Raw genomic sequence first — 50,488 nt, forward strand, 5'->3', positions numbered from 1 at the left:
CGACAAGGGCTACCACGGCTACGACGACACTGGCAACCACGTGATCACACCCTACAAAGGCCGCAACAAGCCCGAATCGCAGAAGGACGCCAACCGGAACCACGCCCGTCTGCGCGGCCCCGGCGAACGCGCCCACGCCCACCTCAAAACCTGGCGCATCCTGCGCAAACTCCGCTGCTGCCCACGCCGCGCCGGCCGACTCGCCAAGGCCATCCACGTCCTACAGAACTACGAACTCGCCGGATGAAAAGGGCTCAGTAAATACAGTTGGCCGTGAGCTAGTATCTCTACTGTTAAGCAACGTACGGGCGCCTCTCTAGCAGGTCCGAAGTGATCATGTCGGCGCAGATGATGCCAGCCAGCGACGTCCACATGAGACGGACGACGACGACGACATCGCTTTTCACTCGACTGGGTCAGACGTCGCCGTAGACGGAGATACGCGGCTGCTGGTCGGCTGGGCTTCCGGACCGCCGCGAGGGCGATCACCTTCGCAACGGCGGCGGGCGAACCATCTGTTCGGCGAGATCAATCAACTCGCAACGTCGGCACCCAACGCGTCAGGCGGCTGGGACCTCACTGGTCACACCCACCAGTCCCCCGCTGGCCAAGCGTTCGGTGGGGCACCGGACAACTCAGAGCGTGTTTGAGATATTGGTCGGGCGTAGCTTTGTTGATCTTGATGGTGGATTCAACCAGGGTCTGGTGGGTGGCGACGGTTGTTTGATCAGGCAGTAACACGAACCGGGGACCCATCTACCGTAATGTCGCCGCGTGGCTGCGGCGTCGGCCTAGGGTGAACCAGGTGATTGACCAGATGACCGTGGATGCGGCGGTCGCCGATGCTTGCCTCGCCGCGATGGAGTTCGACGGCGCCCGGGCGTGGCTAGCCGCTCGCCCGACGCTGAGGGAGCCGCTCGCGGCTGAGGTGTGGGTCACTGATCCGGCTTGTAGCTACATCCTGCTTGTTCGGCACCGCGTGCGCGGTTGGGTGCCGCCTGGCGGCAAGGTCGAGCCTGGGGAGACGCCGCGGATCGCTGCGGCCCGTGAATTGGTGGAGGAGACCGGTGTGGATGGTGAACTGCTGCCGGTGCCGGCTGCGGTCGCAGTTCGGTCCTTCCGGGCCGACTGGACGCCGACGCTGAGCCTGTCCTACGGCGCTGTTGTCGGCCGTGACGTTCCGCTCGGTGGGGAAGGCGGCCAGCCGTCGCGATGGGTCGATTTGGGCGAGACGTGGGAGAGCGTTTTTCCCGAGGACCGCAACCGTATCCGCGCGTATGTGCGTCGATTGGCGGTGGAGCGTGGAGTCGGGCTGTGAGTCCGTCGCCAGTGCGCGGCTAGTGGATCGAGTCGATCAGCGTGTCGCCGGGCAGCGCCACCAGTTCGAGTTCGTGAAGGAACCGGGCCCACACTGGCTCCAGGCGAGCTGCGCTGTCGACGGCGGGTGAAGTGGGCGCCGCAACCCCCGCAGGTCCGCGCAACCCGTGTGCCGGGGCAGCGCTGTGGACGGCTTGGCGGACGGAATTTGGTCCGCCGATGAACGAGACCAACGGCGGGGTATTTGATCTTGCTGGCGCCCTACTTTCCGCCCAGGAGCACCCATCGGGCCACAATGGACGGACGCGGCCTTCAATGCAAGATCGCCAGAAACGGCAAAACCGCAGGTCAACATGGTGTTGACCTGCGGTTTGCGGGTGCGCCGCCAGGGACTCGAACCCCGAACCCGCTGGTTAAGAGCCGGCCCGGCGCTGTGTCGACCACTATCGCCGCGTGTCGCCCCGTGCCATTTCCGCAGGTCGGCGACAAAGCTCGTGTCACCATATGCCGCACCATGTCGCCCAGCAACGCCGCCGCCGAGCACCCACGGAGCACCCATCCTGTCGTGTTCGGTGGCCTTGGAGTCCGTACGCGGGAGGCAGGGTCGTGCGGACATGGTTCGCCATTCGCCAAGTATTGCGCGGCAGGATGCGACGAAGTTTGCCTGCTGTCTCGGTTGGACGTATGTGGTCCGCGAGAGCAGGTCCGCTGCCTCTCACGCCCCTTGAACCGCTCGATGACGGTGAGTGGTCAGCGAGCCGCGCCGAACCGGAGCGGGAGCGTGGCTGGGCCGTGGACGCCGAGCGGTGGCAGCCAGTTGATCGGGCCGGCCAGGGTCGGTGGACCCAGCTGGCGGGTGAGTACCGGGAGTGCCTCGCCGATCTCGGTGCGGGCGAGTGCGGCGCCCAGGCAGTGGTGTGGGCCGGCTCCGAACTGCAGCAGCGGCGCGGTCCGGCTCGCGGTGATGTCGAAGGTGTCGCCGCTGGGGAAGGCGCGGGGGTCACGCTGCGCGATGCCTGCGCATATGGCGACGACCGTGCCTCGGTTGATCGGCAGTCCGTGGTATTCGAAGTCTTCGGCGGCTATGCGGTTGAGCATGATGACCGATGGGGACCAGCGCATGGCCTCGTTGACGGCCCGGTCGGCGAGTTCCGGGTGCTGGCCGAGCAGTCGCCATTGTTCGGGGTACTCGGTGAAGGTGACCATCGCGTTGCCGAGTTGGTGACGAGTCGTGTCGTGCGCGGCGAAGACGAGCATGACGACGAGGTTGACGAGTTCCTCGGCGCTGACCCGACTGCCGGTCTGCCGGGCGGCCAGCAGGGCGGAGATCAGATCACTGTCTTCGGTGGGCTTCTTGGTGTTGAGTAGGTTCTCGACGTATCCGGTTAGTCCGGTGATGGCGGCGGTCACGCGTTCCCGGGTGTCGCCGCCGTAGCCGAGGGCGAACAGCAGAGCAAGATCGGCGGTCCAGGCGCCGAATATGGCGTGGTCCTCGGGCGGCACACCGAGCAAGGTGCCCATGACCGCCAGCGACAGCGGGTTGGCGAGGTCCCCGGCGAACTCGAAGGGCTCGTTCGGCGCGATCCGCCCGGTCAGATCCTCGGCCCGTGACCGGATGAACGGCCGCAGTCGATCGATCATTCTCGGCGTGAACGCCTTGCTCACCAGGCCGCGCAGCCGGCGGTGTTCTTCCCCGTGGCGGTTCGAGATCACCGGGACGAACCAGTCGTAGATCGGGCCGTCGACGATATCGAATTTTCGCAGGTACTCGATGCCGTCACCGTTGAGGTGCCGGCCTCGCAGCAGGTCGTTCGCTTCGGCATGGCGGAGTACGAGCAGGCCGATCGGTGTGTGGGCGTACCAACTCCGTGCCTGCGCCGCAACCACTTCGCGCGAGGTGTAGTCGAATGTCGGATCCGTGATGTCGATAACGGGCACCTGCGCGGTATCGGTTGTCTCAGCCATGGACTGTCGTCTCATCGAAGATGCGGTGGCGGTCAACTGAGAAATTTCCCAGTTGTCCATGCGGATCGGAGGTGATGCCGGCTCCCCGGACGTTGCGGGCCCTGCGGGAAGATCTCATCGGCCACCGTGCCATCGCGGGGTTGGCGGAGGACAACCTAGCATCGCGTCGCCGAAGGGCATTGTCAACGTCGCCATTTGACGGGCGAACATCCATGTATAGCGGAGAATTTTCCTCTTCGAGTGAACTTCGGCGACGCAAGGGACCCCAGGGACATGCCTGGCAGCGGTCGTGAACTGGCCGCCGGGGCGGCGTACTGGACGGCGTCATGTCACGAAGCAATCGGCCCGGCGCCATTACCAACGAAGATCACATGACCGGGGTCTGGACGGTTCACTCGGCGTGGGAACCGGTTGGTGCCCGCGGCAAAGGGACTCTCTCAGGGCTCTCCGGAAACCGGATCTCGACGTGGTCGGCGAAGTCGAGCCAGGCCTGGGCACAGTGCCGCGCCGCGGCGGCCGCCGTTCCCGCGCAGTGCGCCGGAATCCCGTCGATCAAGTGCTCCCATTGCCGCGGCAGCAACATCGATGATTCCAGCAGGCGCAGCAGCAGCCGGCCGGACTCGCCGCACCGCAGCGATGGATCCCCGCGCAGCGCGCGCATCAGAGCAGCACGGCTCGCGCCGCTGACGTCGTCGGTCGCGGCCGCACCGGGTGGCTCCCGGCGCGGTGGCACCGAAGCAAGCGGGTGCTGCGCCGGCGGGCTCGGATCCTCGCCCCGGCGAAGCCGCTCGCGAACATCACGCGCGGTCCCCAGTGAGATCCCCACCGCGTTCGCGATCTCCCGCAGCGGCACGGTCGGCCGGGCCGAGATCAGCTCGCCAGCCCGCTGACGGCGTTGCCCGATGTCGACCGGACGGATCCGCCCATCCCGACCGATCCGCGCACCCAACTGGGCAATTTCCCCACTTGACCGGCGTCGGATCGCGCCCACCGTCTTATGCGACAACCCGGTAACCGACGCAATCGCCCGGTCCGACCACTGCCGATGCGAACCCAGAATGCGGCCCGCGGCCGCGGTCCGATCAGCCAGTGATAGCGGCAGCCCCTGCCGCTCCACATTCAACGTGACGGCCAGCACGAAAGCATCCTCGGCCGAACCGTCGAAGAACTGAACCTCGATCTCCCGCTCACCACGAAGCATCGCCGCCCGCAACCGGTGCATACCATCGATCACACGCATCGTGGCACGATCCACGACAATTGGTGGAAACACCGTTGCGGACGCCGCGAGCGCGTCGGCGTGCGCGGTGCTCTCGCCCTCCAACCGCGGCGAATCCGAAGGCAACAGGTCACAAACAGAAACGCGGACCGGGTGGCATTGTCCGGGAACGTCCACACATCGCCCTGAGATGGGGACGACAACCCGATCACCACCAATAGTCCTGGCCACTGGACCGCTCGGGTTCGGAGTCCGGTAACCCTCGCTCGCCATTTTGATCACCGATCACTCCATAGTCACCCTAGCTGATGGCAGCTTAGGACTTTCGCGAGACGCGTCAAAGCCCGACGTCAAGAATTCGATTAAAACAACGTATTGGATGCTGTCCGCACGGAAGCGCTCTAGGTGCCGTGTACGCGGGTGGGCAAATCCTTCCAGATAGGTCAACGCCGTCTCACTTGGTGAAAGATAGCTCCGGATCCCTGCTTCAGTTTGCCAGCCAGGCAAGGATGCATAACCAAGCGACCACAGCATGATCTTCCGCTCCACTGCACCGCGCCCGGCCGGGCATGCTTCGCGCACCGGGGCGAGGATCTCCTGGTAGGCAAGACATCGGCACAGGCGACCGATCAGTTCGGCTGCCGTCTGCTCCTCGCGGGAGCCGCGGTACCGTGCGCTGCGCGCCACCTGTCGTGAGAGCCGCCGCCTCGGCCACGAACCCCTGGCGTGCAGAAACCGCACTGCAGCGGGGGCGCGTGGCGAACGCCCGCAACACCGGATGTCCTTGCCTGCCCAGCCCTTGAACCATTCGACATGGATCAGCCTTACTCGGGATCGGACCGGCGCGAATACTACGACGTCCACGTCAGATTCAGCGAATTGTTCAGGCGCCATCAAGTGGCGAATTGACTCCGTGTGTACCAGACGACGATGCTGACTTTCGCCCGTCAACTTGGCATGCACAATCGCGGCGCGGGAAGGTGCGGTGGCCGATGACGTTGGTACCTGACGCCGGGGTCAGTCGCGGTTCGGCCGATCGTGTGACCGGCCGGGCGGTGGCGATCGTCGCCGGTGCTGCGGAGTTGGTTGATGTCCCGGTCCGCCGGCCTGGCCCCGGTGAAGTGCTCGTCCGGGTGACCGCGTGCGCGCTGTGCACCTGGGAGGTCCGGGCCTTCAGCGGAATCAGGCCGGCCAGCCGGCCGTTGCTGGGCGGGCACGAACTGGCCGGTGAGGTGGTCGAAGTCGGTGACGGGCCGGTGCCGGTTCGGGCAGGAGACCAGGCCGCGGTCCGGCGCATCGGCCAGTGCCAGGTGTGCCGGTCCTGTCGCGAGGGATTGCAGTGTGTGCACCTTGATCTGGCATCTGTGGACACCGATGGCGGCTTCGGTCCGCAGGGGTTGGGCGAATACCTCACGGTGCCGGCGAGCCAGGTCTACCCGGTCTCCGAGGAGGTGCCCGGCACCGAGGCCGCGCTGGTCGAACCGGTGGCCTGTGTGCTGCGTGGAGTGCTGCGGGCCCGGCTGTCGTTCGGCGACGATGTGGTGGTCTTCGGTGCCGGGTTCATGGGCATGGTCCACGCGCGCCTGGCCCGGCTGCGCGGAGCCCGGGTGATCCTGGCCGAGCCCGACGAACACCGGCGGCGGCTCGCGGCCGACCTCGGGGAGTCGGTCCTCGATCCGCTAGCTGCCGGGTTTGCCGAGCGGCTGCGGGAGATCACCGACGGCGGTCCGGCCGCGGCGTTCGTCACCGGAGGCGGCCGGGATGCGCTGGTCGCGGCCACTGAGCTGGTCGCCGATGGCGGCCGGGTGGTGGCCTTCGCGGCCACGTACCCGCCCGAGGTTGCCGGTACCGGGGTGAACCGGCTTCATCACCATCAGGTGGAGCTGGTCGGCACGGTCAGCCAGAGCGCTGAGGAGTTTCACCGGGCCGCGCGGCTGATCTCGCACCGCTCGATCGACCTGGCGCCGCTGATCAGCGCGACGTTCCCGCTCGACCGCGTCGAGGACGGGCTACGCGCGGCGTTGCGGCCGGTGCCCTACCGGGTCGTGATCACCATGGCCGGCACCTGATGGGCGGGCCGGGCTGGACCGTGCGAATGACCCGGGTGTTCGGCCCCGGGCAGCGCAGTGTGCTGGTCGCGATCGACCATCTGGCCGTACTGGCCGAACCGGAACCCGCGCTGCGCGACCCCGCCGCGCTGGTGTCCACGGTGCGCGCGGCCGGTGCCGACGGCGTGATGCTCACCCGGGGCGCGCTGGCCCAGGCGAGTGCGGAACTGGCCGGTCTCGCGGTGGTCCTGTCGGTCCCGCTCGATCCCGCCAGTCCGGCGCACGTGCCCGACCTGGCGTTGCGGCTCGGCGCCCACATGGTGAAGGTCATCTTCACGCCGTTCACCGACGGCGCCGACGACCAGGCCGCAACCCTCGGGGCGCTCACCACCGCCTGCCACCGCTGGGATCTTCCGGTCATGATCGAGACCGTCCCCGGCGGCTTCGCCGCCGGCGGAAAGTACCGGCAGACCGCCACCCTCGCCGCAGCCGCCCGGATAGCCACCGAACTCGGCGCCGCCGCCATCAAGACCTTCATGCCCCGCATGGCGACCACTGTGGACGGTACCGGTCCGGCCGACCCGGACGGCCTGCGAGATCTCTGCCAGTATGCGGGCGTCCCGGTGCTGATCCTGGGCGGTCAGCGCATCGAACTGGCTGAACTCATCGACCTGACCACTGCCGCGATCGACGCCGGCGCGGCGGGCGTTGCCGTCGGCCGCAACATCTGGGGGGCCGACTCACCCGGCGCGGTGGTGGATGCGCTCGTCCGGGCGGTGCACTCCACGGTGACCCGGACGGGCGCGTGATGATGGAAGATCCTGAGGGTCAACTGGGCAGTTTCCCCAATTGACCGTTATGAGGGGACTGGGAGTTCAACACCGCAGGGCGGCGTTGGTTCGTGGTCGGCATTGATGGTAGGGGAGTCGAGGGGTTCGGTGGCGGTGATCGCTGTTCCGAAATCCTGGAGACGCTCGAACGTGGTGGTGCCGATGTTGAGGAGCCTGATGGAGCGGATGTTGAGGTCGTTCAGGATGTGCTGTATGCAGCTATAGATGCGGGCGGGTGTGTCGTCCCGCCGGTCGGCGCAGGCCGGGCTGGGGTGGTAAACGGTTCGCGGTGGGCGCGGGCGTTCTGGTGGCCGGCGCAGGTACAGCACCACCCCGCGGCCGGAGCGGGCAATCCGGGACAGTGCGGCGTCGAGGAACTCGCGGCAGGTACACGACGTGGCGGCGAGCAGGTCGCCGGTCACGCATTCCTGGTGTGGGTAGACCAGGATCTCCTCGCCGCCCGCGACATCCCCTATCACCAAGGCCAGTACTTCCGTGCGATCACTATCTATTGTGGACCAATAGGCGATCGCGCCGAAGGTGCCGTGACGAGTGGGCAGGCGGACGTTGCCGGTGTGCGCCAGGTGCGACTCGTGCCGTAGCCGGTGCTTGATCAGGTCGGCGATGGAGACGATGACGAGATTGCGGCGTCGGGCGAGCCGGATCAGCCCGGGAAGTCGCATCATGGAGCCGTCGTCGTGGGCCAGTTCGCAGATCGCACCGACCGGGGGAAGACCGGCCAGCCGCGCGAAGTCCACGGCTGCCTCGGTGTGGCCGGGACGGCTGAGCACACCCCCCGGTACCGCGCGGAGCGGGAAGACGTGGCCCGGGCGGTGCAGGTCGAATCGGGTACTGGTGGGGTCGGCCAGGACGCGCAGGGTGCGGGCGCGGTCCGCGGCCGAGATGCCTGTGGTGCAACCGTCGTGGGCGTCGACCGACACGGTGTAGGCGGTCGCCTTGGGGTCTTCGTTGGTGATGGTCATCGGCGGGATGCGGAGCCGGTCCAGGTCAGCGGCCACCATGGGGGCGCAGATCACGCCGCTGCCGTAGCGGATCATGAGCCCGACCACCGCGGGGGTGGCGTGGCAGGCGGCGATGACGAGGTCACCCTCGTTTTCCCGGTCCTCGTCGTCGACAACGATGATCGGTCGACCGGCGGCGAACTCGGTCACAGCCGCGTCGATCGAATCCAGCGTTCGTTCGTGGCCGGGGCGCCGTGGTGCAGCGTTCACCATCAGCGGGCCGGTGCTCTCACCGCGCACCTCCGGTTGCCGCGGCGAGTTCCGGGACGGGCCAGTGCTGCTCGGCCGCCGCGCGCAGGACCGGCACGGCGCCGGCCGCCGCGCCCGGCCCGGTGAGGTCAACAGGGGAGTCGGGCCAGGGCGGGGCCAGGCCGAGATGCTGGAACGGGTCGGGGACACCGGGCGGGAACGGTGTGACGGGGAAGCAGGAGGCTGTGGCGTCCGGTGCCAGCAGGCTGGCGGTCAGGGCCGCGGCGGCCGCGCCGGATCCGGCCAGCAGGACCGGCGCTCGCACGGCGCGGGCACCGAGGATGAAACCGGCCAGGGCCGCGACCGCGAGTCCGGCGTGTTCGGCGAGGATGTCCAGCGGGTCAGCCCCGGCCGGTCCGGCGTGGTCCTGCCGGGCCGCCGCCGAGCGCGCATCCTCGGTGCTCATCGTGGCGAACTCGGCGGGGGAGCGGTTCATCAGCCGCGCGATGATCGCGATCGCCGAACTGTCGTCGGCGGTCAGCACATCGCCCACGAGCCAGCCGTGGCCGGTGGCGTGGTAGTCGCGGGCGAGTTCGATGCCGGTCTCCACCGCCCGCACGACATCTTCCCGAAGCGGGCGTGCGGACCGGTTGGTGCCCCTTCTTGGCAGCAGGCCGGGAATCCGGGGAAGCTCCGCGTGCAGTCCTACGTCTACCACGCATGCCTCGATACCCGTCGCCGCCATCAGCCGATCCATGCCGCCACTGTCGAGGACCTCCCGGACAGCCTGTTCGGCTCTGCCGTCGGACCTGTCCGTGTCCGCGGCGAACAGCGCCAGGACGCCGTGCGGCGCAGGAGGGTGTGCTTGCGTCAGGGCCACCAGCCGCGACACCGTCCGCCCCAGCGGTGTCGACAAGGTCGCCGGCTCGGCCTCGCGTGCGGGTTCGCCGCCGGCCAGCGCCGGGAATCCGGCGACGGTCTCATCGAGCAACCGGGCCGCGGGCTGCCCGGGCAGACCGCGGTGACCGAACTCTTCGTGGTGGATCACCCATTCCAGCGGCCGGCCCCGAACCCACCCATCCCGTACCAGCCCGGGAGCGGCCGGAAAACGATCCACGTATCCCAGCGACAGACACGCGATGATCTCCAACTGCGAGGGCAGCCCGAGTACCCGACTCAGGGCCGCGACATCGAAGGCGGCGACAAGGCAGACTCCGACACCTTCCGCCCGCGCAGCCAGCCACAGGTTCTCGATCGCGTAGCCCACTGAACGAACCAGCGCCTCGGACCCGTCCGGTGTGCCCAGGGTGTACCAGCCCCCACGGGTCGGATCACAGGTCACCACCACACAAACCGGAGCCCGCACGATGGCATCGAGCACAATCCGGTTAAACGCTGCCGCGCGACTGGCCGGCAGCGTCTCCGCATAGGCCGCGCGGCATCGACGCACCTCCTCATGTATCCGACGCCGCCGGGCCGCCGACCGGATCACCAGAAAGTCCCACGGCTGGGCCATACCGACACTCGGCGCCCGATGAGCGGCCGCGAGCACCCGGGTCAACACCGCATCAGGAACCGCATCAGGCAGAAACCCCGTCCGAATATCCCGCCGCTCCGCGATCACCCGGTACACCGCATCACGATCCGAATCAGAATACGACCAGCTCATACCACACCAACTCGATCATTGACCCCTCAGGAGGCGCCTCACCTTGCGCCGGGCCGCACTAGAATGTCAACTCACCATTTGATCCACGCCATTCCTACCTATATTCCGGAGTTGATGAACCAATGTTGGTCCGGACGGCCGTGGGTCGCCTCCGTAGGGATCCGAGCGCACCCACCAGCCACTTAGCTCACCTGCGTCCTCGGTGCAGCACAGGGCCGAAGGTCGACCAGGCCGAGGTGCCCCGTTGCAGGTTGTCGGTTTCGCTGGCCCGGCTGGGTCGGCCGATCTCGTGCCCCGCCCTGGTGGGTCAGCTTGCGGATGACGTCATGCTCGGCGAACGTCACCTCACTCGGCCACCGCGTCTCCGCCCTCCAGCCCGTCGCCAAAGCAGGACTGGCCCAGCAGACGGCCGATGCCAACAAGCCGAAGCTCGAGGACGCCGGGACCGCATACGGGGCCGGTAAAGGACATCGTTCCCGAGCGCGCCTGCCCGCTGGTGATCGCCGGGCTGGATCTGATCGCCGGACCCGCTACGCACCGGCCAACCCATCGGCTAGTCACGCCGCGGGCCGCGGTGATCCACTCGGCCAGGTGCAGCCTGGGGTCGGGTTGTGGCCGGGACCGGCCACGCGGTGTACAGCCAAATAGTGTCCATAGCGGACCGAGTCTTCGGCACCGCCGGGGTTTGCCGTTGGTGTCGCGCAGGTGCGCGGGTAGAGCAGAACCACCGCGGCTGGTGGCGATGGGAAAGCGCGGTGTGGAGCTGTTCGAGGCAGGGCAGGTCGAGGTGGCGGGGCCCGGTGTCCAGTTCCCACTACTCGCTCGTGACCCGGGCCGTCGCCGCCCGGTCGCCGTCAACTTGGTCAGGTGGCCGGTCGGAGCGGTTTGCGGGTGTAGAGGAACTGATGCTCCTCAGCGCTCATGCCGGGGAAGTCAGGTTCGAACACACTGCGCCGCTCGTGAAGGATCTCCAACCCCGCCTCGCGTAGCAGCTGGGGGTAGACCTCGGCCGGATAGCTGCTGTACCGCCCGAGTTGCCCCATCCACGGGAACTCGGTGTCCTCCGCATCGAAGGGTGCGGTGGCGAACATGAGCAGGCCGCCCGGGGCCAGCCAGTCCGTCATCCGGGTGAGGGTGTCGGCGATGTCCTTGCGGGACATCATCAGCAGCGGGAAGAACGCGGTGATCGCATCCCAGGCTTGCGGTGTTTCGGACAAGGTGCGAACGTCGGCCACCTCGAAGCGCGCGGCGGGAACCTGACGGCGAGCCAGGTCCACCATGGTGGTCGACACGTCGTATCCGGTCACTTGATGCCCGACCGCGGCGAGCAGTTCCGCGGTCGGCCGTCCCGTGCCCGAGCCGATATCCATGACTTTCGCTTCTGCGGGAAGGCGGGCGAGCAGCCAGTCGATGGCGGCGAGGTGTTCAGGATTGCGGCTATAGGTCTGCTCGTAGGTCGAACCCAGGGCGTCGAACACTGTGGCGGCGCGGCGCGCCCATTCTGGGTCGGGCATGACCGGCGATTCTACGTCGTCCACGGAGGGATTGTGGGCGAATTACATATGGGTCAAGTGGTCAAGTGGTGATTTGACGTTTGGGTTCCGGCGGCGCCACGCTGAAGCGGTTCCTGGCCGTTGCGTGCTGTCAGGAAGACTGTGTGATGTTGCGGAGGTCTGGTACTGATGGACGCAGGCCTTGGGGCAGGGGCTGGATAGGGGGCGGGACGGCGTTTCTTGCGCAAGACTATGCATTTGCCAGGCCGCCGGACGACACCGCCGGAAACCGCTGCGTCCTGGTGGCGACAAGGGCTTCGGGAGAGACATAAATATGGAATGCCAGGCCCGGTGATCGTGTTCTTGTCCGTTGCTGAAGGTATGGGTGATCAAGGTGCTGGCGCTTGGCCTGACCGGAAATTTCTCGACCGGAATTTCCGATCTTGTGCCGCAGATGTCCGAATACCTCTTCCATGACGCATCCGCGTCTCTTGTTCGGGACGGTGTGCTGCTCGCGGCGGTCGAGGAGGAACGGTTCAACCGCATCAAGAAGACGACCAAGTTCCCGGTCAACGCGATCCGTGCGTGCTTCGACTCGGCGGGTGTCGCACCCGAGGAGATCGACGCGATCGGCTACCACTTCGGCGAGGAGCACGTGGACAATGTGCTCAACTATCTCTATGCCCAACACCAGCGGGTGCCGGTCCGCTACTCCAGGGAGCTCATCAAGCAGCGGCTGCAGGAGGAGTTCGACTGGGACGTCCCCGACGAGAAGCTGATCTACGCCCTGCACCACGATGCGCACGCGATGTCGACCTACCTGCACTCTGGGATGCGGGAGGCATTGGTGGTCGTTCTGGATGGACGCGGCGAGGACAACTCCGGCACGATCTACCGCGGGGTGGACGGCAGGCTGGAGAAACTGGCCGACTATCCGGTGATGAAGTCCCTCGGCCTTCTGTATCTGGGCGCCACCCAGTTGCTGGGGTACGGCTTCGGTGATGAGTACAAGGTGATGGGGCTCGCGCCGTACGGCGACCCCGCAATCTGCCGCGACCTCTTCGCGAAGCTGTACACCTTGCGGGACAAGGGTGAATACGATCTGCACCCGATCATGACGCCCAACCTGGTCAACCCGCTGTTCCTCGAGCACGGGTTCCTGCCCCGGCGCAAGGGTGAGCCGTTTACCCAGCAGCACAAGGACTTCGCCGCAGGACTGCAGGACGCGGTGGAAACGATCGCGCTGCACGTGTTCGGCTACTGGGCGGAATTCACCGGCCTGCCGGCGCTCTGCTTTGGCGGCGGGGTGGCGCACAACTCGAGCCTGAACGGCGTGATCCTCGGCTCCGGCCTGTTCCGGGAGGTCTTCGTGCACCCGGCGTCCCACGACGCCGGCGCGGGCGAGGGCGCCGCGTTCGTGGCCATGTCCGAACTCGGCCACCTCATCTCGCCCGGCGAACGGTTGCGCAGCGCCAGCCTGGGGCCTGCTCTGGGCACCGAGGCGCAGGTCGCCGACCGGCTCTCTGCCTGGAGCTCGGTGATCGATTTCGAGCGGCACGAGGACATCGTGGGCAGCGCGGCGCGGTTGTTGGCCGACGGAGCGGTTCTGGGCTGGGCGCACGGCCGGTCGGAGTTCGGTCCGCGCGCCCTCGGCAACCGCAGCATCCTCGCGGACGCGCGGCCCAGCGAGAACCAGACCAGGATCAATGCCATGGTCAAGAAACGGGAGAGCTTCCGGCCGTTCGCACCGGTGGTCACCGAGGAGGCCGCCAATGCCTATTTCGACCTCCCCGACACTGCGGCGGACTATGAGTTCATGTCGTTCGTCGTGCCGGTGCTGACCGAGCGCAGGCAGGAGCTTGGTGCGGTCACGCACGTCGACGGCACCGCTCGGGTGCAGCTGGTCGATTCGCTGTCCAGTACCCGGTTCCACCAGCTGGTCGCCAGGTTCGGTGAACTCACCGGAACGCCGGTTCTGCTCAACACCTCGTTCAACAACAATGCCGAGCCGATCGTGCAGAGCGTGGACGATGTGGTGGCCTGTTTCCTGACCACCGATCTCGACTTCTTGGTCGTGGAGGACTTTCTCGTCCGGCGCAAGGGCGGATCGGGTCTCGATCTCGACCAACTGGTGCCGCGCTTTCGGCCGGTGACCAGACTTGCCGAGCGGGTCGGCGACGGCTCGGCTGCGGCCGCGGCCATTTCGCGCGAGATCTACCTGGACTACTTCGGCGGTCCGGTCGCGACGGTGTCCGAGCCGATGTACGAACTGCTCCGGAAGGTGGACGGCAGCACAACGGTGGGTGCGCTCGTGGCGACTACGGGCGTGCCGGACAGCGTGCGCGACGAACTGTACGGCCTATGGCAGCAACGCCTTCTAACCCTGACGCCTGCCTGACCGGCTACCAGGCAAACATCCGTCGTAGCTGCCAGTGGAGGCAACCTGCACCAGGCACTCGAGAAGTCGCGGTGGACAGCCATCGCGACGCCGCGCTCGTGGCGGCGATGGACGGGCTGCACGCCGACACCACCAGGCTGCTGACCACGCTCGCCGAGTACCGCGCGAAGTCCAACGCACTGGTCGAGGCGTGCATGGCCTGCCTGGAAGCGGCGCAGTGCATCGCCGGCTTGTGGCTGACGGCTCGCCGATTGCGGACACCACTGCCGACCGAAAGGCCAGGAAGCGGTCTACGCCATGCGGGCAGCAACGCTGGTGGAGGAGGGCGACGGGCGTTGGAGGAAGCAGGCGGACTGACGCCGGAGCGAGGCAGCTCCGGTAGCCAGCGCCCGGCGCGATAGCGGGACAGCCGGTAGTAGTCGGCGGTGAAGTTGAACTCATCGGGCGAGGCGAACCCAATGGGCGGATCTCGACCTTCGGCCGCGGTGGCGAGCATCTGGTTCCAGCTCGGTGATGACCTCCTTGTCGGAGTCCCGGCGGAAGTAGTCAAATAGATACGCAGGATCCTGCGAGTCACAAAATATCGACGAGTCGGTTCCTTATCCGCTCATCGCAGATCCACGTCCAAGGATGCTGCTGGAGATCCACGCACCGTAATCCGGATGGCGTACCAGCATGCCGGCGTCCCCTCGGTGGCTACGCGGGTTATCGCCATCCGATGCGCGGCACCGTGCGAGCCCTGGGAAGGTCATCACATTGTGCTTGTCCGACTAAAGAGGAATCTCCGATGAGTGATGTGTGCGTGTACAAGCGGTGCGGGTGTTTGGATCCGGTGGATCGGCGGCGGCTGGGTACGCGTTGCCCGTGGTTGCAGCGTCGTGGGCATGGGAGTTGGTATTTCGCGGTGGAGTTGCCGTGGGTGGTGATGGGAAGCGGCACCGGTTGCGGCGTGGTGGGTTCGTGTCGCGGGCGGCGGCTGAGCAGGCGGGTGGGTATTGGCTGGGTCACGATGTCGAGGCGGACGGCAGCTTGATTACGGTGGGGCAGTGGTTGGACATCTGGCTGGCGACCCGACACCAGCTACGCCCGGCGACGCGCCGTCTCTACACCCAGCATGTGCGGGACTATCTCAAGCCGGCCTTGGGCAGCATCGTGTTGCGGGAGTTGACGATCGGCATGGAGCAGGCCATGTTCACCGCCCTGGTGCGGGTGAGCTCGGCGCGGGGCCGGCCGTTGGCGCCGACGACGCTGCACCGGATCCGCGGTGCGTTGACGGCGGCGTTGAACGCGGCGATCCGCCGGGGATTGTTGACGCAGAATCCGGCGCATTGGGTGGAATTGCCGAACGGGCGGCGGCCGCGGGCGGTGGTGTGGACCGAGGCGCGGGTGGCGTTGTGGCGGGCGACGGGGGAGCGGCCACAACTGGCAGTGTGGACCGCGGAACACACCGCGCAGTTCCTGCACAGCATTCGCGATCACCGCCTCTATCCGTTGTTTCACTTGGTGGCGCTGTTGGGATTGCGGCGGGGTGAGGTGCTGGGGCTGCGTTGGTCGGACATCGACCTCAAGGCGCGCACGCTGGTCGTGTCGCATCAGGTGCAGGAGCACAATGGGCGGCGGGTGATCTGCCCACCGAAGAGCCTGACCAGCTTGCGCACCCTCGCTCTGGACCACGGCACCGTCGCCGTGCTGCGCCGCCTGAGCGCCGAATCCGGGCCCGCGTCGGGCGGCGGGGACTTCTTGTTCGCCAAGCCCTCCGGCGAGCCATTGAGCCCAGGATACGTGACGCACATGTTCCGCCGGCTTGTCACCGAGTGTGACCTCCCGCCGGTCCGGTTTCACGACCTACGACACGGCGCGGCAAGCCTGTCACTGGCGGCCGGCAATGACCTCAAAACCGTGCAGGCGCTGCTCGGTCACGACAGCATCGTGCTGACCGCCGACACCTACACCAGCGTGCTGCCCTGCCTGGCACACCAGGCCGCGGAGGCCTCCGCCGCGCTGGTCCTGAAGGCCGTCCGGAAGGTGTCCCGGCCGCGACGCGGAAGATCGAAAACTAGTGCGCGGAATCAGGCGGCGACACGGCCTCGTCCACGGACCTCGGTTGCGTCGCGTGATCGGATCTTGGAGCCCACATCGGACTCACACGGGACTCACACAAGATCGACGCCAACCGGCAAGATCCCTACGATCAAGGAAACCTGCTGGTCGGCGTCGATCCAGTGGGTGTGCGCCGCCAGGGACTCGAACCCCGAACCCGCTGGTTAAGAGCCAGCTGCTCTGCCAGTTGAGCTAGCGGCGCCGGGCAGGGGGTGGTGAGGTCCCCTGCTGGACGGGCGAAACCGTAGCACAGCGGAGTGCCGGGCTTGAAATCGGATAGTCGGGACCACACTGTCGGGAACATCGGGCACACTGTTGGGCGAGTCGGACTACACCTTGAGAGCGGATCGGACGAAGACGATGACTGTGGGGACGGACGCCGTCACTCGGGGATGGGGGTTGTCGCGGACGGTGTTGGGTGGGTTGCTGGCGGTTGTCGTCGCGGTGGGGGTTGCGAGTGCGCCGGCGGAGACCGGGGCGGCGGTGGCCTCGGCGGGGCCTGGTGCGGGGGCGGCTGAGCGGGTCGAGGTGGCCGCGGCGCCGGCGCGGCCGGTGGGGTTGACGTTGACCCCGGTGGATCAGGTCGGGGATTTCGCGCCGGGGGAGCCGGTGACGGTGACGGCGGCGGACGGGCATCTGACCCAGGTGGCGCTGACCGGGCAGGACGGCACGCCGGTGCCGGGGGAGCTCGCGGCGGACGGGCGGTCGTGGCGGTCCACCGAGGTACTGGGGTATGGGAAGACGTACACGACCACGGCGACGGCGGCGGGGTCGGACGGGAAGCCGGTGACGGCCACCTCGACGTTCAGCACGGTCCGGCCGGGGCGGCAGGTCAGCCTGTCGATGAACCCGCTGGACGGCCAGACGGTGGGTGTGGGCCAGCCGCTGGCGTTCTACTTCAACGCGGCGGTGGGCGACCGCAAGGCGGCGGAGCGGGCGATCCAGATCTCCACGGCGCCGCCGACGTCGGGTGGCTTCTACTGGTTCGACAACAAGACGGTGTTCTGGCGGCCGCGCACCTACTGGCAGGCCGGCACGTCGGTCACGGTCAACGCGGCCATCTACGGCAAGAACCTCGGCAACGGGGTGTTCGGGCGGGAGGACCGCCGGGCCGGGATCACGATCGGTGACGCGGTGATCGCCACGGCCGACGGCGGCACCCATCAGATGACCGTGACGGTCAACGGCCAGGTGGCCAGGACGATTCCGATCGCGATGGGCAAACGCGGCTACGAGACGCCGGCCGGCACCTACGTGGCGATGAGCGAGCACACCAACTACACGATGGATTCCAGCACCTACGGCGTGCCCATCGACGCCCCGCAGGGCTACCGCACCACCGTCGCCGTGGCCACCCGGCTGAGCAACAGCGGCATCTTCTACCACTCCGCACCCTGGTCGGTTCGCCAGCAGGGCAACAGCAACGTCAGCCACGGCTGCATCAACATGTCCACCGAGAACGCCCGCTGGCTCCAAAGCATCTCCAGCAAGGGCGATGTGTTCATCGTCACCAACAGCGGCGGCCAACCCCTCGCCCCCACCGACGGCCTAGGCGTCTGGCAAATCCCCTGGGAAACCTGGGCCACCGGCGGCAAAGCCTAACGACCGGGCCCAACAAAGGGAACTTGGCTGGCCCCGTTGGGTTCCCGACTGGCGGACTCCCTGGGTGTGGTCGGGGATCACAGGTCTGGCGCCCGACACCAGAAAGGTGACCGGCCAGCGGGATCCGGCGGGATGGGGGTCCGGGGGCTTGCCCCCGGGCGGGGTCTGGGGGCCGCGCCCCCAGAGCGATGACGAAACCGCCTGTCGGGAAGGTGTCGCAGACACCGAACAGGCTGAGGCTGCGGGTGAGTGACGGGACTCGAACCCGCGACATCCTGGACCACAACCAGGTGCTCTACCAGCTGAGCTACACCCACCATGCGCGTGTGCGCGCTGCGACATCGTAGCGTGCGGTGATCGGAGGGACTAAGCGGGTTCCCCGGGGCGCAGTACGGCGTCGGCGACGGCCTTGGCCTCTTCGGAGGAGGGACCGGGGAGGGGGACGAACGCGGTGCGGCGGTAGTAGATCAGCTCGCGGATCGACTCTCTGATGTCGGCGAGTGCGCGGTGGGCCAGGCCCTTGTCGGGCTGGGCGTAGTAGATCCGGGGATACCAGCGCCGGCACAGCTCCTTGATCGACGATACGTCGACCATGCGGTAGTGCAGGTGGTTGTCCAGGGTCGGCATGTCCCTGGCGATGAAGCCGCGGTCGGTGGCGATGGAGTTGCCGCACAGCGGGGCGGTGCGCGGTTCGGGGACGTGGGACCGGACGTAGTCGAGGACCTGTTGCTCCGCCTCGGCGAGGGTCACGGTGGACCGGCGCACCTCGTCGGTCAGACCGGACCGGGCGTGCATCTCACGCACGACGTCCGGCATCGCATCCAGCGGCGCGTCGTCGGCGTGGATGACCAGGTCGATCCCGGAGCCGAGGACGTTCAGGTCCGAGTCGGTGACCAGGGCGGCGATCTCGATCAGCGCGTCCTTGCCGAGGTCGAGACCGGTCATCTCGCAGTCGATCCACACCAGATTGTCGGGCACCTGACGAGCTTAGCTGGGCATATCCGGCCGGGCTGACCCGCGGAAAGTACGGTCCTCGATCACCCACTAGCGTGAATGCCGGAGAGCGTTCAGGCTATTGCCCATGGGTAAGGACGTCGAACAGGTCGAGTTCAGCCGGGCGGACCGGCAGCGGTTCCGGCAGAAGGTCCGTCTCTGCCTCGACGTGTTCGCGCAGATGTTGTCCGAGTCGCGGTTCGAGACCGGCGCGACGGCGGGTCTCGAGATCGAGCTGAACCTGGTGGACGACGCCGGCGACCCGACCATGCGCAACGCGGCGGTGCTCGCGGCGATCGCCGACCCGGCGTTTCAGACCGAGCTCGGCCAGTTCAACATCGAGATCAATTTACCGCCGCGAAAGCTGAACACCGGCGGGCTGGCCACCTTCGAGGAGGAGGTGCGGGCCAGCCTGAACGCGGCCGAGGAGCACGCGAACACGGTGGACGCGCACATCCTCATGATCGGCATCCTGCCCACGTTGCGGCACAAGCACATGAGCTGGGCGACGCTGTCCGCCAACCCGCGCTACAAGGTGCTCAACGAACAGATCTTCGCGGCAAGGGGCGAGGACCTGGAGATCAACATATCCGGCGTGGAGCGGCTGGTCACCACGGCCGACACGATCGCTCCGGAGAGCGCGTGCACCAGCGTGCAGTACCACCTGCAGGTGGCGCCGGAGATGTTCGACCGGTACTGGAACGCGAGCCAGGCGATCGCGTCGATCCAGGTGGCGCTCGGCGCGAACTCCCCGTACCTGTTCGGCAAGCAGCTCTGGGCGGAGACCCGGATCGCGCTGTTCGAGCAGGCCACCGACACCCGGCCGGACGAGCTGAAGGCGCAGGGCGTGCGGCCGCGGGTGTGGTTCGGCGACCGGTGGATCACCTCGATCTTCGACCTGTTCGAGGAGAACGTGCGCTACTACTCGGCGCTGCTGCCGCTGTGCGACGAGGAGGACCCGGCCGAGATGCTGGCCCGCGGCGACACCCCGGAGCTGGGGGAGCTGCGCCTGCACAACGGCACGATCTACCGGTGGAACCGGCCGATCTACGACATCGCCCGCGGCCGCCCGCATCTGCGGGTGGAGAACCGGGTGCTGCCGGCCGGTCCGACGGTGATCGACACGCTGGCCAACGGGGCGCTGTACTACGGGTTGGTGCGCGCGCTGGCCGACCAGGACCGTCCGGTGTGGACACAGATGAGCTTCTCCGCGGCGAAGGACAACTTCCACGCCGCCTCCCGGGACGGGATCGACGCGAAGGTGTACTGGCCCGGTATCGGTGAGGTCCCGGTGACCGAGTTGGTGCTGCGCAAGCTGTTGCCCCTGGCGCACGAGGGCCTGGCCGGTTGGGCGGTCGCGCCGGACGAGCGGGACCGGCTGCTCGCGGTGATCGAGCAGCGGTGCATCAGCGGGCGCAACGGCGCGAGCTGGCAGGTGGACACCGTGCGGCGGCTCGAGGAGACCACGGGGGTCAACCGGGAGCAGGCGCTGCGCGAGATGACCCGGCGCTACGCCACCCACATGCATTCCAACGAGCCGGTGCATTCCTGGCCGGCCGTGTGAACCCGTTTCTCAGTCGGACGGCTTGAGCGCGGCGTCCATCACGGCGTCCCGTAACGCGGCCCGGAGGCGGCCGACGTCCAGCGGCGAAAGGATCGCGGTCTCGCCGGGGGGAGCGACCAGCACGATCTGCCCGGTTCTGGCGATGACCTGCAGGTCGCGTCTTCGGCCGGCGATATCGCGGCACGTCACTCGCCACTCCCTGTGGCTGCTCACTGCGACCTACCCTTCCTGTCCGAGCTTCGTGGGTCCGCCCCGTACGTCTCCCGAAGATGGAACGAGTTCCGATGGTGACCGTAACGGGGAACTGGCCACTTTTCATATTCATGCCGGCGCGGTGCCGCCCGGGCGACTAGCGTGGTGATCCACTCACACACCCGAAACGAGAGGCTGACCGATGGCCGAACCGCAGCGCATCGTCATCGTGGGATCGGGGTTGGCCGGTGCGACGGCCGCGGGGGAGTTGCGGGCCAAGGGATTCGTCGGCGAGATCGTGCTGATCGGCGATGAGCCGCACCGGCCCTACGAGCTGCCGGCGCTGTCCAAGGGCATCCTCCTGGGTGACGCCGAGGAGCCGGACTGGGTGCACGAGGAGGACTTCTACGCCACGAACACGATCGAGCGGCGGAGCTCCACCGAGATCACCGAGGTGCGGCTGGGCGAGCGGGTGGTGGTCGACGCCACCGGGGAGCGGCTGCCCTTCGACCGGCTGCTGCTGGCCACCGGATCCCGGCCGCGCACGCTGCCGGTGCCCGGCGCCGACCTGGCCGGCCTGCACACGCTGCGCACCCTGGACGACTCGCGGGCGCTGCTGGCCGCGGTGCGGGACGGCGGTCGGGTCGTGGTGGTGGGCGGCGGCTGGATCGGCTGCGAGGCGGCTGCGGCGGCGCGCAAGCACGGGGCGGAGGTGACCGTGGTGGAGCGGCTCCCGTTGCCGCTGCACCCGGTGCTCGGCGACACGATCGGCGCGGTGTTCCGCGACCTGCACGAGCAGAACGGGGTGCGCTGGAAGCTCGGCGTCGGGGTGGCCGAGTTCGGCGGCGAGCAGGGCCGGGTCACCGGGGTCCGGCTGGACGACGGCGAGTTGCTCCCGGCCGACCGGGTGGTGGTGGCGATCGGCGCGGTGCCCCGGGTGGAGCTGGCTCACGCGGCCGGGCTGGAGCTGTCCGACTCGGCGCCGGGCGGCGGCGTGGACACCGACGCCGGCCTGCGTACCTCGGCGCCGGACGTGTACGCGGCCGGCGACATCGCCGCGCACTTCCACCCGAGGTACGGCCGGCGGCTGCGGGTCGAGCACTGGGCGAACGCGAAGGACCAGGGCGCGCACGTGGCCGGCAACCTGGCCGGCGGCGCGGAGCCGTACACGGCCAGCCCGTACTTCTTCTCCGACCAGTACGACCTGGGCATGGAGGTGCGCGGGCTGGCCAACCCGTTCCGCGACCAGCTGGTGGTGCGCGGCGACCTGGCCGCGCGCGAGTTCATCGCGTTCTGGCTGCGCGACGGCGCCGTGCACGCGGCGATGAACGTGAACATGTGGGATGACGGCGACGCGTTGCAGGCCCTGGTCGACAACCAGGCCGTCGTGGAGCCGGGCCGACTTGAGCGGGATGATCTGGCCGGTATGGTGGGGTAGTCGCACCGCCCGCCCTGGCAGACTGGGCCGTCCGGGCGCGGTGGGAGGGTGCATGGGCGAGCCAATTGACACAGTCCTCGCGCGCGCCGCGCGGATCACCGCGGACGGGCGGCCGCGGGTGGCGATCGAGCTGCTCCGGCCGGTGGTGGACACCAATCCGGACCATGCGGGCGCCTGGTGCCGTCTCTCGGTCGCCTACCTGGACGCCGGTGACCTGACCGAGTCGCTGGACGCGGCGAAGCGGGCGATCACCCTGGGCGAGCGGTCCTGGGCGCACCGGCTGGCCAGCCTCGCGTTGGGCGAGCTCGGCCGGTTCGAGGAGTCCGTGAGTTGCGCCCGGGAGGCGGTGCGCCGGGATCCGGCCGACTGGCGCTGCCATGTGGCGCTGGCCGAGGCGCTGGCCCCGACCGAACCGGACGAGGCGCTGGCGGTGGCCAAGGTGGCGATCGACCTGGCGCCGCGCGAGGCCCGGCCGCACGAGGTGCTCGGCGACATCGCCGCTGCCGCGGACGACGCCCCGCTTGCCCGGCGCTCCTACCGGGACGCGCTGGCGCTGGACCCGGGCAACGTGCACATCACCGCGAGCCTGAACGCGCTCAACTCCCGGCCGGCGCCCGAGGAGCCGCCGCCACCTCCGCAGCGGCCGGTGTTCCCGCCCGCGCGGTTCGGCCGGGCCCAGCGCATCGCGCTGTGGTTGGTGGTGCGCCGGGTATCGGTGTGGCTCGCGGTCGGTTCGCTGCTGCTGATCGTCGCCGGGCTGTCCGACCCGGGCCCGATGCTGGCCTGGTTCGGGTTCGGCCTGCTGGTGTTCGCGGTCGGCATGGTGGTGCGCGGTTGGCTGCGGCTGCCGCCGGGCGGCCGGGTCGGGCCGGCGGGGCTCAAACAGGCCGAGCCGCTGCTGCTGGCGGCGGCGCTGCCGCTCGGGCTGGCGCTGCTGTTCCTGCTGATCTGGACGCTGTCCGCGACCATGGGAGCCAGCGGACTGCAGTTGCTGGCCGTGGTGTTGGTGTGCTCCGCGCTGTCGGCCGGGCTGAGCTGGTTGAATCTCTGGCGGCTGAGGCTGCGCAGTCGCTAGGGTGCTGCGTCCGGAATGGCCACAGTGGACAGGAACAGATGACGCACTTCAACAGCTACCAGAACGAGATCTACCTGCAGGGTCTCGCCGACGCGGTGCCGGCGTTCACCACCGACGCCACGCTGCTCGAGGACGCGGCGCGGGTGGCGATGGAGCCGGGCCCGTTCGGCTATGTGGCCGGCGGCGCCGGGTCGGGCGCGACCGTGCGGGCCAACCGGGAGGCGTTCGACCGGTGGCGGATCGTGCCGCGGATGCTCACCGACGCCACCACCCGGGACCTGTCGTGCACCGTGCTCGGCACCCCGATGCCAGCCCCGGTGCTGCTCGCTCCCGTTGGCGTGCAGTCGATCCTGCATGCCGACGGCGAGCTCGCCACCGCCCGGGCGGCCGCGGCGCTCGATCTGACCATGGTGCTGTCCACCGCCTCGTCGAACACGATCGAGGACGTCGCCGCGGCCAACGGGTCCGGCTCGCGGTGGTACCAGCTGTACTGGCCCAACGACAACGACGTCACGATCAGCCTGCTGAACCGGGCCAAGGCCGCCGGGTTCACGGTGCTGGTGGTCACGCTGGACACCTGGACCCTGGCCTGGCGCCCGCGTGATCTGGACCAGTCGTACCTGCCGTTCATCCGCGGCATCGGCACCGCGATCCCGTTCTCCGACCCGGCTTTCCTTGCTGGGCTCGAGAAGACGCCGGAGCAGGACCCGCAGTCGGCGATCCTGCGCTGGATCCCGATGTTCACCGGCACGGACAAGCGCTGGGACCAGCTGCCGTTCCTGCGTGAGCACTGGGACGGCCCGATCGTGCTGAAGGGCATCCAGTCCGTCGCCGACGCGGCCCGGGCGGTGGCCGCGGGCATGGACGGGATCGTGGTGTCCAACCACGGGGGCCGCCAGGTGGACGGCGCGGTCGGCGCGCTGGACGTGCTGCCGGAGATCGTGGCCGTGGTCGGCGAGCAGTTGACCGTGCTGTTCGACTCGGGCGTGCGCACCGGCGCCGACGTCGTCAAGGCGCTGGCCCTTGGCGCGCGGGCGGTGCTGCTCGGCCGGGTCTACGCCTACGGTTTGGCGTTGGGCGGCGAGGCCGGCGTCCGGCACGCGCTGCGCACCGTGCTCGCCGACCTGGACTCCACGGTGGCGCTGTCCGGGCACCGCACCCTCGCCGAGTTGAGCCCGGATCTGCTGCGCCGGTCCTGACGCCTCACTTGGCGTCGGCGTAGCAGTCGACGATGTTGGCCTGTAACGGAAAGCGCACCGGGGTGGGGCCGAAGACCAGGTGGCTGGCCTCGGCGGCCGCCTTGTCCACTTCGGACGCGACGGTTTCGGCCAGCTCGGCAGGGCAATGGACCAGCACCTCGTCGTGCTGGAAGAACACCACCTCGGCGCCGGGCGCGGTCAGGGTGAGCCGGCGGCGCAGCGCGGCCAGTACGGTCAGTGCCCAGTCGGCGGCGCTGGCCTGCACCACGAAGTTGCGGGTGAACCGGCCCCAGTTGCGGGCCGCTTGACGGGACCGGCGCTCGGTGACGTCGTCCTGCTCGGCCGAGCCGGTGAGCGCCCGCCACGCCTCGCTCGGCGGCGGGCTGGTTCGGCCGAGCCGGGAGCGCACGATCCCGCCGGCCTCGCCGGTTCGCGCGGCCTGCTCCACGTAGTCCACGGCGTGCGGGAACCGCTTGCGCAGCACGGCGAGCAGCGGACCGGCCCCGCCGCTGGTGCCGCCGTACATCGCCGAGAGCATGGCCACCTTGGCGTGGCCGCGGTCGCCGTCGAAGGCGTCGGCGGCCAGGCTGGCATAGAGGTCGGCCGACCCGGACACCTCGGCGAGCCGCAGGTCGCCGGACAGCGCCGCGAGCACCCGGGGTTCGAGCTGGGCGGCGTCGGCCGTTACCAGCGCCCACCCGGGGTCGGCGCGCACCGCGGTGCGCAGCGTCTTGGGCAGTTGCAGGGCCGCACCGCCCCGGGTCGCCCACCGTCCGGACACCACGCCGCCGACCACGTACTCCGGCCGGAACCGCCCGGCGCGCACCCAGGAGTCCAGCCAGGTCCAGCCGTGCGCCACCCACAGCCGGGCCAGCTCCTTGTACCGCAGCAGCGGCGGCACCGCCGGGTGCGACACCTCGCGCAGCACCCAGGCCCGGCTGGACGGCACCTCGATGCCGGCCTTCTTGAACGCCCGGACCACGCTGCCCGGCGCGTCCGGGTTCACCGCCACCCCGCCGAACGCGGCGCTGATCTCGTCGGCCAGCTCGACCAGCCGGGCCGGCTTGCCCCCGGCCGGCGGCCGCGGGCCGAGCAGCTCGGTGAGCAGCGCGTCGTGCACGTCGGCCCGCCAAGGCAGGCCGTGATGGGTCATCTCGGCCGCGGCCAGCCCACCGGCCGACTCGGCCGCGACCAGCAGGCGCAGCCGCTCCGGGTGCGGGTCGGCGTCCAGCCGCCGCTGCTGGTCGGCGTAGACCGCGGCGGCGGCCGCCAGCGGGTCGCCGGCCGGGACGCTTCCGCGGTCCAGCTCGAAGAGCCCGGGCACCTCCGCGCGGCTGGGCGGCGGCCGGTCGGCGGGCTCGGGCAGGCCGTGCAGCCGGGCGGCGGCCGCGGCCAGGTTGCGCGGCCGGCCGGGCGTGCCCGCGCAGGCCAGCAGGATGCTCTCGGTGAGAGCCAGGTCGTGGCAGCGGGCCAGCCGCACGCCGGCGCGCAGCAGGTCGGGGTAGCACTCTTCGGTGGCCGGCAGCACCCAGCGCGGCCGGTCCCGCGCCTCGAGCTCGGCCATGGCGGCGGCCAGGTCGGGCACCGCGCGGTCGGTGCCGTCCGGCAGCCGCATCCGCCCGGCCCCGCCGGCCTCGGGGAACACCACTACCACCTGCACTAGTCCGCCTCTCCGGAGTTAACTGTTGTTGTTGCGGTCCAGCCGGTGGTGCGGTTAGCGGGGTGATGGTGGCTGGGTTGCGTCACGGTGCCCCTGAGGTTGCGTTGGTTGGGGCGAGACTTGCCTCGATGATTTTCTGGGCACGCCCTAGTCTGGGCCCATGGATCTGGATCAGGCTCGAGAGGTGTTGCGCGGCCAGCACCGGGCCGTGCTGGCGACCACCCGATCGGACGGCGCCCCGCAGATGACGCCGGTGACGGTGGCGGTGGACGACGAGGGCCATGCGGTGATCAGCAGCCGGGAGACCGCGTACAAGGTCCGCAACCTGCGCCGGGACCCGCGGGCCTGGCTGTGCTCGATGCCGGACGCCTTCTACGGCAACTGGATCCAGGTCGAGGGCCGGGCGCAGATCGTCTCGCTGCCCGAGGCGATGGACGGCCTGATCGCCTACTACCGCTCGATCAGCGGCGAGCACCCCGACTGGGACGAGTACCGCGAGGCCATGCGCACCGAGAAGCGCTGCCTGATCCGGATCGACATCACCCGCGCCGGCCCGGACCGCCAGGGCTGAGCCGACCGGTCAGTAGTGCGTGATGACGTCCCGGCCGAACCGGGCCATCTCCTCGTGCTGCGGTGAGAACTGGAGCAGCATCAGGTCGACGCCGGCCTCCTCGTAGGCGCGGATCCGGGCGGTGATCTGCTCCGGGGTGCCGACCAGGCCGGCGCGCAGCCCGCGGTTGGACACGCTGTACTCGCGCAGGGTCACCTCGGACTCCAGATGCGAGCCCTCGACGAAGTCCCGGTAGGAGGCGTACGCCTCGGGCGAGGAGCGCACGTCCAGGATCCGGTCCAGCTCGGCCTGCGCCTGCTCCTCGGTGTCCCGGCAGATCACGTAGCCGGACACGCCGAAGATCATCGGTTCCCGGCCGGCGTCGGCCCGCCGCTTGCTCAGGTCGGCGACCTTGCCGGCGATCACCTCGGGCGGGTCGCCGTGCATCACGTAGGCGTCGCCGTAGCTCGAGATGATCTCCTTGGCCTTGGGCGACTCGCCGCCCATGTAGACGGTCGGCACCCGGGACGGCTTGGGCTCCAGGATGGCGGCCTCGAAGTCGTAGAGCGCGCCGTGGTGGGTCACGGTGTCCTCGGTGAGCAGCCGGCGCAGCACGCCGAGCCATTCCTCGGTCCGCGCGTAGCGGGCGTCGTGCAGGTCGAACGGCGCACCGTACTGGGCCGCCTCGTCCTTCCACCACGAGGACACCACGTTGAGCGACAACCGGCCGGGCGCGATGGTGTCCAAAGTAGACAAAGCCTTGGCGGTCTGCGCGGGGGAGTGGTAGTTCGGCCGCACGGCGAGCATCAGCTCGAGCGTCCGGGTGACCGCGGCGACGGCCGGTGCGAGCGACCAGGCGTCCAGCGCGGGCGCCCGGTGTCCCTTGATGTCGTTGAGGTTCAGCTCGGCGATCAGGGTCAGGTCGAACCCGTGCCGCTCGCTGTCCACCACCAGATCCCTGATGTAGGGCCAGGAGATGTTCATGCCCTCGTCCGCGACGTTGCGCAGCCAGCCGCCGAACACCGGCATCCAGTAACCGAATCTCATCTAGAGTCCCGCCTCCCGCGCCAGAAACCGGGCGATCATCCGTGGTCCCGAGCGGGGCGCGACCGCCTCCACTTCGGGGTTGTAGTTGGTGTTGGTGTTGATGTCGTAGGTGACCAGCCGGCCGTCCACGGTCTCGATGAACTCGAACCCGGCGATCTCGATGCCGTGCCGGCGGGCGAACTCCAGGTACCGCGCGACGATCGGGTGCTCGTCGAAGCCCTCGCGCAGCGCGAACAGCGACCCGCCGCCGGTAGCGCACGCGTCCGCCGGGCACAGCTCGAACCCGCCCCGGGCCACGTCGGCGGTGATGGCGTAGACCAGCTCGCCGCCGACCACCTCGACCCGGGTGATGAACGGCTGCGCCGGCCGGACGTACTCCTGCACCAGGGTGATCCCGTCCACCGGCGGCTCAAGCTCGGCGGTGGCCAGCTCGTCGACCGAGTCGAACCGGCGCACGCCGAGGCCCTTGCCGCCCTGGTTGTGCTTGACCACCAGCGGCGTCGGCAGCTTCCCTGCCGCCGCAAGGAGTTCGGACGTCCCCGCGGTGCCGTTGACGATGGCGATGGTGCGCGGCACGTCGAAGCCCGCCGCGCGCAGCGCGGTCAGCTGGTCGACCTTGCTCATCTCCAGCTCGAGTACCCGGCGGCCGTTGACCACCCGGCGTCCGGCCGCCGCCAGCCAGGACAGCACGGCCCGGGTGTGGTCCTTGGCGTGCACGTGCCCGCGGGTGTGTGCGGAAGCGCTCATCCGCGACCAGAACACCCCGGGCGGCGGCGCGTCGGCCAGCTCCAGCGACCCGTCGCCGAGCAGCCAGGGCTCGTGCGGCACGCCCTCGGCGTCGAACGCGGCCGCGAACGGCGGGTACCAGTCCGGGTTCTCGTGCAGCACGTACACCTTCATCGGGTGGATTCTCCCTTCGCCGCGCCGATCACCCGGTGCAGGGTCTCGGTAAGCAGGTTCACCAGACCGTCCCGGTCGGACGGCTCCCGGCCGGTCCAGGCGATGGCCAGTTCTTCGGCGAACGACCACCAGGCGCGGATCACCATCTCCACCTCGGCGATCGGCTGTTCGCCGCCGAGCGCCTCGATCACCTTGCCGGCCAGGGCGTCCTGGGTGCTGTCGTGGATGGACCGGACCCAGTCGTCCGCGCCGGGCCTGCGGAACAGCGCGACGTAGGCCTCCCGGCGCCGCTCGAAGTAGCGAACGTAGTTGTCCACCATGGCCCGGATCCGCGCTTCAGGCGGGCCGGCCGGGTCGGGGGCGACCTGACGCAGCAGCCGGCGGCCGGCCGCCCGTACCACGGCGGCGTAGTAGTCCTGCTTGGTGTCGAAGTAGTGGAAAAGCAAGCTGCGGGAGATGCCGGCGGACGCGGCCACCTCGTCGACGGTGATCTGGTGGATCGGCCGGGTGGCGAGCATCCGCAGCCCGATGCCGATCAGCTGCCGGCGGCGGTCCTGCGCGTCCAGCCTGGTGCGCGGTGTGCTCTGCGCAACAACCACCTGACCTCCCGGCACTATTGAGCATTGCTCGATAGCCAGAGTAGCTTGTTGAGCAATGCTCAACTCCGCATGAGGGAGCGCTCATGGACTTCGGACGGTCGGCGAAGGCTTCGGACTACATCGAGCGGGTGGGCGAGTTCATCCGTACCGAGATCGATCCGGTGGAGGCCGACTACTGGCGCGCGGTGCGGGCCGATGGCGACGGGTTCACGGTGCCGCCGATCATGGAGGAGCTCAAGGCCAAGGCGCGCGGGCAGGGCCTGTGGAACCTGTTCCTGCCGGACGAGACCCACGGCGCCGGGCTGACCAACGTCGAGTACGCCTCGCTGGCCGAGCTGATGGGCCGGTCCTCGATCGCCTCCGAGGTGTTCAACTGCAGCGCGCCGGACACCGGCAACATGGAGGTGCTGCACCTCTACGGCAGCGAGCAGCAGAAGCGGACCTGGCTGGATCCGTTGCTGCGCGGGGAGATCCGCTCGGTGTTCTGCATGACCGAGCCCGAGGTCGCCTCCTCGGACGCCACCAACATGGCGGCCACCGCCGTGGTCAAGGACGACCAGATCGTGCTCAACGGCCGCAAGTGGTTCTCCAGCGGCATCGGCCACCCGATGGCCAAGGTCGCCATCTTCATGGGCCTGACCGACGCGGACGCGCCGCGCTACGCCCAGCACTCGATGGTGCTGGTGCCGCTGGACAGCCCGGGCCTCGAGGTGAAGCGGCTGCTGCCGGTGTTCGGCCGGCTGGACGAGCCGCACGGACACGGCGAAGTGATCTTCAACGATGTCCGGCTGCCGCTGGACTCGGTGATCGCCGGCCCCGGCCGCGGGTTCGAGATCGCGCAGGGCCGGCTCGGTCCCGGCCGCATCCACCACTGCATGCGGCTGATCGGGCTGTCCGAGAAGGCCCTCGAGTTGGCCTGCAAGCGGGCCACCGAGCGGGTGGCGTTCGGCAAGCCGCTCGCCGACCTCGGCGGCAACCGGGAGCGGATCGCCAAGGCCCGGATCGCCATCAACCAGGCCCGGCTGCTGGTCCTCTACACCGCCTGGAAGCTGGACACCGAGGGCCTGCGCGGTGCCCGCAGCGAGGTCTCGCAGATCAAGGTCGTGGTCCCGAACGTGGCCACCGAGGTGATCGACATGGCCATCCAGCTGCACGGCGCGGCCGGTGTGACCGACGACTTCCCGCTCGCCGCCGCCTACACCGGCGCCCGGTCGCTGCGCCTGGCCGACGGGCCGGACGAGGTGCACCTGCACCTGGTGGCGCGCCAGGAGCTGAAGCCCTACGGAGCCGCCCGGTGAGTCGACGAATCCTGATCACCGGAGCCGGTTCCGGCCTCGGCAGGGCGATGGCCACCGTGTTCGGCGATCCGGAGACCCGGCTGCTGGTGTCCGATGTGGACGCGACGGCCGCGGAGGCGGTGGCCAAGGAACTGGACGCCGCCTTCCTCCCGCTCGACGTCACAGACGACGCGGCCTGGCTGGCCGCCCGGCAGTGGTGCGAGCGCGAGTGGGGCGGCCTCGACGTGCTGGTCAACAACGCCGGAGTGGCATCCAGCGGGCGGTTCGAGCGGATCCCGCTTGAGGACTGGGACTGGATCCTGGACATCAACCTGATGGGTGTGGTGCGCGGGTGCCGGACGTTCGTGCCCCTGTTCAAGCAGCAGCGCTCCGGACACCTGGTCAACGTCGCGTCCCTGGCCGCGATCATGAACCTGCCGGCGATGTCCTCCTACAACGTGACCAAGGCCGGGGTGCTGGCGCTGTCCGAGACCCTGCGGCATGAACTCGCGCCCTACGGGATCGCCACCACCGTGGTGTGTCCGGGGTTCGTCAAGACCAACATCATCGACCGGTCCCGGGACGCCGATCCGGCGCTGACCGAGATCACGAAGAAGCTGGTGGAGTCCGCCAAGGTCACGCCGGAGGACGTCGCCCGCCAGGTGTGGGCGGCGGTCCACGGCAGGACGTTCATGGTGAACACGCACGCCGACGGTCGTCGGTCCGCTCGGCTCAAGCGGTACCTGCCGGGTGTGGTCGACCGGCAGGTTGCCCGATACTGGTCACGCGTCCAGAAGAAGCTGGGCGGCGAGACCAGCTGAGGATCCCATGACCGAGACCCTGACCGACCAGCCGGGCCAGCTTCGCGACGAGGACAGCTTCGACACCGCGGCCGTGCACGAGTGGCTTTCGTCCCATGTGGACGGACTGGTCGGGCTGCCCGAGGTGCGGCAGTTTCCCGGCGGGGCGTCGAACCTGACCTACCTGCTGCGCTACCCGGACCGCGAGCTGATCCTGCGCCGGCCGCCGGTGGGCCGCAAGGCGGCGTCCGCGCACGACATGAAGCGCGAGTACCGGGTGCAGCGTCAGCTGCGGCCGGTCTACCCGTACGTGCCGAACGTGCTCGCGCTGTGTGAGAACCACGACCTGATCGGTTCAGACTTCTACGTGATGGAGCGGATTCCCGGCATCATCCTGCGCCGCGAGCTGCCGCCCGGGATGACCATGTCGCCGGAGCGGGCCCGCACGCTGGGGTTCAGCTTCATCGACCGGCTGATCGAGCTGCACCAGGTGGACGCGGACGCGGCCGGGCTTGGCGACCTCGGCAAGGGTGCGGGCTATGTGGAGCGTCAGGTGCGCGGCTGGTCCGAGCGGTTCCGGGCGGCCCGCACCGAGAACGTGCCGGACTTCGAGGACGTGATGGCCTGGGTGGCCGCGCATATGCCGGACGACGTGCGGATCTGCGTGATCCACAACGACTTCCGGTTCGACAACGCGGTGCTCGACGGCCCGGAGACGCTCAATGTGGTCGGGGTGCTCGACTGGGAGATGGCCACGCTCGGCGACGCGCTGATGGACCTGGCCGCCGTGACCACGTACTGGATCCAGGGCGACGACGACGAGGCGGCGCTGCGGGCCCGCAAGCAGATCACCCACCTGCCCGGGATGCCCACCCGGCGCGAGGTGGTCTCCTACTACTGCGAGCGCACCGGCCTCGAACCCGGCGACTGGACGTTCTACGAGGTGTTCGGCCTGTTCCGGCTGGCCGTGATCCTGCAGCAGATCTACTACCGCTATCACCACGGCCAGACCCACAACCCGGCGTTCAAGGACCTCTGGATGAGCTCGGCCTACTTCGAGTGGCGCTGCCGCCAGGCCATGGAGCGTTGAGGTGTCGTGCCCACCATCTATCTGATCCGGCACGGGCAGGCGTCGTTCGGGGCGGCCGACTACGACGTGCTTTCCCCGGTGGGAGCGCAGCAGTCCAAGGTGCTCGGCGAGGAGTTGCGCCGCCGGGAGATCCGGGTGGACCAGGTGTGGTCCGGCACCCTGCGCCGCCAGGTCGCGACGGCCGCGGCCTGCCTGCCGGTGGCCGAGGTGGATCTGCCGGTCCGGCAGGACGCCAGGTGGAACGAGTACGACCATCTCGGCCTGGTGCGGCAGTCGTTGCCGCCGAGCGCGGAACCACCGTCCACCCGGGAGTTCCAGAAGCTGCTCGATGCGGCGCTGCTCGGCTGGATCGGCGGCACCGCGGGCGACGCGGGCAGTTGGACGGATTTTCGGGACGGCGCGCTCGGGGCCCTGGACGAGGTGGCCGGTACCGCACTGGTGTTCACCTCCGGCGGGGTGATCGCGGCGATCTGCGCCGAGCTGCTCGGCATGCCGCCGGAGGGCTTCATCGCGTTGAACCGAACCATGGTCAACGCCGGCCTGACTAAGATCGTGCGTGGCAGATCCGGGATTTCGCTGGTGTCCTACAACGAGCACGGGCACTTCGAGGGACCGAACCGGGAGTTGCTGAGCTACCGGTAGGGGAGGAAAATGCGCCGTCCGAAGGTCCAACCCGTCGCGTGGCGGCCGCCGAAGGCAGCGCCGCGGCCACGACCGTCGTTGCCCCCGCTGACCGTGCACAACGTCAACGGCCACGGCACCGAGGACGTGGTCGTCGACGACCGGGGACACGTGTTCACCGGGGTCGGCGACGGCCGGATCCTGCGGCTGACCGCGGACGGCAGACGGCTCGACACGGTCGCCGACACCGGCGGCCGGCCACTGGGCATCGAGCTGTTCCCGGACGGCCGGCTGCTGGTCTGCGACGCCGGCCGCGGTCTGCTGCTGGTCGACCCGAAGAGCGGCAAGGTCGAGGTGATCGTCCCGAGTGGACGGGACCTGCTGCTCTGCAACAACGCCGCGGTCACCGCGGACGGCACCGTCTACTTCACCGACTCGTCCAGCCGCTTCCCGCTTGAGCACTACAAGGCCGACATCATCGAGCATTCCGGCACCGGCCGGCTGCTGCGCCGCGATCCGGACGGTGCGCTGGAGACCGTGCTGACCGGGCTCCAGTTCGCCAACGGGGTCGCGCTGGCACCGGACGAGTCCTACGTGGTGGTCGCGCAGACCGGCGCATACCGGCTGGACAAGGTGTGGCTGACCGGCGAGCGGGCCGGCACGGTGACCGCACTGGACGACAACCTGCCGGCGTTTCCGGACAACCTCTCCACCGGGTCGGACGGGCTGATCTGGGTGGCCATGGCCAGCCCGCGGGACCGCGCGCTGGATCTGATCCATCCGCTGCACCCGGTCGTGCGCAAGGCCGTCTGGGCGCTGCCCGAACGGTTGCAGCCCAAGGAGAAGCGTTCCGTGTGGGTGCGTGCGGTGGACGGGGACACCGGTCGCACCGTGCACGAGTACTACGACACGCCCGTCGACTTCCACATGGTCACCGGCGTGCGTGAACGGGACGGCACGGTCTACGTCGGCAGCCTCGACGAACGAGCCATCGCGACCTTCGCGAGTAACGGATGACGGTCACATATCCGTGTTGCCCGCTTTGCCCGATAGCCTGGTTCCGTGAGTATCGAGACGGTTTCATGACGTTATGACAGTGACCGGGATCGCCAAACCGCTCCACGGTGGCCAACGCACCGTGGCGTCGCAACTGGCCATGTACCTCTTCATCCTCGGGCCGTTCCTCGCCCTGGTCGCGGCCATCCCGCTGACTTGGGGTTGGGGGGTCGGCTGGGTCGATCTCGCGCTGGGCGCGGCGTTCTACGTCGTCACCTGCCTCGGCGTGACCGTCGGCTTCCACCGCTACTTCACCCACCGGGCGTTCAAGGCCGGGCGCGGCATGCGGATCGCGTTGGCCATCGCGGGCAGCATGGCGCTCCAGGGCCCGATCCTGCACTGGGTGGCCGATCACCGCCGGCACCACGCGTTCTCCGACCGGGACGGCGATCCGCATTCCCCGTGGGCGTTCGGCACGTCACCCATCGCCCTGGCCAGGGGTTTCTGGCACGCGCACATGGGCTGGATCTTCGACCGGAAGCTCACCAACCAGGAGCGGTTCGCGCCCGATCTGCTCGCCGACAACGACATCAGACGGGTGCACCGGCAGTTCGGCCTGTGGACGGCAGTCACGATGTTCGCCCCCGCGGTGCTCGGCGGGCTGATCACCTGGTCCTGGTGGGGCGCGGTGACCGCGTTCTTCTGGGCCGGTCTGGTCCGGGTCTCGTTCCTGCACCACGTCACCTGGTCGGTCAACTCGATCTGCCACATGATCGGCAGCCGGCCGTTCGTGGCCCGGGACCACTCGGCGAACTTCTGGCCGCTGGCGATCCTGAGCATGGGCGAGTCGTGGCACAACCTGCACCACGCCGATCCGACCTGTGCCCGGCACGGCGTGCACCGCGGCCAGATCGACATCTCGGCCCGGCTGATCTGGCTGTTCGAGCGCTTCGGCTGGGTCACCGACGTCCGGTGGCCGACGCCGCGCCGCCTGGCCCAGTTGTCCGCGCGGTCGGGTTGACGGTCAGGGCGGCCACGACGATCGCGGCCGCGGACCACGCCTGCGGGCGGCACGCGGACGGATAGCGCACCGGTTCACCGTCCAGCACGCCGTAGAGCTCCGGCGGACGACCGGCGAAGTGCCGCGCCGCGCGGAGCAGGCCGTCCGCGAGCACGTCGGCCAGTTCATGCTGCCCCTCGGCGTTCGCCCCGAGGATCGCGATGGCCGTGTCGTGCGGCCAGACGCTGCCCAGGTGGTAGCTGAGCGGGTGGTACGCGGCGCAGTCGGAACTCAGCGTGCGCAGCCCGTAACCGGTGGTGAGATCGGGAGCGGCCAGCCGGTGCGCCACCCGCTCGGCCTGCCCGGCGTCGAGCAGCCCGGTGCCGAGCAGGTGCCCGATGTTGGACGACGCACCGGCCACCGGCCGCTTGCCCGCGTCGAGCGCGATCGCCGGATACGACCCGACGTCGTCGGTGAGCCAGAACGCGGCGTGGAACACCTCGCGCAGCCGGGCGGCCCAGGCCAGCCACGCGGGCCCGTGCGGCAGCCCGAACTCCTCGGCGAGCGCCGCCGCGCCGAGCGCCGCCGCGTAGGCGTAGCCCTGCACCTCGCACAGCGCCAGCGGCGCCGCGGCCAGCCTGCCGTCGCCGTGCCGGATCCCGTCCGCGGAGTCCTTCCAGCCCTGGTTTCCCAGGCCGCCGTCGGCCGAGCCGGTGTACTCGAGCAGCCCGTCGCCGTCCGGGTCGGCGTGCGGACCGGTGATCCAGTCCAGCGCGGCCACCAGGTTGGGCAGCAGCGCGGCCACCTCGCCGGCCGGCATCCCGGCCCGCCACGCGTCGTGCAGCAGCAGCACCCACAGCGCGGTGGCGTCGATCGTGCCGTAGTAGACCGGCGGCAGCCGCAGCTGACCGACCCGCAGCGGATCCGGCCGGGCCTCGTGCAGGATCTTGCCCGGCGCCTCCTCGGTGCCCGGGTCGAGCCTTTGGCCCTGCCGGCGGGCCAGCGTGCGCAGCGTGCCGCCGGCCAGTTCGGGGCCGACCGGCAGCAGCATCCGGGCCGTCCACAGCGCGTCGCGGCCGAACAGGGTGAGGTACCAGGGCGCCCCCGCCGCGGTGAACCGGTCGTCCTGGTCGTCGGGGTCGGCCAGCAGCAGCGCGTCGAGGTCGGCCAGGTTGGCCGCGACCAGGTCAGCGGTGCCGACCGGCAGCTCTCCGACCGTCCACTGTGGACGCCTGGACGCCGCGGTCGGCGCGAACCCGACCGGCCGGCCCTGCGCGCAGCCGGCGGTCAGTCGCACCGACCAGGAGTCCCCGGGATCCAGCGTGATCAGCCAGGTCAGCTCGGCGCCGTCCGCGTCCAGGTCGACCGTGTCCGGTTCGGGAGTGCATCGCAACGAAACGGTGATGTTAACGCCCTCCCAGCGCACATCGCCGCCGTGCGAGAGTGGGGGAACCGGCCGGGTGAGCCGCCCGGACCGGACCGCGTCGAGGCCGGCGAGGTCGGTACCGGTGTGCGCCCGCAACGTCAGGCGCACCGCACCGGTGCCGAAGTTGGTCAGCGTCAACCGTTCGGCAAGGGCGGCCGCCGACACGGCGCGATGCCGGTTGGCCAGCAGCGGCCGATCGGCCGTGGGATCGGTTGTGCGGTCGGACAAAGCCGTGACGACCGAATGCACGGTGACCGCGTCCGGCCCGGTCCGCCGCCGGCCCACCGTGACCTGCTCGAACCCGGGCAGCTCGAACTCCAGCCGGGCAAGGGCTCTGCGGTCCCGGCTGTACCAGCCCTGCGGGCCTGGTCCGCGGACCTGACCGTCCGATCCGGACAGCACGAGATCGGGGGCGGAGAGCACGGTGAGCAGGCCGTGAATCGCCTGCTTGCTGGGTGCCACGCATAACTCCTTGGCTCAACTTCGAAGGCACGGGTTGACACCCGCGCGTTCGTGGGACACTCTATGCCCGCGTTTGACCGGTCAAATGGCGGGGGCCAGAGCGGGGGATGAGGAGAAGAGTCGACGATGACTCAGCGGTCTATCCGCCATCAGGCGGTGACCCTGCGCCAGGTGGCCGCACACGCCGCCGTATCGCGACAGACCGTGTCCAACGCCATCAACGCTCCGCACCGGCTGGAGCCCGCGACCCTCGCGAAGGTCATCAAGGCGATCGACGAACTGCGCTACCGGCCCAACCGCAGCGCGCGCAGCCTGTCAACCGGCAGTGCCGGTCTGATCGGCTACTGCATCCCGCAACGCTCGGTCGGCTACGCCAACTCCATGATGGACTCCTTCCTGCACGCGCTGTCCGCCGCGATGGAGACCGTCGGCCGGCACGTGCTGCTGTTCACCGCCCCGCCCGGCGAGGCCGGCCTGTCGATGTACGCGGACCTGATCGCGCAGCGAGCCGTCGACGGCTTCGTGCTGTCCGACACGGACCGTGACGATCCCCGGCACCCGTGGTTGACCGAGCGCGACATCCGGTTCGTCTCCTTTGGTCGGACCTGGCCGGAAGATGGTCAGGAACGCGGGTCCTGGGTCGATGTGGACGGCGCCGCCGCGTGTTCGGCCATCGTCGACGGCCTCCATGCCAACGGACACGAGCGGATCGGTTTCGTCGGCCGGCGCGGCCGGCTCGGCGCGGCGAAGGACCGCAGGAACGGCTGGCGCGACGCGTGCGTACGGCACGGCCTGCCGATCGCCGGGATGTCGGTGGCCTGTCCGGGAGACACGGTCGCCAACGGCGAGCGGGCCGCGCATCTCCTGCTGGACCGGCCGAAACCGCCGACGGCCATCGTGGCCATCTCGGACGTGTTCGCGCTCGGGGTGATGCGCGCGGTGATCGACCGGGGCGGCCGGCCGGGAACCGACGTCGCCGTAACCGGTTTCGACGACACGCCGCTGGCCTCCGCGGTCACGCCGGCACTCACCAGCGTCCGTCAACCGGTGGTCGAGATCGCGGCCACCGCTTTGCGGCTGCTCGAGGCACCCACCGGCACGTCGGAGGGTGTTTTGCTGCCCGGCACGATCGTCAGTCGGGACAGCGCTGATATAACCACCACTCTCACGCCGGCGGATGTCCGGCAGCGGAACGTTGCCGCTCATCGGCAACAAGCGGGGTTGAAAAGAGATCGACAGGAGAACAAGAAATGATTGGTAAGGCAAGGGTCCTGCGTGGCGCCGCCGCGCTGGCCGCGCTGGCCCTGCTTGCGGCGTGTGGCAACGATTCCGGCGGCGGTGGTGACACCGCCAGCGGCGGTGGCGGGCTGCAGGGCAACGGTGAGATCACCTTTGCCACCGGCAAGGACACCTCGGGCAACATGGTCAAGCTGGTCGACGAGTGGAACGCCGCGCACCCCAACGAGAAGGTGCGGATCGTCGAACTGCCCGAGTCGGCGGACGGCCAGCGCCAGCAGTTGGTGCAGAACGCGCAGGTGAAGTCCGACGCCTACACCGTGCTGAACCTGGACGTGGTGTGGACGGCCGAGTTCGCCGCCAACCGGTGGGTCGATGAACTGCCGCAGGACCAGTTCGAGCTGGACAAGTTCCTCAAGCCGGCGGTTGACACCGGCAAGTACCGCGACAAGCTCTACGCGATGCCGGTGTACTCCGACGGCGGGCTGCTCTACTACCGCAAGGACCTGCTCGACCAGGTGGGTCTGCAGGCGCCCAAGACGTGGACCGAGCTGACCACCGCGTGCCAGAAGGTGGCCGCCAGCGTGCCGGCCGCGGCCGGGATGGGTTGCTACGCCGGCCAGTTCGAGAAGTACGAGGGTCTGACCTGCAACTTCGCCGAGGCGGTGCAGTCGGCCGGCGGTGCGCTGCTGGACGCCGAGGGCAAGCCGACCGTGAACACCGAGCAGGCCAAGACCGGGCTGACCACGCTGGTGCAGGGCTTCCAGGCCGGGGCGATCCCGCAGAAGGCGATCACCTTCAAGGAGGAGGAGGGCCGACGCGCCTTCCAGGCCGGTGAGCTGCTGTTCCACCGCCAGTGGCCGTACCAGTGGGCGCTGGCCAACAAGACCGACGGCAGCTCCCAGGTGGCCGGCAAGTTCGACGTCGCGCCGCTGCCCGGCGTGACCGGCCCGGGTTCGTCCACCCTCGGCGGGCACAACTTCGCCATCTCCGCGTTCGGCAAGAACAAGGCGACCGCCCTGGAGTTCATCAAGTTCTTCACCTCGGAGAAGAGCGAGCGGTCCAACCTGATCGCCACCTCGCAGGCCCCGACCCGGGAGTCCCTGTACTCCGATGCGGAGCTGACCAAGCAGTTCCCGTACCTGCCGACGCTGAAGGCCTCGATCGAGAGCGCCAAGCCGCGTCCGCAGGCGGTCAAGTACGGCGATGTCACCGCGGCGATCCAGGAGAACGCCTACGCTGCGCTGACCAATGCCAAGACCCCCGAGCAGGCGCTGGCCGACATGCAGAAGAAGCTCGAGGAACTGACCAAGCAGTAAGCCGATTCCCGGCCGGATCCGGTGACCACCGGATCCGGCCGGGAACTCCCTCCGCTCCATCCCGTTTGCCCGCAAGGGAGATCTTGTGACCACAACCGCGCCAGCGTCGGCGCCGGCCGCGGAGCCGAAGAAGGCGGCACCGCGCACGAGTCCGCAGGGATCCGGAAAGCTTGCCGCCCTGCTGCTCACCCCCACGTTCCTGGTGCTGGGCCTGGTGATCGTGTATCCACTGATCGCCGCCCTGCGCGAGTCGCTCTACCGCCGTGGCGAAGGGCTCGACGAGAGCGGGTTCGTCGTCGAGGGCGAGAGGTTCGTCGGAGTCGACAACTACAGCGCGATCTTCCAGGGCGAGGCCGGTGACCGGTTCTGGAACGCGTTCGGCAACACCACGTGGTTCACGGTGGTCTCGGTGCTCATCGAGATCGTGATCGGCGTGGCGATGGCGCTGGTGATGCACCACGCGCTGCGCGGCAAAGGCCTGGTCCGGGCCAGCATCCTGGTGCCGTGGGCGATCCCGACCGCGGTGTCGGCCATCCTGTGGCGCTGGATCTTCACCACCGACGGCGTGGCCAACCAGATCCTCAACTCCGAGGTGCTCTGGACCGCCGAAGGCCAGCAGGCGTTCTGGGCCGTGGTCATCGCCGACACCTGGAAGACCGCGCCGTTCATCGGTTTGCTGGTCCTTGCCGGCCTGCAGCTGATCTCCGGCGACGTCTACGAGGCGGCCCGGGTCGACGGGGCCAACGCCTGGTTGACGTTCTGGCGGATCACGCTGCCGCTGGTGAAACCGGCGCTGCTGGTCGCCGTGCTGTTCCGCACGCTGGACGTGCTGCGCATGTTCGACCTGCCGTTCGTGATGATCGGCCAGCGCAAGTTCGCGGTGGAGACACTGTCCATGCTGGCCTACGACGAGGCGTCCAACCTCAGGTACGGGCCGGCGGCGGCGTACGCGACGGTGCTGTTCCTCTACGTCGCGCTCGTGGCGTTCGTGTTCGTCAAGCTGCTCGGTGCCGACGTGATCGGCGAGGCCAGGTCGCAGAAGCGGCTGGTCAAACGCCAGGACAAGGGCGAAGTCCAACCGGTCCTTCCGGTGGCCGTGGCGGCAGGAGGAACCCCGCTGTGAGCACGAACAACACGAAGACCAGCCGGCGCTGGCTGCTGCACGTCGGCGTCGCCATCATCGTCCTCTACTGCCTGGCCCCGTTCTACTGGATGGTCGTGTCGGCATTTCGCCGGCCATCGGACCAGGGTGACAACTCGCCGTTCCCCAGCCCGTTGTCGTTCGAGAACTTCAACGCCGTCTTCAGCCCGGACGTCGGCTTCGAGCGGTCGCTGGCGAACAGCCTGGTGGTGGCCAGTATCACCACGCTCTTCACCCTGCTGTTCGGCACGTTCGCGGCCTACACGATCGCGCGGCTCGACTTCCGGGGCAAGGGAGTGGTCGCCGGGATCATCATCGCCACCGCGATGTTCCCGGGCATCTCGCTGATCATCCCGCTGCTCAAGCTGTTCACCGACATCGGCTGGATCAACACCTACCAGGCGATGATCCTGCCCAGCCTGTCCTTCGCGCTGCCGCTGGCGGTCTGGACTCTGGCGACGTTCTTCCGGCAGATGCCCAAGGAGCTGGAAGAGGCCGCCATGGTCGACGGACTGACCAGGGGACAGGCATTCCGAAAGATCATCATCCCTCTGGCGGCGCCCGGCATGTTCACGACGGCGATTCTCACGTTCATCGCCGTATGGAATGAGTTCATCATCGCGCTGTCGATGGTCAACGAGAAGAGCATGCAGACCGCGACCGTGGCGATCTCCCGGTTCACCGGGATCACCGGTTTCGACACCCCGTTCGGCACGCAGATGGCGGCGGGGGTGATCGTAACCGTGCCGCTGGTCGTGGTGGTGCTGATCTTCCAACGAAGGATCATCGCCGGCCTCACCGCGGGAGGTGTGAAGTAGTGACGGGTTTATCCCGGCTATTCGTGCTTACGGTGACCGCGACCCTGGTCGCGGCACTCCCGGCAACCGCCGAGCCGTCTCCGGACGACTCGGCGGTTGCCGGTTTTACCGGCGTTTCCGAGGTTTCCGAGACCAGCCGGCTGGCCGACCGCCGGTCGTTGGTCACCGGGGACCGGTTCATCGCGATGGGCGACGCGACCGGCCGGTTCCCGGCCGGCGGCTGGCACGTCCGCGGTGAGATGGCCGGCTTCTGGACGCCGCCGGTGAAGCTGCTGGACGGCATGTGGTTCGCCGTGGACGGTGCCTGGCTCGGCAGCGACATCGCCACCACCCGATACACCAACGGATGGGGCTACCAGCGGTTCGCCTACCAGCCGCGCGCCGGCGTTCGGGTCGATCGGGTGGACTTCGTGCCGGACGGCCGGCGGGCCGCGGTGATCGGGCTGGTGCTGCGGTCCGACTCCGCGCGGACCGTGCGGCTCGCGCTGGACGCGCACTCCGAGCTGATGCCGGCCTACCCGTGGGGTTGGACCACCCCGGGCGCCGGCGCGGTGAACCTGCCCGACACCGGCGGCTTCGCCGACGGAACCCTGGTGTTCCGGGAGACCGGCAGCTCGCCGGGTCTCGGCGCGCACGACTGGGCGGCCGTGGTCGGCGCCTCGCTGCCCCCCACCGGGCACGCGCTCGGTGCCGGGCACCGGGGCCCACAGGAGCCGCCGGTGGTCTGCCCGGCGGACGGCACCACGCCGTTCCGGTGCGACGACTCGGCCACCGGTCAGGGCACCGGCGGCCGGTTGGACTACCAGGTTCGGCTGGACGCCGGCCGGGCGCGCACCGTGTGGTTCACCGTGGCCGGCTCGGACGAGGGCCTCACCGCGGCCCGCGCGGAGTTCCGCTCGGCCATGCGGGATCCGGCCCGGGACCTGCGGTCCAAAGTGGAGGGACGGCGGGGGCTGGCCGGCCACACCGTGGTCGATCTGCCCGGTGACCGGCTGCTGCAGCGCAGCGTCGAGTGGAGCAAGCAGAACCTGGCCGACTCGGTGCAGGAGGCCCGCGGCCTCGACCTGCGGGACGTGGACGAGGGCCGGGCCTATCCGGCGGCCAAGGGAACGCTGGACCGGGCGCGCTGGTTCGGCGCCGGTTTCCCGGACTATCCCTGGCTGTTCGCCACTGACGGCGAGTACACCGGGTTCGCCGCGGTGGCCGCCGGGCAGTTCGAACCGCTCAAGGCGCACCTGCGCGCGCTGCGCGACATCAGCGAGGTGGTCAACGACCGCAGCGGCAAGGTCGTGCACGAGGTGGTGTCCACAGGTGACGTCTACTTCGGAGCGAACGACGATGCCGGAAACACCGACGAGACCGTGAAGTTCCCGAGCGCGGTCGCGCTGTACTGGCGGTGGACCGGCGACGACGCCTTCCGGGACGAGATGTACGACTTCATGGTGCGCAACCTGCGGCACGTCGAGGCGCGGCTGGACGCCGACGGCGACGGCTGGCCGGAGGGGCTCGGCAACGTGGAACGGGCCGGCATGGGCGCGGAGAAGCTGGACAGCACGGTGTACCTCATTCGCGGTCTGCTCGACCTCGCCGACCTGGCGGCCAGCAAGGGTGACCGGGGCACCGCGCAATGGGCCGGCGACAAGGCCGGCGCCCTGCGGGCGGCGTTCGAGGCGCAGTGGTGGACCGGCGGCGACGCGAACAACTACGCGGAGTCGATCGATGATCCGGCCAACCCGGCCAACGACAACACCCGGATCTTCCAGCGGCACTGGACCGGCGTGACCCCGATGGAGGTGGAGCTGCCCGGCCGGCCGGCCGGACCGCTGGCCGCCACCGGGAACGGCAACACCGCGCTCGCCCAGCGCGAGCGGGAGTGCTTCACCGGCGCGTTCGGGCTGTTCCACACCGGCACCGGCCCGACCTCCGTGCCGGCCGGCAACCCGGGGCCGTCCTGCGACAGCGTGGTGTCCTCGGTGGGCAGCGAGCGGTCGATCTTCTCGCTCAACACGGCGGTGATGGCGGTGGCCGAAGGCAACTACGGCCGGCTGGCGCAACAACGCCGGTACACCACCGGAAACGCCCGGATCCAGCTCGACCCGGCGGTCTGGGAGACCCCGGGCGCGATGCCGGAGATCGCGCCGTCGCCGGACTTCCTGGCCAACATCGACCGGCCGTTCACCGACCGCTCGATGTCGCTGCAGGCCTGGGGTGCCTACGGGATCCTCTGGCCGGTGGTGCACCAGCAACTCGGCGTCGCGCCCGATCTGGGCAACGGCCGGCTGGCCGTGGTACCGCAGCTTCCGCCCGGGCAGCGGGAGATCGCCGGCCGGTCGATTCGGCTTGGCGGCGGCGCGGTGGACGTCTCGGTGTCCGGCGGTGACGCGCGGCTGCGGGTCGGCGTGCGGCTGGACCGGGTGCGCGCCGGGCTGACCGTCGGCGCGGTGTTGCCGGCCGGGAAGGCGGTCGCCTCGGTGACGCTGGACGGCCGCCGGGTGCCGTTCACGCTCGTGGACACGGCTCGTGGCAAAGAAGTTCACGTGTCGGCGGGCGGCCGTTCGGTCACGCTGGAGGTGAACCTGCGCTAGCCTGTCCGTCGGAATGATCACGTGACGGATGGGGGTCCAGCGATGCCGTTCGAGCTCAACCGACGTCAGATGCTCACCGGAACGGCGCTCGCGGTCGGATCCGTGGTGGCCGGCTCGGCCCTGCCGGCCACCGCGGACACCGCCGACCCGTTCCTGCTCGGCGTCGCCAGCGGCGATCCGTTGCCGGACGGCGTGATCCTCTGGACCCGGCTGGTCCGCGACCCGCTCGGCACCAGCCCGATTTCGCGCTGGGCGGTGCCGGTGGGCTGGCAGATCGCCGAGGACGAGCGGTGCCGGCGGGTGGTCCGGTCCGGCATCGCCTTCGCCCGGCCGGAACTGGCCCACTCGGTGCACGTGGACGTGCGCGGCCTGCGCCCCGGGCGGGACTACTTCTACCGGTTCCGGGTCGGCCGCGAGGTCAGCCCGGTCGGTCGCACCCGCACCGCGCCGGCCCGGCACGCCGACCCGGACCGGCTGCGGTTCGGCGTGGCCAGCTGCCAGGACTTCCAGAACGGCTACTGGCCGGCCTACAACGGCCTGGCCGCCGAGGATCTCGACCTGGTGCTGCACCTCGGGGACTACACCTACGAGTACGACCCGCACAGCCGGTTCCCGGACCGCAACCACACCACGCCGGACACGCTCGGCCTGGACCAGTTGCGCACGCTGGCCGACTACCGGGCCCGGCATGCCCAGTACAAGGGAGATCCGGCGCTGCGCGCGGCACACCTGGCGTTCCCCTGGGTCGCGACGTGGGACGACCACGAGGTGGAGAACAACTACGCCGACCTGGTCGACGAGCTGGAGGTGCCGGAGCGGCACCAGAGCCCGGAGCAGTTCGCCCTGCAGCGCGCGGCCGGCTACCAGGCCTACTACGAGCACATGCCGATCCGGGCGGACCTGCGACCGGGCTCGTCGGGCCTGCGCATCTACCGGCGGTTCGACTACGGCCGGCTGGCCAGGGTGAACCTGCTGGACACCCGGCAGTACCGCACCGACCAGCCCGGCGGGTTCGGAGAGGACCTCGGGCCGGAGCCGCCCGGTGCGGGCAACACCGCCGGCACGCTGACCGGCGCCGAGCAGGAGCGCTGGCTCACCGAGGGGTTGGCCCGCTCGCACGCCCGGTGGAACGTGGTGGCCCAGCAGGTGATGACGGCGCACACCCGGTTCCCCAACCCGACGCAGGTGCCGCCGACCATCGTCAACCTCGACCAGTGGGACGGCTACCAGCCGCAACGCGAACGCCTGCTGCGGTTCATCGCCGAGGCCCGGGTGGCCAATCCGGTGTTCCTGGCCGGTGACATCCACTCCACCTGGGTCAACGAGATCAAAATCGACTCCGACGACCCGGCGGCGCCGAACGTCGCCGTGGAGTTCGTCGGCACCTCGATCAGCTCGGACTTCCCGGTGGCGTTCGACGGTCCGATCAAGCAGTTCAACCCGATCCTCAACCCGCACGTGCGCTACTTCAACGGCCTCAAGCGCGGATACCTGCGCTGCGAGATCACCAAATCCCACTGGCGCACCGACGTCCGCGTGGTGGATTCGATCGAGACCAGGGAGTCCCCGACCAGCACCGAGGCGTCGTTCGTCGTCGAGTCCGGGCAGCCGGTGATCATTCCGGCCTGACCGCGCCATTTGGTGGTGTGACCGGTCGGTTCCCGGGAGTAGCGTCCGCTCCCAGGGTCCGCACCGCCAGAAGCGTTCACCGTCGAGCCACTGAGGACGTGCCATGCACAGGCGGATATGGGCGGCTGCTGCCGTTCTGACCCTGACCGGAGTATTTCTCACCGTCCCCGGCACCGAGTCCGTCGCGGAGCCGAGGGGCAGGTTCGGATTCGATGCGCAACCGGGCCGGCCACAGCTTTCCGGTGTGGCCGATCCGCGATTGTCGTCCGCGACCGGGGTGTTTGCCGCGGCCGATGCGCCGCGCGCGGAGGTCGCGATCGCCACGGACGACATTCAGGCCAACGGGGACAACAAGGCCGATCCGCGCGCCCAGTTCGGCAGCGGGGCGGGCTATCCGGCCAACGAGACGGTCATCGCGATCAACCCGACCAACCCGAACAACGTGATCGCCGGATCCAACGACTACGAGTCGGCGGTCGACTCGGTCATGGGCGTGTACACGTCCTTCGACGGCGGCCGGACCTGGCCGTACAGTCGGCACGGCCGGCAGATCATCACCCCGGACCGGGCCATGTACAGCACCGGCGACCCGGTGGTCGTGTTCGACCGGGAGGGTGTCGCCTACGCGGTGTTCATTTCCTTCGGCCGCAACAACTTCGACTCCTACATCGCGGTCAGCCGGTCCTCGGACGGCGGGGTCACCTGGACCAGCCCGGTCGACGGCGTACCGCCGGCAGGGCATGAGATCAGCCCCGGCGACGGCATCGTCGTGCACAATGGCGGGCCGGACGACGCGCAGTTCTTCCACGACAAGGAATGGGCGGTCGCCGGGCCGCGGCCGCCCGGGGTTCCGCTGGTGCCCGACACCGACCAGGGGCATGTCAGCCCGGACCGGCTGTACGTGACCTGGACCGTGTTCGACAGCGACGTGAACGGCCTTGGCAATGTGGATTCGGCGATCCACGTGGCGTACTCCGACGACCAGGGCCGGCACTGGTCGGATCCGCAGGAGATCTCCGGCAGCGCGCCGTTCTGTGACTTCCAGACCGGCGACGCGGACGGGGCGTGCGACGAGGACCAGTTCTCGGTGCCGGTGGTCGATCCGCGTACCGGGCACGTGTACGTGGCGTTCGAGAACTTCAACGTCAACAGCACCGAGCGCAACCAGTACCTGGTGGTCCGGTCGGTGAACGGCGGGGCGACCTGGGATCCGCCGGTCAAGGTCGCCGACGTGTTCGACGGGGCCGACAAGTACCCGGTGTGCGCCGGGCGGCAGACGCTGGACCTGATGTGCGCCAGGACCAACGCGGCCGGCAACATCGACATCGATCCGGGTACCGGCCGGCTGTACCTCACCTTCGCCGACAACCGCAACGGAACGGCGACCGACACCAACACCGACGTGTTCGTGACCTCGTCCGGCAACGGCGGCCGAACCTGGAGCCGGCCGGAGAACATCACCGGCGGCTCGATCGACGACCAGTGGTTCCCGTGGCTGTCGGTGGCGCCGGACGGGGTGGTCGCGGTGACCTACTTCGACCGGCGGTACAGCGGGCCGAAGCTGATCGACACCTCGTTGTCGGTGTCGGTCAACAATGGCCGCACGTTCAGCACCCGCCGCGTTTCCGAGCAGGCCTGGAACGCCGATCTGGCATTCCGGCTTGGCACGTTCATCGGCGATTACAACGGGCTGGACACCAGCGTCGGGGTGGCCATCCCGTGCTGGACCGACGCTCGGTTCGCCGAACCGAACACGCCCGGCAACAACCCGCCGAACCAGCAGTCCGATGTGCTGGTCGACGTCGAGCGGATCCCGACCCGCCGCTGACCGTCGCGCCGACGGTGATCGCCGCGCCGGCGATCACCGTCGGCGTGTCCTACCGGGCCGGCACCGGGACCGGTGGCACCATGGCGGCCATGCCAGAGTTAGGGATGTCCGTGCTTCCCGGAAGCGTTGTGGCGGCACACCTTCAGGCATCGGCGGCCACCTTGGCCGATGGCACGGCCGGTCCCCGGGCGGACGCGTGTGTCGGCACGGCGGGGGAGTTGACCACGATCGTCGAGCACCTCGTGGCCGGCCAGCGGCACATCTCCGCCGCGCTGTCCCAACTCGCCGGCTACACCCGGGCACGCGGGCTCGACCCGGCGCTGTTCGAGGTGCTCAGGGCGTCGGCGGAGGCCGCCGGCCATTCCGCGGACGCACTCGCCGAAAGTCGTCCCCTGGTTCAGCTTGTCCTGGATGTGATCGGCGCGGAAACCCGGTTGTAGCTTTCGGATCTTGGTACATGCCTATACCGTGGGATCGGCAAGGTCTCGCGGAGGTGACCAGTGCGCAGCATGTGGAAAGGCACGATCGGGTACGGGCAGGCGGCAATTCCGGTCAAGGCCTACACGGCGACCGAGGAGCACGACATCGAGCTCCACCAGCTGCACGCGACCGATGGTGGCCGGATCCGGCAGAAGCGCGTCTGCGAGGTGGACGGCGAGGAGGTGCCGTTCGCCGAGGTGGCGCGCGGGTACGAGATGCCGGCCGGCGACGTCGTCATGCTCACCGACGAGGACCTCGCCACCCTGCCACTGGCCACCACCCGCCTGATCGACGTGCGGGCGTTCGTGCCGCTCGAGCAGATCGACCCGATCTCGTTCGCGAAGAGCTACTACCTCGAGCCGGAGCCGGCCGGGATCAAGCCGTACGTGCTGCTCAGCGAGGCGTTGCAGCAGTCCGGCCGGGCCGCGGTGGTCAAGGTGGCGCTGCGCGCCCGGGAGAGCCTTGGCGTGCTTCGGGTGCGTGACCAGGTGCTCCTGCTGACCACGATGCTGTGGCCGGACGAGATCCGGGTGCCGGACTTTCCGTTCCTGCACGAGGACGTCGATCTGGTGGGGCCGGAGGTGCACGCCGCGGTGGAGGCGATCGAGCAGCTCTCCGGTTCGTTCGTGCCCGCCCAGTACACCGACCGCTACCGCGAGGCGCTCGAGGACCTGATCGAGGCCAAGATCGAGGGCCGGCAGATTGTCCGGCCGGCGGCGGTGGAGGAGGACACCACCGTCGAGGACCTGATCTCCGCGCTGCAGGCCAGCGTCGACGCCGCGATGCGCGCCCGGGCCGAGTCGCCCAACGGCAAGGACGCGGTGGGCAAGGCCAGGTCCGCCGCCCGCAAGGCCGCCACGGCGAAGGACGAGGCCGCCAAGGCAGCGGGCAAATCCCGGCCACGCAGCCGTTCGCCCCGGTAACCTTCCTCCGCTCCGGACCCCCGGGCACGGCACGCACGTTGCGGCCCCCATGACTTAGGCTAGCCTTACCTCATGATGGTGCCCCGGGTGGTGCCCGTGACCGGCGTGCAGCGGATCACGCCGCGTACGGTTCGGATCACGGTGTCCGGCGTGAACGTTGCGCCGCCGACCCCGGACGCCCACGTCAAGGTGTTCTTCCCGCTGCCAGGTCAGTCCGCGCCGCACCTCGCCCCGCCGGTGGCCGGCGACCTGGTCAGCTGGTATCGCAGCTACCTCGACATGCCCGATGAACTCCGCCCGCCGATGCGCACCTACACCGTCCGGGCGTATCGGCCGGACCGGGCCGAGATCGACATCGACTTCGTGCTGCACGGCGACGACGGCCTGGCCAGCCGGTGGGCCGGCGCGGCGCGGCCGGGCGACCTGGTCGCCGTGCTCGGCCCCGCCGGCCAGGCCGCGGCCGGCGACGGCCCACGCTGGCACCTGCTGGTCGGCGACGAGACCGCGGTGCCCGCCATCGGTTCGATCATCGAGGCGGCCCCGGCCGGCACCAGACTGCGTGCGTTCGTCGAGGTGGCCGATCCCGAGGAACACCAACGGTTCGCCAGCCGGGCCGAGGTGGATATCCAGTGGCTGTACCGGAACGGCCACAGCGTCCTGCTCGATGCCGTGCGCGCCACCGAGTTCACCGGTGAGGGCGCGCAGGCCTGGGTGGCCGGCGAGTCCGGCATGGTGCGCGCGGTGCGCCGGCACCTGGTTCGCGAGCGCGGTTTCGAGGCGGCCATGGTGTCCTTCCACGGTTACTGGCAGGCCGGAATGTCCGAAGAGGACGTCGGTCGCGCGGGCCTGCGCCGCATCGCCGCCGGTCAGAGTCCGGAGGAAGCGGACGACGATGCCATCGAGATGGCGCCCGAAAGCTTGCGCTCCGGGTAAGGCGTAACCGAATGGGGTGGAGTTCCGCGCGTCCGGACAGGACGGTTGATGGTCAGCCTCTAGCGTGACGCCATGGCACGAAACCCCACCGGGTGCTACCGGGAGCTCGGCGAGGAGCTGCGCCGCAGGCGGGAAACCGCTCGGCTGACGGGCGCCGAACTGGCCCGCCGGCTCGGCTGGAGCGGCTCCAAGGTCTGCCGGGTCGAGCGCGGCCAGGTTCAGCTCACCGAGCCGGACATGTTGCACTACCTGGGATCCTGCGGCGTCTACCTCAAGGACGCGCACGGGCTCCTGGCGCTGCGCCGGCGCGCCAACCTCGATCTCGGCTACTGGTTGACCCCGCATGGCCAATGGCTGCCCGACTCGCTCGACGAGCTGATCTACCACGAGGCCGCCGCCGACGCCTGCGTCACCTACGAGCCCAACTTGGTTCATGGCCTGCTCCAGACACCCGAATACGCGCACGCCCGGATCGCCGCCGAGCACTGGAGAAGCCCGGAGGACGTCGAGAGGTGCGTGCGGATCCGCATGCAGCGCCAATGGATCCTGCATGCGCCGCGCCCGGCCCAGTTAACCTTTTTCATGCACGAGCACGCCTTGCGGCTGCTGGTTGGCGGGCCGGCCGTCATGCACGAGCAACTGCTGCAGCTGGCCATCCTGGCCGCCCTCGAGCACGTCACCGTTCGGGTGGTGCCGGCGCAGTCGGCCTTCGGCGGCCCCTTCGCGCTGTTCGAGTACGCCGAATATCAACCGCTGGTGTGCCTGGACAACCATGCGACCGTGCTCTTCCTGGAAGATCGCCGGTATATCGAGCCGTATCGCGGCCTGGTCTCGACTCTCGGTGAGGTTGCCATG

General features: G+C 69.3%; 43 protein-coding genes, 3 tRNA genes and 1 pseudogene. 31 read left to right on the forward strand and 16 right to left on the reverse strand.

Translation table 11 applies throughout. From position 1 onward, the window contains the following. Positions 1-247, forward strand: a 247-nt coding sequence (locus tag VFV67_RS17705; protein WP_326471353.1) for a transposase family protein, incomplete at its 5' end; no start/stop codon positions are given. A 558-nt stretch (positions 248-805) separates the two neighbouring features. Next, positions 806-1,318, forward strand: coding sequence for an NUDIX hydrolase (locus VFV67_RS17710; RefSeq protein ID WP_326471355.1), 513 nt, complete (start codon positions 806-808; stop codon positions 1,316-1,318). Positions 1,319-1,695: 377 nt separating this feature from the next. On the opposite strand, the gene VFV67_RS17715 is transcribed toward VFV67_RS17710, so the two are convergent. From VFV67_RS17715 to VFV67_RS17725, 3 genes are all read right to left on the reverse strand, one after another. Next, positions 1,696-1,767 (reverse strand) — tRNA-Lys (locus VFV67_RS17715). A gap of 300 nt (positions 1,768-2,067) precedes the next feature. Further along, a complete protein-coding gene (locus tag VFV67_RS17720) occupies positions 2,068-3,342 on the reverse strand; it encodes a cytochrome P450 (RefSeq protein ID WP_326471357.1) in 1,275 nt (424 codons plus the stop codon). Between the two features lie 331 nt (positions 3,343-3,673). After that, positions 3,674-4,678, reverse strand: coding sequence for a ParB N-terminal domain-containing protein (locus VFV67_RS17725; RefSeq protein ID WP_326471413.1), 1,005 nt, complete (start codon positions 4,676-4,678; stop codon positions 3,674-3,676). A gap of 815 nt (positions 4,679-5,493) precedes the next feature. Between VFV67_RS17725 and VFV67_RS17730 the strand changes: the two genes are divergently transcribed. Further along, positions 5,494-6,570 carry a zinc-dependent alcohol dehydrogenase gene (locus tag VFV67_RS17730; RefSeq protein ID WP_326471359.1) on the forward strand — a complete coding sequence of 359 codons (1,077 nt, stop codon included), beginning with the start codon at positions 5,494-5,496 and terminating at the stop codon, positions 6,568-6,570. Between the two features lie 26 nt (positions 6,571-6,596). Continuing rightward, the gene (locus VFV67_RS17735) at positions 6,597-7,358 is read left to right on the forward strand and encodes a hypothetical protein (protein WP_326471361.1); all 762 of its coding nucleotides are present in this window, start codon (positions 6,597-6,599) and stop codon (positions 7,356-7,358) included. Between the two features lie 47 nt (positions 7,359-7,405). Here the strand turns inward: VFV67_RS17735 and ribB are convergent, their stop codons facing one another. The 3 genes from ribB to VFV67_RS17750 form a co-directional block, all read right to left on the reverse strand. Beyond that, the gene (ribB, locus tag VFV67_RS17740) at positions 7,406-8,614 is read right to left on the reverse strand and encodes a 3,4-dihydroxy-2-butanone-4-phosphate synthase (protein WP_326471363.1); all 1,209 of its coding nucleotides are present in this window, start codon (positions 8,612-8,614) and stop codon (positions 7,406-7,408) included. Between the two features lie 16 nt (positions 8,615-8,630). Continuing rightward, a complete protein-coding gene (gene bluB, locus VFV67_RS17745; RefSeq protein WP_326471365.1) occupies positions 8,631-10,259 on the reverse strand; it encodes a 5,6-dimethylbenzimidazole synthase in 1,629 nt (542 codons plus the stop codon). A gap of 863 nt (positions 10,260-11,122) precedes the next feature. Further along, positions 11,123-11,797 (reverse strand): class I SAM-dependent methyltransferase, encoded by a 675-nt coding sequence (locus VFV67_RS17750; protein ID WP_326471366.1) that lies wholly within the window; start codon positions 11,795-11,797, stop codon positions 11,123-11,125. A 325-nt stretch (positions 11,798-12,122) separates the two neighbouring features. On the opposite strand from VFV67_RS17750, the gene VFV67_RS17755 reads away from it, so the two are divergent. From VFV67_RS17755 to VFV67_RS36810, 3 genes and pseudogenes are all read left to right on the forward strand, one after another. Continuing rightward, positions 12,123-14,150, forward strand: a complete 2,028-nt coding sequence (locus tag VFV67_RS17755) for a carbamoyltransferase family protein (RefSeq protein WP_326471367.1) — start codon at positions 12,123-12,125, stop codon at positions 14,148-14,150. A gap of 71 nt (positions 14,151-14,221) precedes the next feature. After that, positions 14,222-14,551 carry a hypothetical protein gene (locus tag VFV67_RS17760; protein ID WP_326471368.1) on the forward strand — a complete coding sequence of 110 codons (330 nt, stop codon included), beginning with the start codon at positions 14,222-14,224 and terminating at the stop codon, positions 14,549-14,551. Positions 14,552-15,188: 637 nt separating this feature from the next. Further along, positions 15,189-15,260: pseudogene (locus tag VFV67_RS36810) on the forward strand (hypothetical protein); the annotation flags it as partial. Between the two features lie 14 nt (positions 15,261-15,274). On the opposite strand, the gene VFV67_RS17765 reads toward VFV67_RS36810, so the two are convergent. After that, positions 15,275-15,598 carry a hypothetical protein gene (locus VFV67_RS17765; protein WP_326471369.1) on the reverse strand — a complete coding sequence of 108 codons (324 nt, stop codon included), beginning with the start codon at positions 15,596-15,598 and terminating at the stop codon, positions 15,275-15,277. Between VFV67_RS17765 and VFV67_RS36815 the strand changes: the two genes are divergently transcribed. Further along, on the forward strand, positions 15,519-16,418 hold the full coding sequence (locus VFV67_RS36815) for a site-specific integrase (protein ID WP_414636279.1): 900 nt from the start codon (positions 15,519-15,521) through the stop codon (positions 16,416-16,418). The two genes, VFV67_RS17765 and VFV67_RS36815, sit on opposite strands and share 80 nt — an antisense overlap. Here the strand turns inward: VFV67_RS36815 and VFV67_RS17770 are convergent. Then, positions 16,380-16,452: transfer RNA gene (locus tag VFV67_RS17770), tRNA-Lys, on the reverse strand. The genes VFV67_RS36815 and VFV67_RS17770 overlap by 39 nt on opposite strands. A 158-nt stretch (positions 16,453-16,610) precedes the next feature. On the opposite strand from VFV67_RS17770, the gene VFV67_RS17775 reads away from it, so the two are divergent. Further along, entirely contained in the window at positions 16,611-17,852 is a 1,242-nt protein-coding gene (locus tag VFV67_RS17775) for a L,D-transpeptidase (RefSeq protein ID WP_414636275.1), read from the forward strand. A gap of 244 nt (positions 17,853-18,096) precedes the next feature. Here the strand turns inward: VFV67_RS17775 and VFV67_RS17780 are convergent. Both VFV67_RS17780 and orn read right to left on the reverse strand, forming a co-directional pair. Further along, positions 18,097-18,169 (reverse strand) — tRNA-His (locus VFV67_RS17780). 49 nt (positions 18,170-18,218) lie between these two features. Next, positions 18,219-18,830 carry an oligoribonuclease gene (gene orn, locus VFV67_RS17785; protein WP_326471372.1) on the reverse strand — a complete coding sequence of 204 codons (612 nt, stop codon included), beginning with the start codon at positions 18,828-18,830 and terminating at the stop codon, positions 18,219-18,221. Positions 18,831-18,933: 103 nt separating this feature from the next. Here orn and VFV67_RS17790 point away from each other — a divergent pair, with 103 nt between their 5' ends. Further along, a complete protein-coding gene (locus VFV67_RS17790; protein WP_326471374.1) occupies positions 18,934-20,409 on the forward strand; it encodes a glutamate-cysteine ligase family protein in 1,476 nt (491 codons plus the stop codon). Between the two features lie 9 nt (positions 20,410-20,418). Here VFV67_RS17790 and VFV67_RS17795 read toward each other — a convergent pair whose 3' ends face one another. Further along, entirely contained in the window at positions 20,419-20,622 is a 204-nt protein-coding gene (locus VFV67_RS17795) for a hypothetical protein (RefSeq protein WP_326471376.1), read from the reverse strand. A gap of 181 nt (positions 20,623-20,803) precedes the next feature. On the opposite strand from VFV67_RS17795, the gene VFV67_RS17800 reads away from it, so the two are divergent. Genes VFV67_RS17800 through VFV67_RS17810 form a run of 3 tightly spaced genes read left to right on the forward strand, consistent with a single transcriptional unit; the run spans position 20,804 to position 24,313 of the window. Then, complete coding sequence (locus tag VFV67_RS17800; protein ID WP_326471378.1) at positions 20,804-22,039, forward strand: NAD(P)/FAD-dependent oxidoreductase; 1,236 nt, start codon at positions 20,804-20,806, stop codon at positions 22,037-22,039. A 52-nt stretch (positions 22,040-22,091) separates the two neighbouring features. After that, the gene (locus VFV67_RS17805; protein ID WP_326471380.1) at positions 22,092-23,114 is read left to right on the forward strand and encodes a tetratricopeptide repeat protein; all 1,023 of its coding nucleotides are present in this window, start codon (positions 22,092-22,094) and stop codon (positions 23,112-23,114) included. 38 nt (positions 23,115-23,152) lie between these two features. Next, entirely contained in the window at positions 23,153-24,313 is a 1,161-nt protein-coding gene (locus VFV67_RS17810; protein WP_326471381.1) for a lactate 2-monooxygenase, read from the forward strand. A gap of 4 nt (positions 24,314-24,317) precedes the next feature. On the opposite strand, the gene VFV67_RS17815 is transcribed toward VFV67_RS17810, so the two are convergent. Further along, positions 24,318-25,928, reverse strand: coding sequence for a bifunctional 3'-5' exonuclease/DNA polymerase (locus tag VFV67_RS17815; protein WP_326471415.1), 1,611 nt, complete (start codon positions 25,926-25,928; stop codon positions 24,318-24,320). 205 nt (positions 25,929-26,133) lie between these two features. Between VFV67_RS17815 and VFV67_RS17820 the strand changes: the two genes are divergently transcribed. Continuing rightward, positions 26,134-26,544 (forward strand): PPOX class F420-dependent oxidoreductase, encoded by a 411-nt coding sequence (locus VFV67_RS17820; protein ID WP_326471382.1) that lies wholly within the window; start codon positions 26,134-26,136, stop codon positions 26,542-26,544. A gap of 9 nt (positions 26,545-26,553) precedes the next feature. Here VFV67_RS17820 and VFV67_RS17825 read toward each other — a convergent pair whose 3' ends face one another. The 3 genes from VFV67_RS17825 to VFV67_RS17835 are packed head-to-tail and all read right to left on the reverse strand — an operon-like array spanning position 26,554 to position 29,069. Then, entirely contained in the window at positions 26,554-27,570 is a 1,017-nt protein-coding gene (locus VFV67_RS17825; RefSeq protein WP_326471383.1) for an LLM class flavin-dependent oxidoreductase, read from the reverse strand. After that, entirely contained in the window at positions 27,571-28,470 is a 900-nt protein-coding gene (locus tag VFV67_RS17830; RefSeq protein ID WP_326471384.1) for a hypothetical protein, read from the reverse strand. After that, positions 28,467-29,069 carry a TetR/AcrR family transcriptional regulator gene (locus VFV67_RS17835; RefSeq protein ID WP_326471385.1) on the reverse strand — a complete coding sequence of 201 codons (603 nt, stop codon included), beginning with the start codon at positions 29,067-29,069 and terminating at the stop codon, positions 28,467-28,469. Before VFV67_RS17835 ends, VFV67_RS17830 begins: the two co-directional genes overlap by 4 nt. 83 nt (positions 29,070-29,152) lie before the next feature. Between VFV67_RS17835 and VFV67_RS17840 the strand changes: the two genes are divergently transcribed. The 6 genes from VFV67_RS17840 (at position 29,153) to VFV67_RS17865 (ending at position 34,874) form a co-directional block, all read left to right on the forward strand. After that, positions 29,153-30,367, forward strand: coding sequence for an acyl-CoA dehydrogenase family protein (locus VFV67_RS17840; RefSeq protein WP_326471386.1), 1,215 nt, complete (start codon positions 29,153-29,155; stop codon positions 30,365-30,367). Continuing rightward, entirely contained in the window at positions 30,364-31,167 is an 804-nt protein-coding gene (locus VFV67_RS17845; RefSeq protein ID WP_326471387.1) for an SDR family oxidoreductase, read from the forward strand. Before VFV67_RS17840 ends, VFV67_RS17845 begins: the two co-directional genes overlap by 4 nt. A gap of 7 nt (positions 31,168-31,174) precedes the next feature. Beyond that, on the forward strand, positions 31,175-32,236 hold the full coding sequence (locus tag VFV67_RS17850) for a phosphotransferase family protein (protein ID WP_326471388.1): 1,062 nt from the start codon (positions 31,175-31,177) through the stop codon (positions 32,234-32,236). 6 nt (positions 32,237-32,242) lie between these two features. After that, positions 32,243-32,878, forward strand: coding sequence for a histidine phosphatase family protein (locus tag VFV67_RS17855; protein ID WP_326471390.1), 636 nt, complete (start codon positions 32,243-32,245; stop codon positions 32,876-32,878). A 9-nt stretch (positions 32,879-32,887) separates the two neighbouring features. Then, positions 32,888-33,874, forward strand: a complete 987-nt coding sequence (locus VFV67_RS17860; protein ID WP_326471391.1) for an SMP-30/gluconolactonase/LRE family protein — start codon at positions 32,888-32,890, stop codon at positions 33,872-33,874. Positions 33,875-33,947: 73 nt separating this feature from the next. Beyond that, positions 33,948-34,874 (forward strand): acyl-CoA desaturase, encoded by a 927-nt coding sequence (locus tag VFV67_RS17865; RefSeq protein ID WP_326471392.1) that lies wholly within the window; start codon positions 33,948-33,950, stop codon positions 34,872-34,874. Here the strand turns inward: VFV67_RS17865 and VFV67_RS17870 are convergent. Next, on the reverse strand, positions 34,813-36,741 hold the full coding sequence (locus VFV67_RS17870) for a glycogen debranching N-terminal domain-containing protein (RefSeq protein ID WP_326471393.1): 1,929 nt from the start codon (positions 36,739-36,741) through the stop codon (positions 34,813-34,815). The two genes, VFV67_RS17865 and VFV67_RS17870, sit on opposite strands and share 62 nt — an antisense overlap. Positions 36,742-36,867: 126 nt before the next feature. Here VFV67_RS17870 and VFV67_RS17875 point away from each other — a divergent pair, with 126 nt between their 5' ends. The 11 genes from VFV67_RS17875 to VFV67_RS17925 all read left to right on the forward strand — a co-directional run. Next, a complete protein-coding gene (locus tag VFV67_RS17875; RefSeq protein ID WP_326471395.1) occupies positions 36,868-37,995 on the forward strand; it encodes a LacI family DNA-binding transcriptional regulator in 1,128 nt (375 codons plus the stop codon). Beyond that, a complete protein-coding gene (locus tag VFV67_RS17880; protein WP_326471397.1) occupies positions 37,992-39,296 on the forward strand; it encodes an ABC transporter substrate-binding protein in 1,305 nt (434 codons plus the stop codon). Before VFV67_RS17875 ends, VFV67_RS17880 begins: the two co-directional genes overlap by 4 nt. Positions 39,297-39,381: 85 nt before the next feature. Beyond that, positions 39,382-40,419, forward strand: a complete 1,038-nt coding sequence (locus tag VFV67_RS17885) for a sugar ABC transporter permease (RefSeq protein WP_326471399.1) — start codon at positions 39,382-39,384, stop codon at positions 40,417-40,419. Continuing rightward, positions 40,416-41,255 (forward strand): carbohydrate ABC transporter permease, encoded by an 840-nt coding sequence (locus VFV67_RS17890; protein WP_326471401.1) that lies wholly within the window; start codon positions 40,416-40,418, stop codon positions 41,253-41,255. The genes VFV67_RS17885 and VFV67_RS17890 overlap by 4 nt, the downstream gene beginning before the upstream one ends. A 32-nt stretch (positions 41,256-41,287) precedes the next feature. Beyond that, a complete protein-coding gene (locus VFV67_RS17895; RefSeq protein WP_326471403.1) occupies positions 41,288-43,840 on the forward strand; it encodes a hypothetical protein in 2,553 nt (850 codons plus the stop codon). Positions 43,841-43,882: 42 nt separating this feature from the next. Beyond that, positions 43,883-45,469 carry an alkaline phosphatase D family protein gene (locus VFV67_RS17900; RefSeq protein WP_326471405.1) on the forward strand — a complete coding sequence of 529 codons (1,587 nt, stop codon included), beginning with the start codon at positions 43,883-43,885 and terminating at the stop codon, positions 45,467-45,469. A gap of 244 nt (positions 45,470-45,713) precedes the next feature. After that, positions 45,714-47,297: a sialidase family protein gene (locus tag VFV67_RS17905; RefSeq protein WP_326471406.1), complete on the forward strand. Its 1,584-nt coding sequence runs from the start codon at positions 45,714-45,716 to the stop codon at positions 47,295-47,297. A gap of 14 nt (positions 47,298-47,311) precedes the next feature. Beyond that, complete coding sequence (locus VFV67_RS17910) at positions 47,312-47,737, forward strand: hypothetical protein (RefSeq protein ID WP_326471407.1); 426 nt, start codon at positions 47,312-47,314, stop codon at positions 47,735-47,737. Between the two features lie 60 nt (positions 47,738-47,797). Further along, positions 47,798-48,700, forward strand: coding sequence for a Ku protein (locus tag VFV67_RS17915; protein ID WP_326471408.1), 903 nt, complete (start codon positions 47,798-47,800; stop codon positions 48,698-48,700). Positions 48,701-48,772: 72 nt separating this feature from the next. Further along, positions 48,773-49,633 carry a siderophore-interacting protein gene (locus tag VFV67_RS17920; RefSeq protein ID WP_326471410.1) on the forward strand — a complete coding sequence of 287 codons (861 nt, stop codon included), beginning with the start codon at positions 48,773-48,775 and terminating at the stop codon, positions 49,631-49,633. Between the two features lie 72 nt (positions 49,634-49,705). After that, on the forward strand, positions 49,706-50,488 hold a 783-nt coding region (locus tag VFV67_RS17925; protein WP_326471412.1), incomplete at its 3' end, for a helix-turn-helix transcriptional regulator.

The sequence above is a fragment of the Actinophytocola sp. genome (genome assembly GCF_035762905.1).
In the GTDB taxonomy this organism is placed as follows: domain Bacteria; phylum Actinomycetota; class Actinomycetes; order Mycobacteriales; family Pseudonocardiaceae; genus DASYTH01.

Bases quoted from the DNA above. Each gene is read 5' to 3' on its own strand.
- VFV67_RS17880 (WP_326471397.1), top strand. From the start codon at position 37,992: ATGATTGGTAAGGCAAGGGTCCTGCGTGGCGCCGCCGCGCTGGCCGCG.
- VFV67_RS17735 (WP_326471361.1), top strand. From the start codon at position 6,597: ATGACCCGGGTGTTCGGCCCCGGGCAGCGCAGTGTGCTGGTCGCGATC.
- VFV67_RS17815 (WP_326471415.1), bottom strand. From the start codon at position 25,928: ATGCGGCTGCCGGACGGCACCGACCGCGCGGTGCCCGACCTGGCCGCC.
- VFV67_RS17830 (WP_326471384.1), bottom strand. From the start codon at position 28,470: ATGAAGGTGTACGTGCTGCACGAGAACCCGGACTGGTACCCGCCGTTC.
- VFV67_RS17840 (WP_326471386.1), top strand. From the start codon at position 29,153: ATGGACTTCGGACGGTCGGCGAAGGCTTCGGACTACATCGAGCGGGTG.
- VFV67_RS17825 (WP_326471383.1), bottom strand. From the start codon at position 27,570: ATGAGATTCGGTTACTGGATGCCGGTGTTCGGCGGCTGGCTGCGCAAC.
- VFV67_RS17810 (WP_326471381.1), top strand. From the start codon at position 23,153: ATGACGCACTTCAACAGCTACCAGAACGAGATCTACCTGCAGGGTCTC.
- VFV67_RS17720 (WP_326471357.1), bottom strand. From the start codon at position 3,342: ATGGACAACTGGGAAATTTCTCAGTTGACCGCCACCGCATCTTCGATG.
- VFV67_RS17805 (WP_326471380.1), top strand. From the start codon at position 22,092: ATGGGCGAGCCAATTGACACAGTCCTCGCGCGCGCCGCGCGGATCACC.
- VFV67_RS17820 (WP_326471382.1), top strand. From the start codon at position 26,134: ATGGATCTGGATCAGGCTCGAGAGGTGTTGCGCGGCCAGCACCGGGCC.
- VFV67_RS17850 (WP_326471388.1), top strand. From the start codon at position 31,175: ATGACCGAGACCCTGACCGACCAGCCGGGCCAGCTTCGCGACGAGGAC.
- VFV67_RS17730 (WP_326471359.1), top strand. From the start codon at position 5,494: ATGACGTTGGTACCTGACGCCGGGGTCAGTCGCGGTTCGGCCGATCGT.
- bluB (WP_326471365.1), bottom strand. From the start codon at position 10,259: ATGAGCTGGTCGTATTCTGATTCGGATCGTGATGCGGTGTACCGGGTG.
- VFV67_RS17875 (WP_326471395.1), top strand. From the start codon at position 36,868: ATGACTCAGCGGTCTATCCGCCATCAGGCGGTGACCCTGCGCCAGGTG.
- VFV67_RS17920 (WP_326471410.1), top strand. From the start codon at position 48,773: ATGATGGTGCCCCGGGTGGTGCCCGTGACCGGCGTGCAGCGGATCACG.
- VFV67_RS17775 (WP_414636275.1), top strand. From the start codon at position 16,611: ATGACTGTGGGGACGGACGCCGTCACTCGGGGATGGGGGTTGTCGCGG.
- VFV67_RS17900 (WP_326471405.1), top strand. From the start codon at position 43,883: ATGCCGTTCGAGCTCAACCGACGTCAGATGCTCACCGGAACGGCGCTC.
- ribB (WP_326471363.1), bottom strand. From the start codon at position 8,614: ATGGTGAACGCTGCACCACGGCGCCCCGGCCACGAACGAACGCTGGAT.
- VFV67_RS17860 (WP_326471391.1), top strand. From the start codon at position 32,888: ATGCGCCGTCCGAAGGTCCAACCCGTCGCGTGGCGGCCGCCGAAGGCA.
- VFV67_RS17865 (WP_326471392.1), top strand. From the start codon at position 33,948: ATGACAGTGACCGGGATCGCCAAACCGCTCCACGGTGGCCAACGCACC.
- VFV67_RS17800 (WP_326471378.1), top strand. From the start codon at position 20,804: ATGGCCGAACCGCAGCGCATCGTCATCGTGGGATCGGGGTTGGCCGGT.
- VFV67_RS17790 (WP_326471374.1), top strand. From the start codon at position 18,934: ATGGGTAAGGACGTCGAACAGGTCGAGTTCAGCCGGGCGGACCGGCAG.